General features: G+C 48.0%; 48 protein-coding genes (1 of these 48 only partly in view). 21 read left to right on the forward strand and 27 right to left on the reverse strand.

The features are described 5' to 3' along the window. The 3 genes from H9625_RS00890 to H9625_RS00900 all read left to right on the forward strand — a co-directional run. A protein-coding gene (locus H9625_RS00890) for an ABC transporter ATP-binding protein (RefSeq protein WP_087247410.1) crosses the window boundary here: on the forward strand, positions 1-153 show its 3' end. 561 nt of this gene lie to the left of the window's left edge; only the last 153 of its 714 coding nucleotides appear in the window; the start codon falls outside the window, past its left edge; its stop codon occupies positions 151-153. A gap of 211 nt (positions 154-364) precedes the next feature. Then, a complete protein-coding gene (locus H9625_RS00895) occupies positions 365-877 on the forward strand; it encodes a C40 family peptidase (RefSeq protein ID WP_191762757.1) in 513 nt (170 codons plus the stop codon). Between the two features lie 18 nt (positions 878-895). Then, entirely contained in the window at positions 896-1,798 is a 903-nt protein-coding gene (locus H9625_RS00900; RefSeq protein WP_022039347.1) for a hypothetical protein, read from the forward strand. A 27-nt stretch (positions 1,799-1,825) separates the two neighbouring features. Here the strand turns inward: H9625_RS00900 and H9625_RS00905 are convergent, their stop codons facing one another. From H9625_RS00905 to pheT, 6 genes are all read right to left on the reverse strand, one after another. Beyond that, positions 1,826-2,842: an iron ABC transporter permease gene (locus H9625_RS00905; RefSeq protein ID WP_022039348.1), complete on the reverse strand. Its 1,017-nt coding sequence runs from the start codon at positions 2,840-2,842 to the stop codon at positions 1,826-1,828. 4 nt (positions 2,843-2,846) lie between these two features. Beyond that, positions 2,847-3,989, reverse strand: a complete 1,143-nt coding sequence (locus H9625_RS00910; protein ID WP_087247484.1) for an ABC transporter substrate-binding protein — start codon at positions 3,987-3,989, stop codon at positions 2,847-2,849. A 184-nt stretch (positions 3,990-4,173) separates the two neighbouring features. Beyond that, the gene (locus H9625_RS00915; protein WP_087247418.1) at positions 4,174-4,743 is read right to left on the reverse strand and encodes a flavodoxin family protein; all 570 of its coding nucleotides are present in this window, start codon (positions 4,741-4,743) and stop codon (positions 4,174-4,176) included. 4 nt (positions 4,744-4,747) lie between these two features. Continuing rightward, the gene (locus H9625_RS00920; RefSeq protein WP_022039351.1) at positions 4,748-4,993 is read right to left on the reverse strand and encodes a TIGR03905 family TSCPD domain-containing protein; all 246 of its coding nucleotides are present in this window, start codon (positions 4,991-4,993) and stop codon (positions 4,748-4,750) included. 223 nt (positions 4,994-5,216) lie between these two features. Then, positions 5,217-5,948: a YebC/PmpR family DNA-binding transcriptional regulator gene (locus H9625_RS00925; protein WP_022039352.1), complete on the reverse strand. Its 732-nt coding sequence runs from the start codon at positions 5,946-5,948 to the stop codon at positions 5,217-5,219. A 252-nt stretch (positions 5,949-6,200) separates the two neighbouring features. Next, the gene (gene pheT, locus H9625_RS00930; RefSeq protein ID WP_191762758.1) at positions 6,201-8,663 is read right to left on the reverse strand and encodes a phenylalanine--tRNA ligase subunit beta; all 2,463 of its coding nucleotides are present in this window, start codon (positions 8,661-8,663) and stop codon (positions 6,201-6,203) included. 370 nt (positions 8,664-9,033) lie between these two features. Here pheT and crcB point away from each other — a divergent pair, with 370 nt between their 5' ends. The 6 genes from crcB (at position 9,034) to H9625_RS00960 (ending at position 18,680) form a co-directional block, all read left to right on the forward strand. After that, positions 9,034-9,414: a fluoride efflux transporter CrcB gene (gene crcB / locus H9625_RS00935; RefSeq protein ID WP_191762759.1), complete on the forward strand. Its 381-nt coding sequence runs from the start codon at positions 9,034-9,036 to the stop codon at positions 9,412-9,414. Between the two features lie 811 nt (positions 9,415-10,225). Next, on the forward strand, positions 10,226-11,035 hold the full coding sequence (locus H9625_RS00940; RefSeq protein ID WP_087213089.1) for a TrmH family RNA methyltransferase: 810 nt from the start codon (positions 10,226-10,228) through the stop codon (positions 11,033-11,035). A 225-nt stretch (positions 11,036-11,260) separates the two neighbouring features. Then, the gene (locus H9625_RS00945) at positions 11,261-12,490 is read left to right on the forward strand and encodes an LL-diaminopimelate aminotransferase (protein WP_022038935.1); all 1,230 of its coding nucleotides are present in this window, start codon (positions 11,261-11,263) and stop codon (positions 12,488-12,490) included. Positions 12,491-12,541: 51 nt separating this feature from the next. Next, a complete protein-coding gene (locus tag H9625_RS00950; protein ID WP_022038936.1) occupies positions 12,542-14,731 on the forward strand; it encodes a glutamine synthetase III family protein in 2,190 nt (729 codons plus the stop codon). A 160-nt stretch (positions 14,732-14,891) separates the two neighbouring features. After that, positions 14,892-16,553 (forward strand): putative transporter, encoded by a 1,662-nt coding sequence (locus H9625_RS00955; protein WP_022038937.1) that lies wholly within the window; start codon positions 14,892-14,894, stop codon positions 16,551-16,553. Positions 16,554-16,682: 129 nt separating this feature from the next. Further along, on the forward strand, positions 16,683-18,680 hold the full coding sequence (locus H9625_RS00960) for a fructose-1,6-bisphosphatase (protein WP_087211328.1): 1,998 nt from the start codon (positions 16,683-16,685) through the stop codon (positions 18,678-18,680). A gap of 79 nt (positions 18,681-18,759) precedes the next feature. Here the strand turns inward: H9625_RS00960 and panD are convergent, their stop codons facing one another. Next, the gene (gene panD / locus H9625_RS00965; RefSeq protein ID WP_022038939.1) at positions 18,760-19,110 is read right to left on the reverse strand and encodes an aspartate 1-decarboxylase; all 351 of its coding nucleotides are present in this window, start codon (positions 19,108-19,110) and stop codon (positions 18,760-18,762) included. A gap of 7 nt (positions 19,111-19,117) precedes the next feature. Further along, positions 19,118-19,963 carry a pantoate--beta-alanine ligase gene (panC, locus tag H9625_RS00970; protein WP_022038940.1) on the reverse strand — a complete coding sequence of 282 codons (846 nt, stop codon included), beginning with the start codon at positions 19,961-19,963 and terminating at the stop codon, positions 19,118-19,120. Positions 19,964-20,164: 201 nt separating this feature from the next. On the opposite strand from panC, the gene H9625_RS00975 reads away from it, so the two are divergent. The 3 genes from H9625_RS00975 (at position 20,165) to H9625_RS00985 (ending at position 23,368) form a co-directional block, all read left to right on the forward strand. Then, positions 20,165-20,986, forward strand: coding sequence for a glycogen/starch synthase (locus H9625_RS00975; protein ID WP_087247422.1), 822 nt, complete (start codon positions 20,165-20,167; stop codon positions 20,984-20,986). A 30-nt stretch (positions 20,987-21,016) separates the two neighbouring features. Continuing rightward, on the forward strand, positions 21,017-22,474 hold the full coding sequence (locus H9625_RS00980) for a DUF4270 domain-containing protein (RefSeq protein WP_087211325.1): 1,458 nt from the start codon (positions 21,017-21,019) through the stop codon (positions 22,472-22,474). 114 nt (positions 22,475-22,588) lie between these two features. Further along, a complete protein-coding gene (locus H9625_RS00985) occupies positions 22,589-23,368 on the forward strand; it encodes a DnaJ domain-containing protein (RefSeq protein ID WP_087211322.1) in 780 nt (259 codons plus the stop codon). A 48-nt stretch (positions 23,369-23,416) separates the two neighbouring features. Here H9625_RS00985 and H9625_RS00990 read toward each other — a convergent pair whose 3' ends face one another. The 5 genes from H9625_RS00990 to pulA form a co-directional block, all read right to left on the reverse strand. Then, a complete protein-coding gene (locus H9625_RS00990; RefSeq protein ID WP_022038944.1) occupies positions 23,417-24,547 on the reverse strand; it encodes a glutathionylspermidine synthase family protein in 1,131 nt (376 codons plus the stop codon). A 12-nt stretch (positions 24,548-24,559) separates the two neighbouring features. Beyond that, a complete protein-coding gene (locus H9625_RS00995) occupies positions 24,560-24,913 on the reverse strand; it encodes a hypothetical protein (RefSeq protein WP_022038945.1) in 354 nt (117 codons plus the stop codon). Between the two features lie 46 nt (positions 24,914-24,959). Next, positions 24,960-25,997, reverse strand: coding sequence for a DHH family phosphoesterase (locus H9625_RS01000; protein WP_022038946.1), 1,038 nt, complete (start codon positions 25,995-25,997; stop codon positions 24,960-24,962). Positions 25,998-26,071: 74 nt separating this feature from the next. Next, complete coding sequence (locus tag H9625_RS01005; protein WP_022038947.1) at positions 26,072-26,455, reverse strand: VOC family protein; 384 nt, start codon at positions 26,453-26,455, stop codon at positions 26,072-26,074. A gap of 121 nt (positions 26,456-26,576) precedes the next feature. Further along, positions 26,577-28,571: a type I pullulanase gene (gene pulA, locus H9625_RS01010; RefSeq protein ID WP_191762760.1), complete on the reverse strand. Its 1,995-nt coding sequence runs from the start codon at positions 28,569-28,571 to the stop codon at positions 26,577-26,579. Positions 28,572-28,980: 409 nt separating this feature from the next. On the opposite strand from pulA, the gene H9625_RS01015 reads away from it, so the two are divergent. Continuing rightward, entirely contained in the window at positions 28,981-31,653 is a 2,673-nt protein-coding gene (locus H9625_RS01015; protein ID WP_022038949.1) for a 4-alpha-glucanotransferase, read from the forward strand. 91 nt (positions 31,654-31,744) lie between these two features. Then, positions 31,745-33,106, forward strand: a complete 1,362-nt coding sequence (locus tag H9625_RS01020) for an MFS transporter (protein WP_087211308.1) — start codon at positions 31,745-31,747, stop codon at positions 33,104-33,106. 171 nt (positions 33,107-33,277) lie between these two features. Here H9625_RS01020 and H9625_RS01025 read toward each other — a convergent pair whose 3' ends face one another. The 4 genes from H9625_RS01025 to H9625_RS01040 form a co-directional block, all read right to left on the reverse strand. After that, a complete protein-coding gene (locus tag H9625_RS01025; protein ID WP_317173057.1) occupies positions 33,278-35,131 on the reverse strand; it encodes a ComEC/Rec2 family competence protein in 1,854 nt (617 codons plus the stop codon). 100 nt (positions 35,132-35,231) lie between these two features. After that, positions 35,232-35,894 carry a ribulose-phosphate 3-epimerase gene (rpe, locus tag H9625_RS01030; protein ID WP_087211302.1) on the reverse strand — a complete coding sequence of 221 codons (663 nt, stop codon included), beginning with the start codon at positions 35,892-35,894 and terminating at the stop codon, positions 35,232-35,234. Between the two features lie 120 nt (positions 35,895-36,014). After that, positions 36,015-37,301 carry an outer membrane beta-barrel protein gene (locus H9625_RS01035; protein ID WP_087406212.1) on the reverse strand — a complete coding sequence of 429 codons (1,287 nt, stop codon included), beginning with the start codon at positions 37,299-37,301 and terminating at the stop codon, positions 36,015-36,017. Next, a complete protein-coding gene (locus H9625_RS01040) occupies positions 37,298-37,852 on the reverse strand; it encodes an RNA polymerase sigma factor (protein WP_191762787.1) in 555 nt (184 codons plus the stop codon). The genes H9625_RS01035 and H9625_RS01040 overlap by 4 nt, the downstream gene beginning before the upstream one ends. Before the next feature lie 157 nt (positions 37,853-38,009). Here H9625_RS01040 and H9625_RS01045 point away from each other — a divergent pair, with 157 nt between their 5' ends. After that, positions 38,010-38,726, forward strand: a complete 717-nt coding sequence (locus tag H9625_RS01045) for a NigD1/NigD2 family lipoprotein (RefSeq protein WP_158100100.1) — start codon at positions 38,010-38,012, stop codon at positions 38,724-38,726. 34 nt (positions 38,727-38,760) lie between these two features. Here H9625_RS01045 and fmt read toward each other — a convergent pair whose 3' ends face one another. The 3 genes from fmt to H9625_RS01060 all read right to left on the reverse strand — a co-directional run bounded on the left by fmt (position 38,761) and on the right by H9625_RS01060 (position 42,248). Next, complete coding sequence (gene fmt / locus H9625_RS01050) at positions 38,761-39,732, reverse strand: methionyl-tRNA formyltransferase (RefSeq protein ID WP_022038956.1); 972 nt, start codon at positions 39,730-39,732, stop codon at positions 38,761-38,763. A gap of 24 nt (positions 39,733-39,756) precedes the next feature. Next, positions 39,757-41,556: a chloride channel protein gene (locus tag H9625_RS01055; protein WP_022038957.1), complete on the reverse strand. Its 1,800-nt coding sequence runs from the start codon at positions 41,554-41,556 to the stop codon at positions 39,757-39,759. A 128-nt stretch (positions 41,557-41,684) separates the two neighbouring features. Further along, positions 41,685-42,248 carry an L-threonylcarbamoyladenylate synthase gene (locus H9625_RS01060; RefSeq protein ID WP_164470539.1) on the reverse strand — a complete coding sequence of 188 codons (564 nt, stop codon included), beginning with the start codon at positions 42,246-42,248 and terminating at the stop codon, positions 41,685-41,687. A 166-nt stretch (positions 42,249-42,414) separates the two neighbouring features. Here H9625_RS01060 and dinB point away from each other — a divergent pair, with 166 nt between their 5' ends. Then, complete coding sequence (dinB, locus tag H9625_RS01065) at positions 42,415-43,515, forward strand: DNA polymerase IV (protein ID WP_022038959.1); 1,101 nt, start codon at positions 42,415-42,417, stop codon at positions 43,513-43,515. A gap of 14 nt (positions 43,516-43,529) precedes the next feature. On the opposite strand, the gene H9625_RS01070 is transcribed toward dinB, so the two are convergent. The 5 genes from H9625_RS01070 to ileS all read right to left on the reverse strand — a co-directional run bounded on the left by H9625_RS01070 (position 43,530) and on the right by ileS (position 49,413). Further along, positions 43,530-43,865 carry a hypothetical protein gene (locus tag H9625_RS01070; protein ID WP_022038960.1) on the reverse strand — a complete coding sequence of 112 codons (336 nt, stop codon included), beginning with the start codon at positions 43,863-43,865 and terminating at the stop codon, positions 43,530-43,532. Further along, the gene (locus tag H9625_RS01075) at positions 43,862-44,746 is read right to left on the reverse strand and encodes a DUF4296 domain-containing protein (protein WP_022038961.1); all 885 of its coding nucleotides are present in this window, start codon (positions 44,744-44,746) and stop codon (positions 43,862-43,864) included. The genes H9625_RS01070 and H9625_RS01075 overlap by 4 nt, the downstream gene beginning before the upstream one ends. Next, complete coding sequence (locus H9625_RS01080; protein ID WP_022038962.1) at positions 44,743-45,396, reverse strand: lipoprotein signal peptidase; 654 nt, start codon at positions 45,394-45,396, stop codon at positions 44,743-44,745. Before H9625_RS01080 ends, H9625_RS01075 begins: the two co-directional genes overlap by 4 nt. A 125-nt stretch (positions 45,397-45,521) precedes the next feature. Then, positions 45,522-45,902, reverse strand: coding sequence for a TraR/DksA family transcriptional regulator (locus tag H9625_RS01085; protein WP_013619469.1), 381 nt, complete (start codon positions 45,900-45,902; stop codon positions 45,522-45,524). Positions 45,903-45,927: 25 nt separating this feature from the next. Then, complete coding sequence (gene ileS / locus H9625_RS01090; RefSeq protein WP_191762762.1) at positions 45,928-49,413, reverse strand: isoleucine--tRNA ligase; 3,486 nt, start codon at positions 49,411-49,413, stop codon at positions 45,928-45,930. A gap of 323 nt (positions 49,414-49,736) precedes the next feature. Between ileS and H9625_RS01095 the strand changes: the two genes are divergently transcribed. The 3 genes from H9625_RS01095 (at position 49,737) to H9625_RS01105 (ending at position 52,470) form a co-directional block, all read left to right on the forward strand. After that, complete coding sequence (locus H9625_RS01095; protein WP_191762763.1) at positions 49,737-50,645, forward strand: AEC family transporter; 909 nt, start codon at positions 49,737-49,739, stop codon at positions 50,643-50,645. Positions 50,646-50,807: 162 nt separating this feature from the next. After that, positions 50,808-51,308 carry a hypothetical protein gene (locus H9625_RS01100; RefSeq protein WP_191762764.1) on the forward strand — a complete coding sequence of 167 codons (501 nt, stop codon included), beginning with the start codon at positions 50,808-50,810 and terminating at the stop codon, positions 51,306-51,308. 319 nt (positions 51,309-51,627) lie between these two features. Further along, the gene (locus tag H9625_RS01105) at positions 51,628-52,470 is read left to right on the forward strand and encodes a hypothetical protein (RefSeq protein ID WP_191762765.1); all 843 of its coding nucleotides are present in this window, start codon (positions 51,628-51,630) and stop codon (positions 52,468-52,470) included. Between the two features lie 460 nt (positions 52,471-52,930). Here H9625_RS01105 and H9625_RS01110 read toward each other — a convergent pair whose 3' ends face one another. Next, positions 52,931-53,599: a bifunctional 4-hydroxy-2-oxoglutarate aldolase/2-dehydro-3-deoxy-phosphogluconate aldolase gene (locus H9625_RS01110; RefSeq protein ID WP_191762766.1), complete on the reverse strand. Its 669-nt coding sequence runs from the start codon at positions 53,597-53,599 to the stop codon at positions 52,931-52,933. Between the two features lie 101 nt (positions 53,600-53,700). Continuing rightward, the gene (locus tag H9625_RS01115; protein ID WP_191762767.1) at positions 53,701-54,723 is read right to left on the reverse strand and encodes a sugar kinase; all 1,023 of its coding nucleotides are present in this window, start codon (positions 54,721-54,723) and stop codon (positions 53,701-53,703) included. 208 nt (positions 54,724-54,931) lie between these two features. On the opposite strand from H9625_RS01115, the gene H9625_RS01120 reads away from it, so the two are divergent. Together H9625_RS01120 and H9625_RS01125 are read left to right on the forward strand one after the other, a co-directional pair. Further along, positions 54,932-56,014 carry a LacI family DNA-binding transcriptional regulator gene (locus tag H9625_RS01120; protein WP_087211761.1) on the forward strand — a complete coding sequence of 361 codons (1,083 nt, stop codon included), beginning with the start codon at positions 54,932-54,934 and terminating at the stop codon, positions 56,012-56,014. 106 nt (positions 56,015-56,120) lie between these two features. After that, the gene (locus H9625_RS01125) at positions 56,121-57,611 is read left to right on the forward strand and encodes a UxaA family hydrolase (protein WP_191762768.1); all 1,491 of its coding nucleotides are present in this window, start codon (positions 56,121-56,123) and stop codon (positions 57,609-57,611) included. Positions 57,612-57,671: the final 60 nt, after the last annotated feature.

Genomic DNA, 57,671 nt, shown 5'->3' on the forward strand with positions numbered 1-57,671 from the left:
CTCGTATCAAGCCACAACCTGACACACACCATCGAAATCAGTACCCGCATCGCCCTGCTGGAACACGGAAAAATCATCCGCGACATTACTCCCATCAATGATGAAGCCAAGCAGGAACTGGAAAACTATTTTGAAATCGAGACACAGGAATAAACAACATGCTCTCTGTAAAAGAAGGCTACCCTATCGGAAAAGGATAAACTTCTTTTGCAGAGAGAATACTGGTATGCTTTCTATTCCAAAATAGTGTTACGATTCCGTTTTATTCTACTATAATTAGTTATTATTACTCGAAAAAACCGAGCCTTCCACGTCTCTGTATTTGTATTTTCATTACATTTGTTTCCCAATAAATAAAGGAAACATGACCAAACATATCCATATACTCATCGGGACAATCCTGCTCATCCTCCTGTCCGCATGCGGTACACGTGCTCCACACTACAATTATCGCGAACTGGCACAAGCTGCCATCCGGCTGGATATGGACATCGCAATGGATGACAACCATTCCTTGTACGTGGAAGCCTCAAAATGGATAGGCGTACCTTATCGGTCCGGAGGGACTTCGCGAAGGGGAGTAGATTGTTCGGGACTAACCTACAACATTTACCGCAAGGTATACCGCAAACGGCTGGAACGGAACTCGGACGAACAACGCAAAGAAAACTGCCACAAAATACGCAAAGGAAAACTGCGTGAAGGAGACTTGGTATTCTTCCACAACGGACGCAATAAACGTCGCGCCACCCATGTAGGCATTTACCTGAAAAACAACCGGTTCATCCATACCAGCTCCAGCCAGGGAGTTATTGTAAGCACACTGGATGAACCGTATTACCAGAAATGCTGGATGCAGGGAGGAAGAGTACGTTGAAAAAACAAAAAAGCGAAAATGAGGAACGAAGAATGGAACATCAAGTGGAAAGTACTGACTCTTGTCATACTCTTATCAAGTGAGGCATTTCCTCTGGCTGCCCAAACGCAGGAAAAGAATAAGGAAATCCGCCTGAATGAAGAAGCGGTACGGATGATACAGTTTGACTTTAGCGGCATCGAAAAACCGCAAGAAGAACTGAAAACACATCCGATGAACCAACCCTGGATGGAATTTAAGAAAGACCTGCGCATACCGCGAAGCCTTATCGACACTACGAAAGTAAAGAAACCCACAGGATACATCCGTGCCGAACCTTATACCATATGGACACGCTTTGGCGAGGACCCCGTGTATGATGTGCTGGTACTGGGACGCCCCAAAAAATGGACCATCCACTGGGAGCTCAACCCAGGTGCCGTTTCGCCGGAAGAATACGGGCAAAGTCTTGCGCCAGGGACGGGCATGATGTACGACCGTGCTTCCGGACGTGTCGGAGGCTCTTTAGGTGCCGGAGTTGTTATCGGAGGATTAGATTTCATCGGATTCATATACAACAACCTTACACCTCACGGACGGATGCTGAAACACAACCGTAAACATGCCAATGCCTGGAAAACCTACAAGAATTATCGCCCTACACGTGAGGACAGCCTGAAATTTCCTACTTATTACCGCTTACTACCCGTCTATGCACCGGCAGACAGCGATACCCTTACACACACAGTTCAGGCGGATACCCTTCCGAAAGCAGCCACACCTGCACAAACTCCCGATACAGACCGGTTTTCCAAATACATCCGCCAGCGACAAAGAGAAGACTCCATACGCCGGCAGGAGTATTTCCGCAAAGATAAAATACGAGGAAATTCGTACGACATAGAAAAACAAAACCGACGTTTGCGCGAACGTCAGGAATAATGCGATTTCAAGGAAAGAAATAACCGGCTAGCCTTTACGCCAACGAACCAAGACATAAAGAATGACAGGCGCACCCAGCACAGGAGTGACGGCACCCAAAGGAAGAATGCCACGCTCGCCAGGCAAAAGGCAAAGCAAGTTGCACAAAAGCGCCACGGCACATCCCGCCAGCAAGGTCACAGGAAGAAGAGAGCGGTGATTAGACGTACCCAATAACATACGCGCCACATGAGGAACGGCAAGCCCGATGAAAGCGATAGGACCGCAAAATGCCGTGACCACCGCCGTAAGCAAACCGGCTATCACCAGTAATATACCCCGGACACGGCGTACACGAATACCTAAATTTTCAGCATAACGGGGACCTAACAACAATGCATTCAAGGGTTTCACCATCAACAAGGCGGCCAGCAAGCCCATAAGGGCTATGAACGAAAAAGCGGGCAACTGGACCGAAGACACACCGCCAAAACTTCCCAATCCCCAAATAACAAAAGAATGCACCCCTTCATCGGTAGCAAAGAAATTCAGCAAAGAAATGGCAGACGATGCCAGATAGCCTATCATTATGCCTGCGATGAGCAACATCACATTGCTACGCACCAGCACCGAAAGAAAAAGTACAGCCGACATCACCACCATTGCCCCCACAAAAGCACCCGCCACCATCGAAAGAAAACCCGAAAGCACAAACTGACCTGCCACAATACTCCCGCCGCCTGCCAACAATACCAATGCTACCCCCAAACTGGCTCCGGAACTGATGCCCAAGACCGATGAATCGGCAAGCGGATTATTGAACACGGTCTGCAAAATCAATCCAGATACCGCCAATGCGGCACCACAAAGCAAAGCGGTGATACATTGAGGCACACGCGACTCCCATACGATAAAACTCCACCCTGCATCGGCAGAAGTATCCCCCAGCAGGATAGAGGTAACGGCAGAGGAAGGAATCGGGACCGAACCTACATAAACGGATGCCACCGCCAACGCCAACACCGATGCGGCAAGTAACACGACATAGAGAGTGCTCTTCTTCATACGTTTATTCAAGGGGCGTGAAATAACGCGGTTGGTAATCCGGAAACAAGCCGGGATGAAAAACGGCTATCAGGTCTTTCAGCACATATTCGGGATGGAAAGGAGACTCTTCATAATACGGTATGCGCCCGGTATTGCATCCGTAAACCGTCTTCCGGCGGAACGCATCAAAACCCGTGTATGGCCGATAGTCCTGCTCCAGCCCGGCATAGGTCTTGTCGTGCGACTGGTTATACTTAATGAGCCAGAAATCAGCATGGCGGGCACGGTCGTACACGGTTTCGAACGACAAGGGTACCGAACCACTCTCGCTGATATAGCCGAATACATAACGCGCACCGGCATCGGCATAGAGCTGACCGGTCGTACTCTTGCCTCCCGGCACATACCATGCCGAGCCTTGCTTCAACTCGGCAAACACCAGAGGCTTCTCTTCCACCTGTTCCACCGACCGCCGCAAAGCCTCATACTCCCGCTCTACCTGTGAAAACAAAGAATCGGCTTCCTGCTCCTTCCCCACCAGCATCCCATAAAAACGCATCCATTCGGCACGTCCCAACGGTGAGGTCTCCATATAGTCGGCACATTCTATCAACGGGACATCCAGTTGCCCGATACGCCCGTATGAACCATTCTCGAAAGGTGAAAGCAAGATACCGTCGGGATGCAAGGCAATAACCCGCTCAACGTCGGGACTCATACTGCTCCCTACATCCGCCACCCTGCCGGCACGCACACGCTCATGAATTTGAGGCATACGGATATACGACAAGTCGCACACTCCACTCACCGCATCCAGTGCCTGCAATTCTCCGAACAAGCTGCAATGCACCGACGAATAAACCAGCATCCGCTCTAAAGGAATACGCACCACCGTGCCCTCGGGCAATCCTTCGGGCAATACCCGATGCTTGTCCACCAGCAGATAGGTGTGCAGGATACGCGTAGAATCCCAAGGATTGCGCACCGTAACTTGCGTAAACATCTCATGCTTCACAACGGTAAGATAGCGCGCGTATGCCATCTGCAAGGTATCGCCTTCCTCGGATAGCTGCGCTTGCATATACCGCCTTCCACCGCAAGCCGAAAGCAGGAATGTGCATGCGATAATCCACAAAGACAGGTTCACCCACCATTGTTTCTTCATTTTCTTATTCATCATATACAGTAGATAGAAGAAGTTAGAAGGAGGTATGCCTTCGGCAGGAGTTAAAGGCAAATAGTCCTGCCAGGGCTTCCATGAACAAAAGTATTGGCTTCTAACTCCTTTTAACTTCTTGAAATAACTCCCTTTTTACTCCTTGCCGGCTAAATGCCGGCATTCATTCTATTTATAACTTCCGGATCATCCGGCGGCAACGTTCCAATGTTTTCCCGCTTACAGGATGTTTTTTGGTGCCTCCCACTTCGAGCGTGGCGCTGATCTTAAAGCCACTCCAACGGAGGATTTCGCGCAATGCACGAATGGTGCCACGGCTCTGGCGGAAAAAAACATTAAATGGAAAAGGAGTGGTGCACGTGCTGAGCAGCATAGCCCGTTTACCCTTGTGCAAAGGCTGGGGAATACCTTGCAGACTCTCGCCCATCATCCCATACACCAGCCGGTCGAACAACACCTTCAGCGTACCTGGCATATTGCCCCAATAGCAAGGAGCCCCGATAACCAGTACATCGCATGCTCCGATGAGCTGGAGCACACGCTGGGCATCGTCTTCAGGCAGTACGCATGCCTGCTTTGTGCGACACACCATGCATCCCTTACAAGGCACGACATGCAAATCGGAAACACGGACCGACATGACCTGCATCCCTGCCTTTACGGCTTCTTCTTCCATCGCGCCCAACATACGGGATATGTTCCCCTTCGGGCGGGGACTGGCATTGAGTATCAGCACGTTCATACAACTATGCTTTTACCGTACGCAACGCCTTGCACAACTGGTCGGGACATGAAGTGGGTTTCGAACCGCACCGGATACCTTCCAGCCGGGCTATCACTTCGCTCACGGGCATCCCTTTCACCAGAGCACTGATGCCTTGCAGATTGCCGTTGCATCCCCCGGTATAGCGCACGTCTTTCACGATTCCGTCTTCCACTTCTACCTCGATGCGCGTACTGCAAGTGCCCTCCGTCTGATAATCAATTCTCATAATCCAGCTTCTCCTAATAAAGATTATTCTAAGTAAGTGTGCAAAATTAAATGATATTATCAGAAACACAGATTTCCGCAGATTAGCGCAGATTAAGAACAAATATTAGAATAATAATCCGCGAAAATCTGCGTTAATCTGCGTTTCTGAGCCGACACATTATATCAACTAATTCTCAACATCTACTAATTAAACAATCCGTGTAATCTGTGGTGAAAAAAAATCATTCTTCTTCGGGCTTCATATTGGTATATACCGTCTGCACATCGTCGAACTCTTCCAGGCGTTCCACCATTTTGTTGATGGTTTCGCGCTGTTCGGGAGTCACATCCTTCAGGTCGTTCGGAATATAAGTAAATTCACCTCCTACATCCTCGAACCCGCACTCTTCCAAATGCTTCTGGATGGCAGCATAGCTCTTCGGGTCACCATAAATCGTGATAGTGCCTTCTTCGGGGTCTTCATCGTATTCATCGTCTACATCGTAATCGATGAGGTCGAGAATCAGTTCTTCCATATCCAGCCCGTCTTTCTTCTTGAAAGTGAACACACACTTGTGGTCGAACAAGAAAGCCAGCGAACCGGTCGTACCCAAGTTTCCGCCGAACTTGTTGAATACCGAACGCACATCGGCAACGGTACGGGTCGTATTGTCGGTCAACGTATCGACGAAGATAGCCACCCCGTGCGGGCCGTATCCTTCGTAAGTCATTCCCTTGTACTCGCTCTGGTCCTTGCCCATCGCGTTTTTGATGGCACGCTCGATGTTGTCTTTCGGCATGTTCTCACGCTTGCAGGTAGCGATGACCGAACGCAAGGTCGGGTTGTTTTCGGGTTCCGGTCCGCCCGCCTTTACGGCAATGGCGATTTGTTTTCCCAGACGAGTAAATGTTTTGGCCATGTGGCCCCATCTTTTCAGTTTTGTAGCTTTTCTATATTCAAACGCTCTTCCCATTGGATTATATATTTTAAATGTTGTTGTTTTTTTAAGGGACTAGGTAACTAGGGACTAGGGGACTGGGTTTAGATAGTTCTATACCCTGCACGGTATGAATTTGTACACTTCCTTGAACATTTCGTACCGTTTCTGTAGAGACGATGTGCACATCGTCTCTACTACATGGCATATACAAAATGCACAAATTAATGCGCGAGAAGTATAAGTATTCAGAACCTTGTCACCTTGTCAACTTGTTACCTAAAAAATTTATCTCAATTTCGCTCCCAGTTTTGTTTCCAGGTTCTGCACCAGCTTGTTCATCAGCTTGTCTATCTGCTTGTCGTTCAGCGTGGCGTTTTCGTCCTGCAGGGTGAAGCTCACCGCGTAACTCTTCTTTCCGGCTTCGAGGTTCTTGCCTTCGTACACATCGAAAAGCTCTACGCGCTTCAAGAGCTTCTTGTCGGTCTCGTAGGCGATTTTCTCGATTTCGGCAAATTGCACCTGCTTGTCGAGCAAGAGCGCCAGGTCGCGCTTCACGGCAGGATACTTGGAAATGTCCTTGTAAGTCACCGCGTTGTTCTTGACCGCCTTCATCAGCTCCCTCCAGTTCAGGTCGGCATAATACACTTCGTTCTCGATATCGAACATCTTCAGGAGCTTCTTGTGCAGGATGCCGAGCGTAGCCAGCAACTTTCCGCCACGGGTATGCACCGACAGGGCGGCGGCATAGATGTCATCGCTCAAGGTGCCGAACACCAGCGCGCCGAAGTTCACGCCCAGACGGCGCAGGATGTTCAGCACGTATGCCTTCAGCTCGTACACCGACGAGTCCTCATCGGCGTGCGCCCACGAGTTGCTTACCCGCTTGCCGGTCACCCACAAGCCCATGTGCAGTTCTTCGGAGTAAGGCGCGAGCGCTTTTTCAGGGTTCCGCTTTCCGGCATTATAATGATAGCAATTGCCGAACTCGAAGAACTTCAGGTCGGCATTCTTGCGGTTGGCGTTGTGCTCGATGCTTTCCAGCCCGCCGAACAGAAGGGTGCCGCGCAATACGTTCAGGTCGTTGCTCAACGGATTCATCAGCCGCACCAGGTTTTCGGGCTTATACGTTTCCAGCCCTTCGTAATACGAAGCGGAGGTGAGCGAGTTGTTCAGGATTTCGTTGAACCCGCATCCCACCAGCTGCTCCGACACGAGGTTCTGGAGCTTCACCGACTTGTCTTCGGCTCCTTCCACGCTCAGGCACGCCTTTACCGAAGTGGGGATTTCCACATTGTTGTATCCGTAGATGCGCAGGATGTCCTCCACCACGTCGCACGGACGCTGCACGTCCACACGGTAAGGAGGCACCACCAGCGAAAGCCCTTCTCCGGTCTCGCCCGTGATTTCCATTTCCAGGCTCGAAACGATGCGCTTTATCACCCCGGCAGGGATTTCCTTGCCAATCAGCGAACGGACATACGCATACGAAAGCTCTACCGGGAAGCCGGCTATCGGGCTGGGATAGTTATCCTTGATTTCACAAGCGATTTCACCTCCCGCAAGCTCTTTCGCCAGGATAGCCGCCTCTTTCAGGGCATAAATCACGCCGTTCGGGTCGATGCCCCGTTCGAAACGGAACGAAGAATCGGTGCTCAGCCCTTGGCGGCGTGCGGTCTTGCGCACCCACGTAGGATGGAAATAAGCGCTTTCGAAGAACACGTTGCGGGTCTCTTCGGTAGTGCCCGAATCGAGTCCGCCGAACACGCCCGCGATACACATCGGCTCTTCGGCGTTGCATATCATCAGGTCGCGGTCCGAAAGCTTGTGTTCCACGCCGTCCAGCGTCACAAACGGAGCGCCTTCCGCCACGGTCTTCACCACAATCTTGCCACCCTTTATCTTGTCGGCGTCGAAGCAGTGCATCGGCTGGCCGTAAGCGTGCAGGATGTAGTTGGTGATGTCCACAATGTTGTTAATCGGACGCAAGCCGATGGCTTTCAGCTTCGCCTGGAGCCATTCGGGGCTTTCCTTCACCGTGACGTTCTTTACCACCACGCCGGCATAGCGCGGGCAAGCCTCGGTGTTCTCTACCACCACGTCGATGTCCAGGTCGTGATTGTCTACCGCAAACGCCTCTACCGAAGGGCGTTTCAGTTCCGCCTCATGCCCGTTCTGCACGAGCCAGGCGTACAGGTCGCGCGCCACGCCGTAGTGCGAGCAGGCATCCGCGCGGTTGGGCGTGATGTCCACCTCCAGCACGTAGTCGCTCTTCACGTTGTAGTAATCCTTGGCAAGCGTGCCCGGCTCCACGTCATCGGGCAGCACGATAATGCCCTCGTGGCTGGTTCCGATGCCGATTTCGTCTTCGGCACAAATCATGCCGTTCGATTCCACGCCCCGGAGTTTCGATTTCTTTATGGTGAAACACTCGTCTCCGTCATACAGCTTGGTGCCCAAGGTAGCTACCACCACCTTTTGCCCTGCGGCTACGTTCGACGCCCCGCATACAATCTGCACGGGGTCGCCCTGCCCCAAGTCGACCGTCGTAATGTGCATGTGGTCGGAATTGGGATGCGGCTCGCAGGTCAGCACTTTTCCGATGACCAAGCCTTCCAGCCCTCCTTTAATCGACTGGACTTCTTCCACTTCGCCTGTTTCCAGCCCGATAGAGGTAAGCGCCGCCGCCACCTGTTCGGGGGTCAAGTCGAAGTTGACGTATTCTTTTAGCCAGTTATACGAAATATTCATATTAAGTATGTTTTGATGTTTTCCTTGTTTTTGATGCGCAAAGTTACAATAAATCTATGAAAAACCATACAAATTTTAAGGACATCAACGAAAATATTCGGTTTTTACGGTGCACAAGAAGATGCGGAAACCTATTTTCTGAAACGCAGATTCACGCGGATTTCCGCAGACTATTTTCATTTGCGCCGCTTTTTTCATTCAAATCCACCGGAAAAAGGCCTATATTTTTGTACCTTTGCGCCCCGAAAACGGATGCCGGAACGCAGATTCACGCAAACATCCCTACATGAATAAAAAATACAATCTGCGGAAATCCGCGTGAATCCGCGTTTCAAAAAAACCGTAAATAATAAAACCGTAAATAAACAACATGTCCAACGCATTGATAACCATATTTTTGGGAGGCGGCATCGGGAGCGTAATGCGCTTCGGGGTGCAGGCGGTGATGAACGGGCGCATCCCTCCCCTTTTCTTCCCGTGGGCTACGCTCGGCGTCAACGTGGCGGGAAGCTTCCTCATCGGGCTGTTCTACGCCCTCTCCGCCCGCTTCGGCTTCTCCGACGAGACACGGCTTTTCCTCACCACGGGGCTTTGCGGAGGGTTCACCACCTTCTCCACCTTCAGCCAAGAGAGCCTGACGCTGCTCCGCCAGGGGCATTACGCCGCCTTCGCGCTCTACACCCTTGCCAGCGTGGCGGCAGGCATTGCCGCGGCACTTGCCGGAGGGTGGGTAGGGAAAGCCCACGCATAGACAACCTTGTTTCAACCAAGGTCATCCCACGGGACAGGGTAATTTGAAATTACCTCGTCTCAGAGACGAAGTGGTTTCAAACCACATCATCTCCTTGCGCGGGAGGGGTGTAAATCGAAATGACACCCCACGGCACGTATGCCGGTATGGAGAGGGAAATAGTGGGTGGAGGATTCACTCCACAAAGATACGAAAAATTTTTCAATTGGCAATGGATATTAGGCAATGGACAATGGAAAATTGACAATCGGCAATTATTTTTTGCCAAGCTGTGTTTAAACCGCTGAGATGCAACTATTTGCATGGGCGCGCGGAGCTATATATACCGGAATTTGCATATAGATGCGTGATATATGCAAGATATAAGCATAATGATGACAATGACAAATGACAAATGACAATTAACTTTTTCCGGAAAATGCCTTAATAGCAGGTGAGCGACATTATAAATTATATTATATATATATTATTATATATATAATATAATTTAATTTACAATTCTCTTTTCTTCTTCGTGGTGCGTTACATCACTTTGTTAATTGTCATTTGTCATTTGTCATTGTCACGATAATACAAGCATAGAAATAACATTTTCACATCTTATATAATTCTCATTTTCAGCAATATAGATAGAAAAACGATAATCAGTTAACAGATTTTTACGCCCACCTGTTCCAAATCCATTGCCACATGGAAAAGATTTCTTACCTTTGCAGAGGAGAGAGGGAGGAACATTATAGGCAACAAGGCTTTTTATAGGTAACAAGGTACCAGTTGACAAGTTTTGAATTGCCTACACAAAAAACAAATTATGGAAAAGGAACGAATCATCGAAATCACGTCGCTGGAGCAGCCGGGGGTGGAGCTGTTCGGCGCACTGACCGAGGCCCAACTGCGCAACCGGCTGGAACCGGAGAAGGGCGTGTTCATCGCCGAAAGCCCGAAAGTAATCCGCGTGGCGCTGGACGCGGGCTACGAGCCGCTGGCGCTGCTGTGCGAGCGGAAGCACCTCGCGGGCGACGCCGCCGACATCCTTGCCCGATGCCCGGACATACCCGTCTACACCGGCGGACGCGAGCTGCTCGCCCGGCTTACGGGCTATACCCTGACACGCGGCGTACTCTGCGCCATGCGCCGGCCGCCGGTGAAAAGCGTGGAAGAAGTATGCGGCGGGGCACGGCGCATCGTGGTGATTCACGGGGTGACCGACACGACCAACATCGGTGCCATCTTCCGCTCTGCCGCCGCATTGGGCATCGACGGGGTGCTGCTCACCCCCGACTCGTGCGACCCGCTGAACCGCCGTGCCGTGCGTGTCTCGATGGGTTCGGTGTTCCTCATTCCGTGGACGTGGGCCGATGCTCCCCTCGCCGCCCTGCACCGCCTGGGCTTCCGCACCGCCGCCCTGGCACTCTCGGACGACTCCGTCCCGCTCGACACGCCTGCCCTCAAGCAAGAGCCGCGGCTGGCACTGGTGATGGGCACCGAAGGCGACGGGCTTCCGCACGCCACCATCGCCGAAGCCGACTACACGGTGCGCATCCCGATGGCGCACGGGGTGGACTCGCTCAACGTGGCGGCAGCATCCGCCGTAGCGTTCTGGGAGCTGCGGACGATTTGAATTTACGATTTGGCGATTTACAATTTACGATTTACAATATACGATTTTGCGATTTTGAAACGCAGATTTTCGCAGCTCACACTTTAAATGACTTAGAAGCTGTTTTAAATGAAAGAGCCGTGCGGGATATAAAAAAAGAAGTCCTCTTTACCCTGCAATACCGGCAAATTTTCGTACCTTTGCACCGGAAACAGACTAACGCATAAACTTCAACACATATCGAATATGGCACTGGTAAACGAACATTTCCTGAAATTGCCGAACAACTACTTCTTCTCCGACCTGGAAAAGAAAGTCAACTTGTTCAAGGTGACCCATCCCAAAGCCGACCTTATCCGGCTGGGTACAGGAGATGTCACCCTGCCCCTTCCACAGGCGTGCACCGAGGCAATGCACCGCGCTGTCGACGAACTGGCACACGCCGCCACCTTCCGCGGCTACGGGCCCGAAGAAGGATACCCGTTCCTTATCGATGCCATCATCAAACACGATTATGCGCCACGCGGCGTGCATCTGGAACGCAGCGAAATCTTTGTGAGCGACGGGAGCAAAAGCGACACAGGACACATCGGCGACATCCTTCGCCACGACAACAGCATCGGAGTGACCGACCCTATCTATCCTGCCTACATCGACTCGAACGTATCGTGCGGACGCGCAGGCGAGCTTTTGGCGGGAGGGAAATGGAGCAATGTAATTTATATGCCCTGCCTGCCAGAAAACAATTTCATCCCTCCCATCCCCGACCATCGTGTCGATATTATTTACTTATGCTACCCGAACAACCCTACCGGTACCGTGCTGGACAAATCCGAACTGAAAAAATGGGTGAACTACGCCCTCGAAAACGATACCCTCATCATCTTCGACGGTGCCTACGAAGCCTATATCCAACACGCCGGCATCCCTCACTCCATCTATGAGATAAAGGGAGCACGCAAAGTAGCTATCGAGATGCGCAGCTTTTCGAAAACAGCCGGTTTTACAGGTGTGAGATGTGGCTACACGGTTATCCCGAAAGAAGTGACCGGAGGCACACTGGCAGGGAAACGCATCCCCCTGGGCCCCCTGTGGAAACGGCACCAGGAAACGGTATTCAACGGCACCTCCTACATCACCCAGCGTGGAGCGGAAGCCATCTATACCCCCGAAGGAAAAGAACAGGTAAAAGCCCATATCCAATATTACATGAACAACGCCCGCATCATGAAGCATGCACTTACCAGCATCGGGCTGAAAAACACCGGAGGCGAAGACGCGCCCTACCTGTGGGTCAAAGCTCCCGACGGAATGTCATCGTGGAAGTTCTTCGAAAAACTACTGTACGAAGCGCAGGTGGTGACCACTCCGGGGGTAGGTTTCGGCCCAAGCGGGGAAGGCTACCTGAGACTGACCGCCTTCGGCGAAAAAGAACGCATCCAAGAGGCGATGCAACGCCTGTGCAGATGCCTGTAACCGGAATTTCATCAAACAGAACATAAACAAGAAACAACAGAGGTAATTATTATGTCAAAACTAAGATTCAGAGTAGTAGAAAAAGCTTTTCATAAAAAGCCGGTCGAAGTGGTCCCTCCATCGGAACGCCCCAGCGAATATTTCGGCAAATACGTGTTCAACCGTGAAAAGATGTTCAAGTACCTGCCCAGCAAGGTGTATGCCAAACTGACAGACGTCATCGACAACGGTGCGGCGCTCGACCGCAGCATCGCCGACGAGGTGGCGGCAGGAATGAAGAAATGGGCCATCGAGCTGGGTGTCACCCACTACACGCACTGGTTCCAGCCCCTGACCGAAGGTACGGCGGAAAAGCACGACGCCTTCGTGGAACACGACGGCAAAGGCGGCATGCTGGAAGAATTTTCGGGCAAACTACTGGTACAGCAGGAAGCCGACGGCTCATCGTTCCCCAACGGAGGCGTGCGTAACACGTTCGAAGCCCGCGGATATAGCGCCTGGGACCCCTCGTCGCCAGTTTTCGTGGTAGGCGACACCTTGTGCATCCCCACCGTCTTCATCGCCTATACGGGCGAGTCGCTCGACTACAAGGCACCGCTTCTGAAATCTATACAGGCGGTCAACAAATCGGCACTGGATGTCATGCACTACTTCGACCCTTCGGTGAGAAAAATCATCACCTACCTGGGCTGGGAGCAGGAATACTTCCTGGTAGACGAAGGACTGTATGCCGCACGCCCTGACTTGCTGCTGACCGGCCGCACCCTGATGGGCCACGAGGCTTCGAAGAACCAGCAGCTGGAAGACCACTATTTCGGTGCCATCCCGCCCCGCGTGGCCGCTTTCATGAAAGACCTCGAAATCCAGGCACTGGAACTGGGCATCCCCGTCAAGACCCGCCACAACGAGGTGGCTCCCAACCAGTTCGAGCTGGCTCCCATCTATGAGGAATGCAACCTCGCCGTAGACCATAACATGCTCATTATGTCGCTGATGCGCAAAGTGGCACGCAACCATGGTTTCCGCGTGCTGCTCCACGAAAAACCCTTCAAGGGCATTAACGGCTCTGGCAAGCACAACAACTGGTCGCTGGGTGCCGACAACGGCACATTGCTGATGGCTCCGGGCAAAACTCCCGAAGAAAACCTGCGCTTCATCACCTTCATCGTCAATACGCTGATGGCGGTATATCACCACAACGGCTTGCTGAAAGCCTCTATCATGAGCGCTACCAACGCACATCGCCTGGGAGCACACGAAGCACCTCCGGCAATCATCTCCTCCTTCCTCGGCACACAACTGAGCAAGGTGCTCGACCACCTGGAAGAAAGTACCAACAGCGACCTGATAGCCCTGGGCGACAAACAGAGCATGCGCCTGGATATCCCGCAAATCCCCGAACTGCTCATCGACAATACCGACCGTAACCGCACCTCGCCGTTTGCCTTCACCGGCAACCGCTTCGAATTCCGTGCACCGGGCTCGGAAGCCAACTGTGCCAGCGCAATGATTGCCCTGAACACCGCCGTGGCAGAGCAGCTCATCCAATTCAAAAAAGACGTAGACAAACTGATAGAAGACGGCGAACCGAAAATCTCCGCCATCATCGAGGTGGTGCGCCGCTACATCAAGGAGTGCAAGCCCATCCGTTTTGACGGCAACGGCTACAGCGAAGAATGGAAAGCCGAAGCGGCACGCCGCGGACTGGATTGCGAAACCAGCTGCCCGCTCATCTTCGATAATTACCTGAAACCGGAAACCATCCGGATGTTCGAATCGACCGGCGTGATGAACCGTAAGGAGCTGGCGGCACGCAACGAAGTGAAATGGGAAATGTACACCAAGAAAATACAGATTGAGGCACGCGTGTTGGGCGATCTGGTGATGAACCACGTGGTGCCCGTCGCCATCGAATACCAGACCAAACTGATAGACAATGCCTATAAGATGAAGTCGCTCTTCGATGCCGACGAAGCCACCCGCCTCTCATCCGAAAACATCGCCATCATCAAACAGATAGCCGAACACACCGGATACATCAAGGAGCACGTGGACGCAATGGTGGAAGCCCGCAAAGTAGCAAACAAAATCACCGGCGAACGCGAAAAGGCTATCGCCTATCACGATACCATCGCCCCCATGCTGGAGCAGATACGCTACCACATCGACAAGCTGGAACTGATTGTGGACGACCAGATGTGGACGCTCCCGAAATACCGTGAACTGCTATTCGTAAGATAATCTCTTTAAGGTGACTAGGTACTAGGTACTAGGTGACGAGGTACTAGGTGACGAGGTACTAGATACCATTAGCAAAACTATTCAGAACCTTGTCACCTAGTCAACTTGTCACCTAGTACCTAGTCGCCTAGTCACCTTGTCAACTATAAAACAGACCAAAATGGAATGGTTATACGATTTGTTTTTTGAGCAGACTGCCCTACAGGCGGTTATCATCATTTCCCTGATTATCTCCACAGGGCTTGCCTTGGGGAAAATACATGTTTGCGGCATCTCGTTAGGGGTGACATTCGTGTTTTTCATGGGTATCCTTGCCGGTCATTCAGGACTTGCCATCAATCCACAGATGCTGAACTATGCCGAAAGTTTCGGACTGGTATTATTTGTTTATGCACTGGGGCTGCAGGTCGGACCGGGATTCTTCAGTTCCCTACGCCAGGGTGGATGCCAACTGAACCTGCTGGGACTGGGGGTCATCTTACTGGGCACGATAATGGCAATCGTGCTGACCTTGTTCACCCCCATCTCGATGTCGGACATGGTGGGAATCCTTTGCGGAGCCACCACAAACACACCGGCACTGGGAGCTGCACAACAAACATTGAAACAACTGGGCGAACCTACCAGCGGTGCCGCACTGAGCTGTGCCGTCACCTACCCGCTGGGAGTGGTAGGAGTGATTCTTGCCATCGTAGCGGTAAGGAAACTGTTCGTACGCCCTTCCGATATGGAAGAGCATCCGCACGACGACCCTAACCACACCTATATCGGTACCTATCAGGTACACAATCCTGCCATCTTCGGCAAAAGCATCCACGAACTGGTGCATATGGGTTATTCCAAGTTTGTCATCTCCCGCCTGTGGCGCGACGGACAGGTGTGCATTCCCACTTCCGACAAAGTGCTGCAAGAGAACGACCGCCTGCTGGTAGTGACCACCGAAAAAGACGTGGAAGCCCTGACCATCCTGTTCGGCGAACAAGAACAGAAGGACTGGAACAAGGAGGATATCGACTGGAATGCCATCGATAGCCAGCTTATCTCGAAACACATCGTTATTTCCCGTCCCGAAATAAACGGGAAAAAGCTGGGTTCGCTCCGCCTGCGCAACGTGTATGGCATCAATATCAGCCGTGTGCTGCGCAGCGGTGTACAACTGCTTGCCACCCCCGAACTGGTATTACAACTGGGCGACCGCCTGACCGTGGTGGGCGAAGCCGCAGCTATCAAGAATGTGGAAAAAGTATTGGGCAACACCGTAAAAACCCTGAAAGACCCCAATCTGGCTTCTATCTTCATCGGCATCGTGCTGGGACTGATAGTCGGCTCCATCCCCATCGCCATCCCGGGCATATCGACACCTGTCAAGCTGGGACTGGCAGGAGGACCAATCGTCGCCGGCATCCTCATCGGCTCGTATGGCCCACGCCTGCACATGCTGACCTACACCACCCGCAGCGCCAGCCTGATGCTACGTGGCATCGGACTTTCCCTGTATCTTGCCTGCCTTGGACTGGATGCCGGAGCACATTTTTTCGAAACCGTGATGCGTCCGGAGGGTGCTTTATGGGTTGGTATCGGATTTATTATTACCTTTGTACCCGTAGTGATTATGGCACTGGTGGCATTACGGTGTTTCCACCTCGACTTCGGAAACACCTGCGGCATGCTCTGTGGAAGTATGGCAAACCCAATGGCACTGAACTATGCCAATGACATCATCCCGAACGATAACCCTGCCGTGAGCTATGCCACGGTCTATCCGCTGGGGATGTTCACCCGTGTCATCATCGCCCAACTGATACTGATGTTGTTTTTATGAATATATATACAATTAATAATTAACAATTAATAGTTAACAATTGCGACCGCTTTACCCGTTCTCCTTTAATTGCCAATTATTAATTATTAATTGTTAATTGCTGATTATCATTTTTAACCTGAAGAAGATATGAAATCCTACAACCAAATCACAACGGAGATGATACAACAAGACCTCCGATACCTGGAACTGCTTTCGCACAACTTCCCGACCATAGCCTCTGCCAGCACCGAAATCATCAACCTGGAGGCCATTCTGAACCTTCCCAAAGGTACGGAACACTTCCTTGCCGACTTGCACGGGGAATACGAAGCGTTCCAACACGTATTGCGGAATGCTTCGGGTGCCATCAAACGAAAAGTGAACGAAATCTTCGGCAATACGTTGCGCGAAATGGAAAAAAAAGAATTGTGCACACTTATCTATTATCCCGAACAGAAACTGCAACTGGTAAAGGAAGTGGAAACCGAACTGGAAGACTGGTACGTCATCACCCTGAACCAGCTGGTAAAGGTATGCCAGAATGTATCATCGAAATACACCCGCTCGAAAGTGCGCAAGGCCTTGCCCGAAGAATTTTCCTACATCATACAAGAATTGTTGCACGAAAGCAGCATGGACCCCAACAAGCAGGCATACATCAACGTCATCATCAGTACCATCATCGACACACACCGTGCCGATGACTTCATCGTGGCATTGAGCAACCTTATCCAACGGCTGACCATCGACTCGCTTCACATCCTGGGCGATATCTTCGACCGCGGACCAGGTCCGCACATCATCATGGATACCCTGTGCGACTATCACAACTTCGACATCCAATGGGGAAACCACGACATCTTGTGGATGGGCGCCGCATCGGGAAACGATTGCAACATCGCCAATGTACTCCGGCTCGCCATGCGTTATGGCAACCTCTCGGTGCTGGAAGACGGCTATGGCATCAACCTGTTGCCTCTCGCCACATTCGCCATGGATACTTATGCCGATGACCCTTGCTCGTTCTTCGAACCAAAGATTGACGATACCCTTAATACAGACAGTGCAAAAACCATCCGCCTGATAGCACAAATGCACAAGGCTATCAGCATCATCCAGTTCAAACTGGAAGCCGAAATCATCCGCCGCCGCCCGGAATTCAGGATGGAAGACCGCATGTTGCTGCACCACATCGACTTCGAGAAACACACCATCACACTTAACGGCAAAGAATATCTGCTACGCGATAGTTTCTTCCCTACCGTAGACCCATCAGACCCCTACCGGCTGACCGACGAGGAACGTGATGTGGTAGACAAGTTGCACAAATCATTTACAAGCAGCGAAAAACTACGCAAGCACATGAAATGCCTCTTCCGCTACGGATGCATGTACAACGTATGCAACTCGAACCTGCTGTTCCACGCTTCCATGCCGCTCAATGCCGACGGTACCTTGAAAGAAATCGACATTTTAGGTGAAAGCTACAAAGGACAGGCTCTCTTAAAACGTGTGGGACAACTGATACGTACCGCCTATTTCGATGAAAGCGAAAGCGAAGAAAAGGCATTCGCCCTGGATTACATCTGGTACCTGTGGTGCGGAAAAGACTCACCCGCCTTCGACAAAGACAAAATGGCCACCTTCGAACGATACTTTATCGAAGACAAGGAAACGCACGTGGAAACAAAAGGATATTATTACCAGTTACGCGACCGCGAAGATATCTGCGACATGATCCTGGACGAGTTCGGTGTGGAAGGCGAACACCGGCATATCATCAACGGACATGTACCGGTAAAAGCCGGAAAAGGTGAAAAACCCATCAAGGCGAACGGAAAACTGATGGTAATAGACGGAGGATTCTCGAAAGCCTACCAGCCTGAAACAGGTATTGCAGGCTATACCCTGGTGTACCACTCGCGCGGATTCCAACTGGTACAGCACGAACCGTTCACCTCCACCCAGCGAGCCATCGAAGAAGGACTTGACATCAAATCGACCACTCAAATCGTAGAAATGAGTGCCAAGCGGATGATGGTGAAAGACACCGACAAAGGAAAAGAATTAAGTATTCAGATAGAAGACCTTAAAAAGCTGCTGGTGGGATACCGCACCGGTATCATCAAAGAAAAGGCAGACTGAAACAAACAAGGGGATGCCGGAATAAAAACAAACACTATTCCGGCATCCCCCTTAATTATTAATTATTAATTGTTAATTGTCAAACAAGCTTGTTCGTCACCGTATCGGGGAAAATCACTGAGGGCTTGAAGTGTTTGGCTTCTTCAAAATCCATCAATGCATACGACATGATAATCACGGTATCGCCTACCTGGACTTTGCGGGCGGCTGCACCATTCAGACAAATGCACCCAGATCCGCGCTCACCTTTTATTATATAAGTCTCGAAACGCTCGCCGTTATTATTATCCACAATCTGCACCTTTTCGCCGGCTATCATATTGGCGGCATCCAGCAAATCCTCATCTACCGTAATACTGCCCATGTAATTCAGATTTGCCTCGGTAACACTTACACAGTGAATCTTCGACTTCAGTACTTGTATCATCATCACACGCTCACTCCTTATATTTAATGTTATCTATCAAACGTACATCCCCACAGAATACAGTAATACAACCTACAATGTAGCCGCTTTCGTCCCACGAACTTACAGGCTGCAAGGTATTCCCGTCTACAATTTCGAAATATTCCAGACGCAACCCTTCAGCATCTTCAATACCCTTTTCCACAAATGCTTTTGTTTCTGCCAGCGAATGCACCTTGGCATAATCTACACTGGCAAACAGGGTTTTCGATATCTGCAAAGCCTGCATACGCTGTTCTCCACTCAAACGGGCATTACGACTGCTCAATGCCAGCCCATCGGCCTCACGTACGATGGGACAACCCACAATCTGCAACGAAAAAGGATACTTACGTACCATTTCACGGATGATGGCAAGCTGCTGGAAATCTTTTTCACCAAAATAGGCACGCGTAGGCTCTACAATCAGGAAAAGCTTGCTCACAATCTGGCATACACCGTTAAAATGTCCCGGACGATATTTGCCCTCCATCACCGTATCCAGCGGAGCATAACTGAACGTACGTGTGTCCGGTTCGGGATAAATCTCTTCTACCGAAGGTGCGAATACGAACGTGACGCCACACGCTTCCAAAAGCCGGCAATCGGCATCCAGCGTACGCGGATACTTCGCCAAATCATTCTTATCATTAAACTGGGTGGGATTGACAAAATCGCTGACCACCACTACATCATTCTCGGCAACGGCGCGTTTCACCAATGAAGCGTGACCGGCATGCAAAGCTCCCATTGTGGGAACCAGACCAATGGTTTTCCCTTCGCCCCGAAGTACATCCAACTTCGCACGAAGCTCATGAATAGTTTGAATTAATTCCATTTTTCTGATAATTAAACCCAATGTTTTTCTAAAAACAGGTGCAAAGTAACCACATTTTTACCAAATAATAAAGCAGTTTTTACAAAAAAGCACCATCCACAGACAGATTAACAAACTATAAGGTAAATAACGTGCACAAATTAACAAAGTGGTCTGATTTTTTTGTACCTTTGCACAACCTTTATGAGCAATAGTAGAAACATGAGTGCAAAAAAAGTATTATTCATTACACAAGAAATTACTCCTTACGTACCCGAAAGTGAACTATCGTTAATCGGTCAGAATCTTCCCCAAGCTATTCAAGACAAAGGCTGGGAAATCCGGACATTCATGCCCAAATGGGGCAATGTCAACGAACGGCGTAACCAACTGCATGAAGTCATACGCCTGTCCGGCATGAACATTATCATCGATGATACAGACCATCCTTTAATCATCAAAGTAGCTTCTATACAAGCTGCACGCCGCCAGGTCTATTTCATCGACAATGACGACTATTTCCAACACCGGCTGATGACAACCGATGAAGAAGGAAAAGAATATGAAGACAATGGCGAACGAGCCATCTTCTATGCCCGGGGTGTATTGGAAACCGTAAAAAAATTACGCTGGTGTCCCGACATCATCCATTGTCACGGATGGATGAGCGCCGTGGTTCCGCTCTTCATCAAAAAAGCATACTACGACGAGCCTTCCTTTAGAGATTCAAAAGTGGTATTCTCGGTGTACGACAACGGATTCCAGTCAAACCTGAACCCGGACTTCACCAAACAAGTAATCTACAGAGAAATCACTCCCGATGATGTTAAGATGGTACAAAATCCTGTCGATTATGAAGAGTTATGCAAACTTGCTATCACTTATTCGGACGGCGTAGTGCAAAACAGCGAAAAGGTAAACCCTGCCATCATGGATTACGCACGCAGCTTGAATCTTCCTACCATAGATTACCAAGCCGATGAAAATACGTATGCAGACGCCTGCGATGCACTCTATAAAAAGGTGCTTGGCGACGCCGAATAAGACGAACTTATAACAATTAATCAGAAAACAATGAAACTTAAGTTCTGGGCGGCAATAGGACTACTGACAGCCGCTACACTCTACAGCTGTGATGATGAAACAACGGGAATCGGACAATTTGTCGCTGATGAAGACTTTATCCTTGCCAAATCCGATTCATATACAGTATCTACAGAATCGTATTTGCTGGACTCGGTCTATTCCCGTTCAAATACAGCCTATCTGGGCAAGTTTACCGATGAAGGATATGGCACATTTACGTCCGACTTCCTCGTACAGATAAACTGTCCCGAAAACTTCCAGCTTCCCGACCGCCTGCAAAGCATCGACGAAGCAACGCTGGGACTTTACTACACCAGCTATTTCGGTGATTCTCTGGCTACCTTACGTGTACAGGTCGACACCCTTACCACAGCCATTCAAGACAACGGACTGGACAAGAACCTCTATTATACCAACCTGGATCCCACACGTTTCTATAACCCGCAGAGTCTTCCGTTAGCTACGAAAGATTATACAGCATACGACAAAACCGTCAGTGACTCACTTTACAACACCAGCGACTATTATCCGCATGTGTCCATTGACTTGGGAAAAGCATTCTGTGACAATTTCAAAAGCAAATACGACTATAGCGTAGAAGAAAACGGCGTTACCGTACATCCTTATTTCAAAGATGCAGAATCTTTTATCAACAACGTCTTGAAAGGATTTTATGTACACGTAACAAACGGTGAAGGTTCCGTCCTTTATATTTCAGATATTTACCTGCACCTGACGGTTTCTTATCTAGGCAGGAACTCGGCCGATACCGCCGACTCTTTATATACGGGCGTTGTGCCGATGACGGCAACAAAGGAAGTCTTCATGTCTACCCGTTTCCAAAACTCAGGACTGCAAAATCTGGTGGAAGACCCTACACGCACGTATCTGAAGACACCTGCCGGGCTATGCACCAAAGTAACACTTCCTCTGGAAACAATCTACGAAGATCACAAGAGCGATACATTGAATTCTATTTCACTCTCGTTCGAGAAAATGAGAGACCAGAGCAGCAGTCCATATAAAATGGGAACCCCGACCACCCTGCTGATGATAAGGGCAAAAGACATGAAAAGCTTCTTCGAAAACAACGAAGTAAATGACAATCGTACATCGTTCCTTTCCACATATAGCAGTACAAACAATGCTTACTCTTTCTCACAACTGAACCGGTTGATAGCGAATATCTTCAGCGAAATCAGACCGGAAATAGAAAAAGGTGAAACCGAATGGGAACAGTGGAAAGCCGATAACCCGGACTGGGACAAAGTATTACTGATACCAGTAAGTACGGAAACCGATGCCAATAGCAATGTCATTGGTGTAGACAATGACTTGAGCGTCAATTCGGCCATGCTGATAGGAGGAAAAGACCTCAACGAATCGACCGATGAAGACCAGAAAATTCAAATGAACATTATCTATACACAACCCCAACAAAAGTAATTTCCCGAAAACACACAAAGACGCAAAAAACACGGAGATGCATACACAAACAAACAATAAATGACTCTCTGTGCTTTTTGCGTCTTTTGCTTTCGGCATAAAAACAACACGACTATGAAATTAGGAAAATGGATTGGCGGCATCATGGGATTCATCGCCATGGGAGGACCGCTCGGAGCTTTGGCTGGATACGTGCTGGGCTCCCTATTTGACAAGGCGACCGAGGCTCAAAACTCTTTTGACACGACAAACGGTGATACACAAACCAATACCGGACAACGGAACAGCTTCTTATTCTCTATGCTTGTCATGGCCTCGTACATCATCCGCGCAGACGGAAGAATCATGCATAGCGAAATGGAATTCGTACGCCGCTTCCTGCGTACCAATTTCGGTGAAGAAGCTGTAAACGAAGGACAACAAATCCTACTTAACCTCTTCGAGGAGCAAAAACGGATGGACGCTACAAACCCGTATGCCTTCCGCAATACCATACACGAATGTGGCGCACAAATCGCTGCCAATCTCTCCTATGGAGAACGCCTGCAACTGCTGGACTTTCTGGTGAAGATTTCACAGAGCGACGGTAAAGTATGTGAAAAAGAAATTGAAGCCCTGAAAGAAGTGGCACAAGCCATGCAACTCTCAGAAAAGGAAGTAGAATCGATGTTAAACCTGGGAGGTGACTCGTTGGCCGATGCCTACAAGGTATTGGAAATCGACCCCTCGGCAACTGATGACGAAGTGCGTACCGCCTACCGCCGTCTTGCCTTGAAGCATCATCCCGACCGTGTAGCTACCCTTGGCGAAGACATTCGTAAAGCTGCCGAAGAAAAATTCCAGAACATCAATAATGCCAAGGAACGCATCTACAAGGCAAGAGGGATGAAATAACAATAATTAAGAAACAGTTTCTAATAAAGCCAACCAGAAGTTGGCCTATTAATTATTAACTATTACATGTGGCACGAACTCCGACAGGTTATCGGTTATCTCCATACGGTTTTCACGGATGCCGATACCTGCCGGCTCTCCACCCACAATCCACGAGCCGATTACCGGATAGCGCCCGCCATATACCGTAGGCCTTACATATCCCTGATAAACATACGCACCCTGATTATAATCACCCTCTGTCTCGCGAAGCAAAGGACGCTCCTCCCAGTTCCGTATCTCAACCACGCTTACATTATGCCCCTCGCGCGAAAAGACCGGTTTCTTACAATACACCCCCTCCTGGGGACGTGAAAGAAAACAAGGTAATACATAAGGCGAATCGGGAAACAACTCGAATATTTTTGTCAGAATGGCTTTGTTCGACATCACCAGTTTCCATATCGGCTCCAGCCATGTCAACGAAGCCAGACACCCGTCCGGACTTTCATCTGCCATCCACTCCCATGGGTATAACTTGAAGCAATGCTCAATGCGTTCCCCACTCGGGTCATAAAAACAACCGTCCTGCAAATCCATATCATTGATATCAAGCACACGGGTAGAATAGCCAGCCTCCATAGCCGTACTTGCCAAGTATTGCAGTGTCCCCGAATCTTCATGATTGTCGAGCACACCGGCAAAATGCAAGTTGCTTCCTGATGCGAAAATATCTTTCCACGACTGTACCAGACCTTCGTGAATGCCATTGTATTGGTCGCAATCCGGAAAAACATCTTCTTTCCATTGCCACTGGATCACGGAAGCCTCCAGCAACGAAGTAGGTGTATCAGCGTTGAATTCCAATATACGTGGTGTCCCCTTTTCATCCAGCATAAAGTCGAAACGTCCATATAAGCTCAGTTCATCCGCATTCCACGACTCCCGGATACGTTGACAAATCTCCGGCGGAAGCTGCAAGAAACGCTCCATCCATTCCGGTTCTTTTTCAATGATGTATCCTGCTGCCTCACAATACATACGATAAGCTTCTGCTGTAGCTTCCTCCAGCCGGCCGATTTCGTCCGATGTAAATTGGTAATAAGCCTCCTCACGCCAATAATCGCCGTGGAAATCAAATCCCAATGCTTCTATCTTTTCACGATAATCTGCCCGGGGGGTAACATATTTCCTTTCCATATAGCCTCATCTTTATGCATGAACACCCGAAGAACGGTGTGACGAACCGAACACACGGCCGCTCGATTTCGACTTGCTTCCAGCAGGAGAGCTTACTTTCACTCCCGAAGGTGCATTGACCCGCGTACCATTAGCGTCTGTCCACGAACCCGTGTTCGGATAATAATAATGTGTCGTTGTCAACCCGTTCATCGCCGAAGGCATTAATGCCCAGCGCATCAGCATCGCGTTGTATATCCAACTGTTGCCTTGGCTGTCACGATATTCTTCCTTGTCTTTCGGGTCTTCGGGCAATTCAGTCTTTTGGGTACATGCAGCAAGCGTCATCAGACACATTGCCGCCATCAGGTAATGCCGTTTGTTCATATAGCTGCTCTTATTTAATGTTATACGGTACAAATATAACACAAATTCAATTCTTCAGCAACAAATCTTCATATTTCACCAATGCCTGCTTGAAAAGTTGGACAGCATCTGCCATCGTGCCATAAAACTCACCACCGGAAGCATTCAGGTGTCCCCCTCCATTGAAAAACTCGGCCGCCACCTTATTACAAGGGAAATTCCCTACCGAACGGAGCGAAATCTTAATCATATCTTTTTCAGTATCCTCACGGAGGAAAGCCGAAAAACAAATATTCTTTATCTGTAACGGAATATTGACGAATCCTTCCGTATCCCCCTTCACATAATGAAATTTGCCCTGCTCGCCCTTGGTCAGTGTTATCAGGGCAGAACGGAACTGAGGAAACACCTGCATCTTGTCATACAGCACATAACCCATCAGCCGCAAGCGGTCTTCAGAATAAGTGTTGAACACCTTGCGGTAGATTTCATCCTTATCAATGCCTTTCGAAAGCAACTCGCTGATGATAAAATAGATTTCCTGATTATTTGAATTGTATGTGAAACCGCCCGTGTCGGTCATCATCCCCGTGTAGATACATTCGGCACATTCCTTGGTAATGTCTTCAAAACAGCCCATCCGGCAAATCAGGCGGAACACCAGTTCAGAAGTAGAAGAGATTTCGGGATGTGAAATGACAATTTGGCAAAAGGTCTCCGGATTCAAATGATGGTCTATCAGAATTTTCTTCCCTTGCGCTGCCGCCACCGGACTTGCTAATGCATCAATACGCGAAAGAGCATTGAAATCCAGACAACAAACCACATCCGCTTCGGCAACCAACTTGTCGGCAAATTCAGCATATTTATCATAACGGAGTACGTCCTTGGCTCCCGGCATCCATCTCAGAAAATCCGGAAATGCATTCGGCACAATGACCCGAACCTCCTTCCCTTGTGTCTCCAGAAAATGAAGCAATCCCAGTGAAGAACCGATAGCATCCCCATCGGGCGACACATGGGAAACAATCACTATTTTTTCAGCAGCCTCGAAACACTTGGCTACCTTATCGATATTGGCTTGAAGAATGATTTTAGATAACATACCTATATTATTTGAAATTGAGGGTACAAAGATAGGGATAAATTGAAAATATCAGGATTCCCCAAGCCAAAAATTCATTCGGTTATCTCAATCAGATTGCCTTCCGGTCCCTCAATACAACTCTCATAATAGCCGTCACCTGTAATACGCGGACCGCTTACCACCCGATAACCATTGTCATAAAGAAGTCCGGTCAACCGATCTACCTCCGATTGGCTACCCACAGCGAAAGACAAATGAATGTACCCGGTGCGGAACATATCTTTCGCCTCATCTTTCATATCGGGACGAGACATGATTTCCAGCCTTGCCCCATCACCAAACGACAAGATATACGTACGTAACCCTGTCCGCGGATTATGATACATCTCATTGGAAACCGCCCCGAAGAAGCGGACAAAAAACGCCTTCACTTCTTCCAATTCATTAACATACAAAGCAATATGGTCTATTTTCATCATACAAATCCTTATATAAAGAAATACTGTTTTATCAAGCTGAAAATCCCCTCAGAGTATTTTACTTTTAGAAAAGGCTGGCTCTTCTTTATGAGTCAGCCTTTCCTAAAATAAAACATTATCAACGATGCAGAATCAACGCCGAACGTGCGCCCACACTCACCTTTCCTCCTTGCAACGTGCCCAATCCGGCATCCGGAGCAATCCGTCCGTCACGGCATACTACCTGCCAAACGCCTGCCGGCAATTCTACAGACGTAGCATGGTCGCGCGCATTCAGTATCACCGTTATATCCGTCCACGCATCTCCATTAGGCTGTCCTTTCAAGCGGAACGCAACCACATTATCTTCAGTTGCAGGTAAGAACTCCAGATATTTACGTACCGAATCGGCATCCCCCATACGGAAAGCCGGATGAGCACGCCGCATTGCGATAAGTCCGCTTACATAATCGAACAAGTCCCGGTTTTGTTTTTTAAGTTCCCAATGAATGGCATTGATTTCATCCGGACTATTGAATGAATTATGAACACCCTGCTTGTCGCGCATCACTTCATCGCCCGCAAAGATAAACGGCACGCCTTGAGAAGTCAATACAGCTGTCAATGCCAACTTATGCAAATCTTTACGCACATTTACCGAAGCCTGTGGCATAGTAGCCTTCAGCCTGTCTGCCAAGCACATATCATCGTGACAACTTACATAACTGATAAATTGTGTAGGCTGTAATGCCCAGAATTTAGGCACTTTATGAGCCCCTTCGCCATTGACTTGCGGATGCTCGATACCGCCTGCAATACCGAAACGAATACCAGCCTCATGCCCTTTCAATCCGGCAAGGAAAGCACCTTGGGCATCATTGCCGAAAGGTCCGCGCAGGCTATCACGGAACTCATCGCTAAATGCGGCGATGCGGGACAAGCGGTCAATATTGTTTTTCATCGCCAACGAATCCATCGGCAATTGAGGCGCACCTGCAGCCCAACCTTCTCCATATATATAAATAGTAGGGTCTATTTCGTCTACAGCTTTACGAATGGCACGCATGGTTTCCAAATCGTGAATGCCCATCAGGTCGAAGCGGAAACCATCGACATGATATTCGTTCACCCAGTATTTCACACTTTCCACCATATATTTACGCACCATGGCACGCTCAGACGCTGTCTCATTACCACACCCCGAAGCATTGGCAAAGTTCCCTTCCGGTGTCTGACGATAAAAATAACCGGGAACGGTACGCTCGAAATTGCTCCCTTCGGTCACTGCCGTATGATTATACACCACATCCATCACCACACGGATACCTGCCTGATGCAGCGCCATCACCATTTGTTTAAATTCACGGATACGAACCTCCGGAGCATACGGGTCGGTCGAATAAGAACCATCTGGCACATTATAATTCTTCGGGTCATATCCCCAATTGTACTGAGGAGTATCCAGCTTCGTTTCATCCACTGATGAATAATCAAACGAAGGCAAAATATGAACATGTGTTACACCCAGCTCTTTCAGATGGTCGATGCCTGTTTTCTGCCCGCGAGCCGTTTTTGTCCCATTCTCCGTCAGAGCCAAAAACTTGCCTCGGTGGTCGATTCCCGATAAAGAATCGATGGAAAAATCCCGGTGATGCATCTCATAAAGAACTATGTCGGCAAAGCTTTTCAGTTCGGGACGCACGTCTTTGTCCCAACCTTCAGGGTCAGTCGCATTCAGATCGATGACAGCAGCCCGGTCTCCATTCACGCCAACTGCCTTCGCCCATACTCCCGGCGTATCGCCCAACCATACCCCTTTTACCTTTACATCGAACGTATAAAACTGACCGTCCAAGTCTTCAGATACCTCGGCACGCCATAAACCATTTTCGGCTGCCTTCATCGCCACCGTACGCGTAGGCTGCCCTCCCTGACCTTCCGCATACAGCTTCAGGTTCACTTCTTCTGCTGTAGGCGCCCACAGTGCAAACCGGGTTTCCTGCGGTGAATAAACCATCTCTTCCCAGTCACCTTTCACGACCGGATAATCAGCAAACGATTCATAATCGTTTTTTACGAACTGGCAACCCATAGCCGCCAATACCGGCAAAATCAGCAAGTGTCTTAACCTCATGGATTATTTTTATTAAGTTAGATAATGAATTTGTAGCTAAAGATACACCTTTTCATTACATGAGAAAAACCGATAGAAAAAATATAGAACTTTAACGTAGTTTTATCAAGTTGATTATTAGGCATTTTCATCATTCCGCATGAGGTATTTATAGAAGCATTCACTTTTATTTCATACCGGTTTTCTCCCGATACAAACAAAAAAAACCACTAAAACTTACCTTGCTAAAACAGGAAAAGCAACTACAGCTTTTTTATATTTTTATTATCCAAAATCGCGTCTACAAATATCTGAGACCGCTATTTCCACTTAATTTAATTTATATTTTCATTATTCGAAGGGTGGTTTCCGTCCAGTCTCCCTATCTTTGTGAGATAATTCTTAAATCACTCTAATACCAAGATAACGTATGACAATTATTTTTCGAATTCAGTATCACACGAACTGGGGTGAAAACCTCCGCGTTCTTATAGACGAAAAGACCACTGTAGAACTGACCACTGTAGACGGTTATTGTTGGCAAGGACAAACCGATTACCTGCCCGATACACCCGTCCCACTCGTCACTTACCGTTATGAAGTATGGCAAGACAACTGCCGCATCCGACGTGAATGGGGTATCCTGCCACACATTTTATATATAACCGACACACAAGAACGTCATTATCTGGTGCAAGATACGTGGCGAGACCTGCCTGCCGCTTCTTATCGGTTCAGTTCTGCATTTTGTGGTGAAAATGTTTCACAACGCATCGAAACACTCCCGACACCCGGAAACGATACAGCCATCGTCATCCGTGCCTTATGCCCGTCGAATGGGAAAAGCACGCGCATATTAGGCATCACCGGTAACTGCAAGACATTAGGCAACTGGGGCGAAACAGCTCCCCTCCGCATGCACGAAGTAAAGCCTAATGAATGGCAAGTAGCAATAGATGCTACCATATTGCCCCCTGACTTCACATATAAGTATGTCACCCTCTCTCCTGAAGACGGTAGCATAACCGAATGGGAAGCACACGAAAACCGCAGTATCACACCTCCGTCGCTTCAGCCTGGTGAGACCTATGTCACTCCCGAAGAAGAAGTATTCTTCGCCAGCGAAAGCTACAAGATAGCCGGATGTGCCATTCCTGTATTCTCGCTCCGCTCTGAAGGCAGCTATGGCGTGGGCGACTTTGGTGACCTGAAAAGTTTCATCCGCTGGGCTGCACACACACACCAGCGTGCCGTACAGGTTCTCCCCATCAACGACACGACAATGACCGGTACATGGACCGACTCGTATCCATACAGTAGCATTTCCATCTATGCTTTCCATCCGATGTATGTCGATTTACGGCAACTTCCAGCCTTGAATGACCAGGCATCTGCCATCACATTCGAACAGAAGCGCAACGAACTGAACGCTTTGCCACAAGTAGACTACGAAGCTGTGAACCAGTGGAAACGAGCTTACCTAAAAGCTATTTTCCAACAGGAACAAGATACAGTACTTAACTCGAACGGATTCTGCGAATTCTATCGTGAGAACGCCGAATGGCTACGCCCGTATGCAGCATTCTGTTACCTGCGCGACAAGTTCCAGACACCTGACTTCCACCAATGGCAAGACTACAGCACTTACCATCCGGAAACAGCCGAACAACTGTGCACACCTGACAACGAAGCCTATCCCGAAACCATGTTCCACTGCTACGTGCAGTACCTGCTTCATGTCCAACTGCTGGATGCCTGCAACTACGGACGTAAACTAGGCGTCATCGTCAAAGGCGACATCCCCATCGGTATCAGCCGCACCAGCGTAGAAGCATGGGTAGAACCTTATTATTTCAACATGAACGGACAGGCCGGTGCACCGCCCGATGCGTTTTCTACCAAAGGACAAAACTGGGGCATGCCAACCTATAATTGGAAGGTAATGGAAAAAGACAATTACCAGTGGTGGCAACGCCGTTTCCGTAAAATGGCAAATTACTTCACCGCTTACCGCATCGACCATATCCTGGGTTTCTTCCGCATTTGGGAAATTCCTATCCACTCTGTTCATGGACTGCTGGGACAGTTCGTTCCATCGCTCCCGATGAGCGTGGAAGAGATAGAAAGTTACGGACTGCATTTCCAGAAAGATTTCATGACCCGTCCTTTCATCAACGACCACATGCTGGACGAAATGTTCGGAACACGCAGTCAGGAAGTGCGCGACACCTTTGTGCGCCATGAACACCACGACATCTACTCGATGCGCCCCGAATTTGACACCCAACGGAAAATAGAAGCATACTTTGCCGGACGCACAGACACCGAAAGTATCAACCTGAAAGAAGGACTGTATGCACTGGTAAGCAATGTTCTGTTCATCCCCGACCGTGACAACTCCACAATGTACCATCCACGCATTGCTGTGCAGAACGATTACATCTACCGCCAACTGACCGGACAGGAACAGGATGCTTTCAACCGATTGTATAATGATTATTATTACCGCCGCCACAATGAATTCTGGTATCACGAGGCAATGAAAAAGCTACCAATACTCACACAAGCCACTTCGATGCTGGTATGCGGCGAAGACTTGGGAATGGTGCCCGACTGCGTACCCTGGGTAATGGAACAACTGCAAATCCTTTCGCTGGAAATCCAACGCATGCCGAAAAACCCGCAAGATGAGTTCGGACACGTACACTCCTATCCGTTCCGCTCGGTATGTACCATTGGTACACATGACATGTCTACCTTCCGGGGTTGGTGGGAAGAAGACCGAAACGTAGCTGCCAGATTCTTCTATCACGAACTGGGACACTGGGGAGATTTGCCAGAACATGCTCCGGGATGGCTGTGCGAGGATGTTGTGCGCCGTCACCTATACAGCCCATCAATGCTCTGCATCCTGACATGGCAGGACTGGCTGGCAATGGATGAACAATTGCGCAACCCCGATGTAACCATCGAACGCATCAACGTGCCCGCCAACCCGAAACACTACTGGCGTTGGCGTATGCATCTCACACTGGAAAATCTGATTAAACAAGATGCCTTCAATGACAAAGTACGCCGGATGATAGACGAAAGCGGAAGATAAAAATAATTACGCGACTGCACGGACGATTGTAGTTCGTCCGTGCAGTCGCGTGCTATTCGAAACAATAAGATTATAAAAACACTCATAAACCATGAAAGAAATACCTAACCTTAGTTTCTGGAAACTGTGGAACATCAGTTTCGGCTTTTTCGGCGTACAGATAGCCTACGCCCTGCAAAGCGCCAACATAAGCCGCATCTTCTCCACGCTGGGTGCCGACCCTCACAGCCTGAGTTACTTCTGGATACTACCTCCCCTAATGGGAATCATCGTACAGCCGCTCATCGGAGTGTTCAGCGACCGTACATGGTGCCGTTTCGGCAGGCGCATCCCTTATTTGTTTATCGGAGCCATCATCGCCGTATTGGTAATGTGTATGCTACCCAATGCCGGGAGCTTCGGTATGACCGTATCGGCAGCTATGGTTTTCGGCCTGTTCTCACTGATGTTGCTCGACACCTCCATCAACATCGCCATGCAACCGTTCAAAATGATGGTAGGTGACATGGTGAACGAGAAACAAAAGGGACTTGCCTATTCCATACAAAGTTTCCTCTGCAATGCCGGAAGCCTTGCAGGCTACCTCTTTCCCTTTATTTTCGCTACTCTTGGCATCAGCAATATCGCTCCCAAAGGTGTTATCCCCGACTCGGTCATCTACTCATTCTACGTAGGCGCCACCATCTTAATCCTATGTGTTATCTACACCACCGTGAAAGTGAAAGAATATCCACCGCAACTCTATGCCGAATACCATGGCATTGCCACTAGCGGAGAAGAAGAAAAAACAAATGTGTTCCGCCTGCTGGTCAAAGCACCGAAAGCTTTCTGGACGGTAGGGCTGGTACAGTTCTTCTGCTGGGCAGCATTCATGTTCATGTGGACATACACTAACGGAACGGTAGCCGCCAACGTATTCGACACACCTTCTGTCGAAATCGTGAAAGACGGAATAACCTCGCTGGTACTCGATACACAATCGAAACAATACCAAAATGCAGGCGACTGGGTGGGTATTTTATTTGCCGTACAGGCCATCGGTTCGGTTATATGGGCGGTAATCCTGCCTTCTTTCAAGAGCCGCAAGCTAGTTTATTCCTTGAGTCTGGTACTGGGAGGCATCGGCTTTGTGTCTACCTTCTTCATCCACGACCAATACCTGCTGTTTGTTGCATTCCTGCTGATAGGTTGCGCTTGGGCTGCCATGCTGGCTCTTCCGTTCACCATCCTGACCAACTCACTATCGGGCGGCCACATGGGAACATATTTGGGACTTTTCAATGGAACCATCTGCATCCCACAAATTGTAGCAGCCGCTACAGGAGGACAAATACTTCATTTATTCACCCGTGAAGGCAATGTTCCTCCCGAAGTAAATATGCTGGTACTGGCTGGCATATTGCTCTTTGCCGGTGCTTGCTGTGTGGGATTCATCAAAGAAAAGAAAGCGTGAACAAAAGATAGAATTCATAGCAAGACGCAGCCGGTTGCGGAAGCCCGCGGATATAGGTGCGTCGGCAAACTCATATAAGTCCATCCGCTGTAAGATTAATAATCTTCAGGCTGTAAGATTATTAATCTTACAAGCGGAAGATTATTAATCTTACACCAGACGAAGTTATCTTCACTTTATCAACACAGCATACGAACCCTTTTCTGTCATATCCACACAAGCTATCCCTAATGATTCACATTCGTCCCTCAATCGTTTTTTATACGATTCATTCAATGCATTATCAAACACAACCTTCCTCAACTGGAAAAGAGCAGTCAAATCCTCCATATCTCCTTTAAATCCTTTACATATATAAATATAGTCAAGCGGAAGCCGTTCCGTTACTTCTTTGTCTTTCCAGCGTGCATCATTAGCCAGTGCTACCCGTAATGTTTTTATTTGACAGATACCATTCTTTGCAAATAATTGCACGACATTGCGCTCGCGCTTTGTATAGATGCCAGAACGAGAAAAATAAAGATAATCCTCTGTCGGAGCCAGACGGTCAACAAGAAATGTAACCATTAAAACATCCAAACAACACAAAACAGCAATCAGTTTCCGGGCAGACCTACGGGAAACATACAATAAAGCTGCCACTATACACAAAGCCAACAGCCACGCCTGCAACGGAGAAAAATAAACAGACGTAATTTGAGACCCAGACAACCCCTGTACCCACTCCATTATCCCATTCAATACTTGCACTGACAAAGACAATCCTTTCACCAGCCAAGATATCGCTCCGCATACCAAACAGATTAGCGTCAATGCTAAAATAACAACAGATAAAGGAGTCACAACCAGATTGGCAAGTAAAAAATAAGTAGGAAATGTACCGAAATAACACAAGATAAAAGGAAGTGTCCCCAGCTGGGCTGCAAACGATATTGCCAAAGATTGCCAAAGATAATTGAGTACCCACCAACGACTATGCAACAGCCTTTCCACCAACGGATAAATAACCAGCAAAGACAATACAGCCACAAAAGACAACTGAAAACTGACATCAAACAGATACATCGGCTGATAAAGCAACATCAAAAAAGCAGCCAACGAAACGGATGAGACACCTGCGAACCTACTTTCTGTAAATACGGCAGCCACCACACACAAAGTATACATGACCACCGCACGAATCACCGAAGGACTTAAACCTGAAAGAAAAGCAAAGCTCCATAAAAAAATTACAATCAAAATACTTAAGAGCCATTTTCCACCACGCACATATCGCAAAGGATAAAGTATCCACGACACAATGAAAGCCAATAGAACAATATGCATTCCAGACAATGCCAATATGTGACTGGTTCCTGCAGCCGTATACGAATCTTTCAGTTCTTGTGTCAACTCGCTCTTATCCCCTACCGTAAGTGCCGAAACCACAGCAAGAACTTCTCCTTCCAACCCCCACGACTGGAAAATACGAACAATCTGCTCACGATAAAGCAGAGCACGCTGCCGGAAAGAAAGTCTTGTATGGCTCTTCAGTTTCTGCCAGTCTCCGGCAAAGGCTACCGCAGTACCTGCGATACCTTGACGCTCCAGATACAATCCATAATCAAAACCGGAAAGTTCAACATCCGAAACCGGACGACTGATACGTGAACGAAAGACCAAACGATCACCGCATGACAATACACCTTGAATAGAATCCGGCATCCAGTATAACACAATTTTCCGGTCCACAGCCTGCCAGCACTGTGCCGAATCGACTTTCATACATTCTACTTGCACCACTGCCTGCATGGTTTTCGGCTTATGATGAGGAACATCCATGATTGTACCGATGTAAACAACCGGTTTTTTTACCCATGCATAACGAATCGCCTCCCGCTCTGATAAAAACAAGACTGCCCCTAATAAAGCGACATTCACATAAACCACTATCCCGAAAAGCATCCGCCACCGGTAAACTTTCAAAGGATAGCATGCCAAAGCAATTACAAAAGTACATCCCCATGCTATCTCCAGCTCTGACACACATGTGATTTCCGAAAAGAAAAATCCGGAAACAAAAATTCCGGTTGCCAAAGCAAGAGTCAACCGGAACAACGGGTAAGCAGTCAAACGGTCAAGCACATCAATGAGCCAATGATTTCAGTTGATGCACCATTTCTCCAAAATCGGGTGCCTTAAACACCGTACTTCCTGTCACCAACACATCTACTCCCGCTTCTACCAGCCGGGCACCTGTTTCCAAGTTTACTCCTCCATCCACTTCTATCAACACATCAGCCTGCTTTCGGTCAATCAATGAACGTAAGGCGCGTACTTTATTTATGGTATTTTCAATAAACTTCTGTCCACCAAATCCAGGATTTACACTCATCAGCAGTACCATGTCCACATCATTGATAATGTCTTCCAACATTGACACCGGGGTGGATGGATTCAGTGTCACACCAGCCTTCATACCGGCATCTTTTATCTGTTGTATTACCCGATGCAAGTGCACACAAGCCTCGTAATGCACATTCATCATCATTGTCCCCAACTCTTTCACTTCACGGAGAAACTTCTCGGGCTGCACAATCATCAGATGTACATCCAATGGCTTCTGTGAAAGTTTCGCCACATATTTCAATACGGGAAATCCAAAAGAAATGTTCGGTACAAACACACCGTCCATGATATCAATATGCAACCAGTCGGCATCACTCTGATTTACCTTCTCAAGTTCTAGTTCCAGATTGCTGAAATCGGCAGCAAGCAGGGAAGGAGATATTTTCAAGTCTGTTTTCATACGTCTTAGTTATTAATGAATAACAAACATACGTAAATTTATTCAGATATCCTGCTGTTTTTAAGAAAAATTGTGCAAAACAAACTCACCCCCCATTTTAAGAAACTGTTCCTATGACACCTACTTCGTCAAGCTGAACCGCAAACCCACTTGAAGATTAAAATTAAGTGGATGTTCCTTCCGGATAGTTTCCACATCACTTCCATCATCAAAATAATATGCAATACCCGGCTCGGCATACAATCCTATCTGCGGTGTGATGTTCACTTGTACACCTGCAGCCGCCGTTACCGACCATTGCCATTCCTTAATATGCAACGAGTGATGTTCCGTCTCACGCGAAGTCATTCCGTTGACATAAACCACATCCTGACTGGCAGACACACATTTTTCCACCATTCCACCTGCCGAAGCATAAAGCGAAATCCACCGGCTGTCAAACAGTGAACGATGCAATTTCACCGGTACGCCGATATAATGCAACTTCTGCTCTTCTTCGAGATAGGTATCCGTCCCCGAACGAAGGTCGGACGAAAGGAGCGTATAAGTCAACCCTGTCTCAAGTGCCCATCGGGACGAGAAATTCCATTTAAACGATGCCCCCACTGTGACAGGCATCTTGTGATGTATCTCGGTCTTCGAAGTCTGGTCACGATTATTAAACAATAACTGATTATAAGCAGTACGTCCGGCATCTTCGGAAGCCATCACCATATCCGATACCGAAACTTGCGCAGCCTGTAAACTCAATCGACCGACCCCATTGAATGAGTTAGACGAACTGAAAGGCATATTTCCTGTATTGAGCCCTATTGACCAATGACGGTTTTCAGCATTTTCCTTTTTCCCTTCCCACACTTCACGGTTCCGCTGCATCTGTTCCTGATCAAATGCACGGCGATGCTTACGCACCTTTGATTCGGAAGCAGAGAGAAGATTTTCTCCTGTTTGTCGTGTACTCTCCTCACCTTCTGGCGTCGCAACCGTTTCCGAATCATCCACCTCCGACAAAGACTGCACCGGCGACTCACTTAGCGAATGTGTCATTCGGGCATCAGCCAGTAAAGGTGTTTCGACTGCCACCTTCGATAAAGGACGGGATACAGAAGGAAGCAAAGGTTTTTCATCAGGAGCAACTGGGAAGGTATTCTTTTCTGCCACCACAGCATCGGGCTGCTCAAGTTCTTCAGCCCAGAATCCTGCTAACCAAGCAGTAAGAACCGATACAGATACCACCAACGCCGCTGCAACAGCTACAGCAAAACGCCGCATCCGCCACATCGGCACAACCTTCGGCGAAGATGACATTTCTGCTTCCAGTCTTTCCCACAACCCTTCAGGCAAAGGTTCGGAATAGTCCTCCATCTTTTTCTTAAAATGTGCAGCCCATCTGTCTTTGTCCATCATTGCAACTCCTTTTTTCTATAATTATTAATTTTTTTAATCAGCAAATTCTTTGCCCGATAGAACTGGGACGATGAAGTATGCTCCGTGATTCCCAGCATCGAAGCTATTTCCTTATGACTCTTATCCTCGAACACATAAAGATTAAACACTGTGCGGTAGCCTTCAGGTAATTCCTTGACCATCTGCATCAAAACCGAGGGAGGTATGCCATTGAAATCGTCTTCGTCAGCATCGGGCATATCGGGAATCTCATCCAGCAACACTTCCTGCTGTACTTGGGCATTCCGCTTACGCAGATAGCCAAGTGCCTCATTGACCATCACCCGCGAAAGCCATGCCTTTAACGAGCCTTCGCCCTGATAGGTAAACTGTTGGCTTATAGATTCAAAAATGCGCAGGAAGCCATCGTGCAAGATATCCTCGGCAACCTCTTTGTCTCCTGTATAGCGAAGACAAATAGCCAGCAAAGCACCACCATAACGCTCGTAGAGCAAACGGTGTGCCTGCATATCTTTCTGCTTACATCGAAGCACCAGTTCTTCTTCTGATATGTCTGCTTTCTGTTGCATTTTTATTGAAAATGTAATGATTGTGCAAATACTGCATCGACTCTTCCAAAAATGTGCGTTAAATTGTTTTAACAAAGGCAGATGCAGTAATTATGCCCCTCTCGCATTTATTCATAAAAATGACAAAGATACAGATTTTATGATGAAAGTAAAATACTTTTTAGTTGCCTTGACTATTGCGGGGCTTATGGGAACTCTTCCCTCTTGTACACTGACCAAGGACGATACCCTCGACAACCTGACCCAAAGCGATGCTGGCACATTCTCCACCTTGGGCACTGTAATGATGAACGGAGAACTCCTGTCCATTGAATCGGACAGATACGGCACTCTGATGCCCGAAAACCCAGAAATGATCAGCCAAATAGACGCCGACTCTACCGGACAACGCGTACTGATAGGATTCGTCTACTTAAACTATGTCACTCCACGAAGCACCCACGAAAGTTACCCTGTGCGTATTGTCGACCTGCTTTATAAAGTGGAAACCCGAAGAGCCGAAATGCTAAAAGCAGACAGTGTAGACATGTTTGGAACTGACCCGCTGCAAATCACCAATGCATCGCTCAGCAAAAATCACCTCAATATCCAATATACTTACGAAGGAAGTGCACAAACTTACCATCGGTTCAATCTGATAGTGAAAGAAGGCAGCAGTCCCGATACCGAAGGCCTGCTACCCGTAGAATTACGACACGATGCCGGAGGTGATTACGCCACCACCTCCACCGAATCGATGATTTCGTTCACACTGGAAAGCATCGACCAGTTCTACCCTTCCGGTTACAAAGGTTTCAGAATTTTCTATAACAGTGGGGCAAACAGCCGTGCCGAATGGAAAGCACTGAAAGAATAAATTCTTTCATCTGCTGTAAACTATAATTTTACCCTTACCTCACCGTTGCCGCGTCCGTATGGCGATAACCTCGCAGAAAATCGGAAACATCCATCCGTTTCTTGCCTGCCAGCTGCAACGACAGGAGATGAAGGTAACCGTCTGTAGTAGCTACCTTGAAATAAGACTTTCTGTCGGTCACAATGGTACCAGGGACCAGCGAATGGCTGGCAAATTCCTTGGTTGTCTCATATATCTTCAATGTAACAGGCAATGCATCCGGTTCACACAGTTCTGTCCACGCAGCAGGATAAGGTGACAATCCACGGATAAAGTCGTATACCGCCTTCACGCCTTTCGTCCAGTCGATGCGACACGTTTCCTTGAATATCTTTGGTGCCGGATGAAGGACGGTTCCTTCTGCCAATTTTTCCTGTGGAACAGTCTTCACACTATTATTAAGGATAGCATCGACAGTCTTCAGCACCAGATTACCCCCTAGCCTCATCAGTCGGTCATAAACCATACCTACATTGTCCGTGTCGGCTATGGGAACACGGACCTGGTCGATAATTTCCCCCGTATCGATTTCGTGCTTTAGAAAGAAGGTAGTGATACCCGTTTCTGTCTCTCCATTGATGACCGCCCAATTGATAGGAGCCGCTCCCCGATATTGAGGCAATAAGGAAGCATGAAGATTAAATGTACCCAAACGGGGCATTTGCCATACCACTTCGGGCAACATCCGGAACGCCACCACGATTTGAAGGTCAGCATGCAAGGCACGAAGTTCTTCCAGAAAATGTTCGTCTTTCAGTTTTTCTGGCTGCAACACCTTTAATCCTTGTGAAACAGCATACTCTTTTACCGGACTGGGCTGGAGCACACTTCCGTGACGTCCCACCGGCTTGTCGGGCATCGTGATAACCCCTACTACATTGTATCCGCCCTCTACCAGACATTTCAGGCTCTCCACTGCAAATTCGGGAGTACCCATATAGACGATACGTAAATCAGTCTTTTCCATATATCTTTTTCTTGTTTATGTTTCTCATTCTGCCGAGAGGTCTACCAACACCTGACGATAGGTATTCAGCATTTTCGACTTCGACACGAATCCCAAATAACGGTTAGCCTCATCTACTACCGGCAAGTTCCATGCACCCGTAGTATCAAATTTCTTCATCACCTCTTCCATCGAATCGGTTTTTACGATGCGTGCCTTAGGCTTTTCCATAAAGCCTTCCACCCAATACCGGTGATACAGCTCCTGGCGAAAGATAATGTTCCGTATGTCGTCCAGCTTCACGATGCCTATCAATTCATCGTTGACATCAACCACGGGAAACAGATTACGTTTCGACTGAGAGATAACTTTCACCATCTCGCCTAAGTCCATGTCTGGGCGGACTTTCAGAAAATCGTTCTCCACAATACTCTCGATGTTCATCAATGTCAGCACTGCCTTGTCTTTATGATGAGTTATCAGTTCGCCCTTCTTCGCCAGACGCATCGAATAGATGCTATGAGGTTCGAACACAATAATAGTAAGGTAGGCACACACCGAAACAATCATCAGCGGCAAGAACAAGGCATAACCACCTGTCAGTTCTGCAATCAGGAAAACACCTGTCAGCGGAGCATGCATTACGCCCGACATCAGACCCGCCATTCCCATTAAAGCAAAGTTCTTTTCCGGAATATAAGTAGTAGCCAAATCACATTCATTGCATACGTACGAGAAAACGAAACCGGCAATACACCCTAGGAAAAGGCTCGGAGCAAAAATACCACCACAGCCTCCACCGCCGTTCGTAGCACTGGAAGCAAACACCTTAAACAGGATAATCAGTAACAGGTAAGGTATTAGTAAGTGCGTATCGCCATAAAAAAGCGAATTATTCATTACCGTGTCCCATTCGCTCTCCTTGGTACCGTTCAGCAGCAGTGTAATAGTATCGTAGCCTTCACCGTAAAGCGGCGGGAAAAGGAAAATCAGAACACTCAACATCGCTCCTCCTATCACAAACTTCACGTACGGGTTGGGATAACGGCGAAAGATATTCTCTATCCAGTTCATTGCACGGGTAAAATACCATGCCACCAATCCGCAGAAGATACCCAGCCCGATGGCATAAGGAATACGCTCCAGCGAAAAAGGATAATCCAGATGAAACTGGAACATCGCCTCCGTACCCGTCAGCAGGTAAGACACCGAAGCAGCTGTCACGCTAGTGATAAGCAACGGAAGCAAGGATGCCATTGTCAAGTCAATCATCAGCACTTCCAGCGTAAACACCAGCCCCGCAATGGGTGCCTTGAAGATACCAGATACTGCCCCGGCTGCCCCGCATCCCACCAGAAGCATTAACGTCTTATGGTCCAGGCGAAACAGGCTTCCCAAGTTAGAACCGATGGCCGAACCAGTCAACACAATCGGTGCCTCGGCTCCCACTGAACCACCGAAGCCGATGGTTATTGCCGAAGCACACACTGACGACCACATATTATGCCGCTTGATGTGACTCTGCTTCCGCGAGATAGCATACAAGATTTTTGTCACCCCATGACTGATGTCATCACGCACTACCTTACGGATAAACAATCCTGTAATAAAAATACCGACCACCGGATATACCAAGTACAGCCAGTTGGCACCCATCGGGTCGAAACGGTCAGTCAGGAACTCTTTGATATATTCTACCAGAAACTTCAACACGTAAGCTGCCAGTGCCGTAAACACACCTACCAGCAAGCTCAGTATCAGAATGAACTGTTTGTCTTTAATGTGCTTCTCGCGCCACTTGATGAAACGCTGAAGCACATCCCATTTCTCTTCAGAAGTCCTCATTATTTTCAGTTATTTAATTCACCCGGAAGAAACACGGATACATGCAGATTTTCATGAATTATCATTCCATAAATAAAAAATCGCCTCATCGTGTTAACCCCCGTTTCTTTCCTCGCATGGAGTTCATTTCATTCACGGATAATCTTCACTTCGCCCCCTTTACCCAACTTAATGATGCTGGATGGTTTGGGATGACCGGTTTCTTCCCGACGATAGTCTACCACATAATCCACCGCCTGCTTGATTTCCTCACTTATTTCGCTGAATACTGCCGGTGACGGCTGCCCGCTGATATTTGCCGAAGTGGAAACGATAGCCTTGCGGAAACGAAAACAAAGTTCTTTCGAAAAAGCCTCATTGGTCACACGGATACCTACACTCCCGTCTTCGGCAAGCAGGTTAGGTGCCAAATTTCTCGCGCCATCGTAAATGATGGTCAAGGGTTTGGTGGTCATCTCTATCAGATCCCATGCTACAGGAGGAACCTCACGTACATAAAAGTCGACCTTCACCGGACTATCTACCAGCACAAGCATCGCCTTACTGTCTGCCCTCCGCTTGATTTCATACACCCGTTTCACTGCTTCCTCGTTGGTAGCATCACACCCGATGCCCCATACCGTATCAGTGGGATAGAGAATCACTCCTCCTTTATACATCACTTCACATGCTTTCCTGATTTCTTCTTTCATCATATCATACCTATTTATATAAGGAATACAGAAGCGTCGAGACACAAAAACACAAAAAAATCTTCAAGAAAACGCTTTGCGCCTCCGCGTCCTTGTGTTCCAAAAACCACAAGTCGCACAAAAGTACAAAACTTTCATTAAATTTGCACGAAGAAAGCCTTACTTTATGACAACCGAACGAAAAATCATCCATATTGACATGGATGCCTTCTATGCATCTATCGAGCAACGCGACCATCCCGAGTTGAAAGGAAAACCCGTTGCCGTAGGCCACGCCGACAAACGCGGCGTAGTGGCTGCTGCCAGCTACGAAGCCCGCAAGTACGGTGTACGTTCTGCCATGTCGTCGGTCAAAGCGCGTAAACTCTGCCCTCATCTTCATTTCATCGAAGGCAGAATGGACGTGTACAAAGAAGTATCAGCACAGATACACGAAATCTTCCACCGCTACACCGACCTCATCGAACCCATCTCGCTGGACGAAGCCTTTCTCGATGTGACCGAGAATAAGAAAGGCATGGAACTGGCGGTAGACATAGCCCGTGAAATCAAACGAAGCATCCGCGATGAACTGCACCTCATAGCTTCGGCAGGTATATCCTACAACAAATTCCTCGCCAAAGTAGCTTCCGACCTCCGCAAGCCTGACGGCTTATGCACCATCCATCCGGCACAGGCACAAGACTTTATCGATCACTTACCTATTGAGGCTTTTTGGGGTGTAGGCCCCGTCACGGCACAAAAAATGCATATTCTAGGTATCTATAACGGACGGACATTGCGCGAATGTTCGCTGGAAATGCTTGTGCGCCAATTCGGTAAAGCTGGACAGATTTACTACGATTTCGCCCGCGGTATTGACAACCGGCCTGTAGAACCAACCCGTATCCGTAAATCCATCGGGTGCGAGCATACCCTGGAAAAAGACATATCTGTACGTTCTGCGGTCATCATCGAATTATACCACGTGGCCTGCGAACTGTGCGAACGCTTAGAACGAAAAAACTTCCAAGGCTCTACCCTGACCCTTAAGGTGAAATTCCATGATTTCACCCAAATCACCCGTAGCTTGAGTACAGACAAACCGCTCCGCACCCTGAAAGAAATCCTCCCTCTCGCCAAGCAATTACTGAATGGAGTAGATTACGAAACTCACCCTGTGCGCCTGCTGGGACTTTCCGTATCCAATCCCAAAGAAAATTCGTTTACCTCTCGCAACAGCGAGAAAAAAGAATGGATTCAACTCCGGCTAAACTTTGACGAATAAGTATTAACAGACAACTATAATGCAATGATACGGCTTTCCGAAGTAAATTCTAATGCAGAAAGATTGAAAGAAGTAAGCCAATAGGCACGGCAAGACAAAGAACTGACAGGCAAGCATGCCACTTCCTGATTCAGCCGATGAAAAAAAACAGAAAACGGCTCGCTACCTTTTCTTTCTATAAAAAAAGGAGACACGAAAATCATGCCAGGCAACCATTCTGTATGACTAATTTCCTCTGCCAACGGATATATCCGGACAACATTCCCAGCTTCATCCAATTCAAGCACCGGAAAAGACAACCAATCCCCTGTATTCACTTGGTAAACACGGTGCGTAGCCACACGTCTCATTTTCTGTTCTCTATTTTCCTGACAGGTTGTATTTGACTACGGCCTACCACTCTTTCTTTCCGCTCCAGCCTTGATGTATCTCTGACTGCAACAGTATCCGGCACAGAAACAGCTTCTTTCTCTTTTACGTGATAACGGGTCAAATGGATATCATTTACCAATAACGATGTTCCCGTAGACTCTTCATCCATAAAATAAACAAAACCACTGATGCTTTGAATGGCAAAAGCCGAATCGGGACGCAGATACAAACGCTGCATCCCCGAATGTGTAACCATGCGGGTCAAGCCTTGCACACTGTCGTTATCGAAATAAAAATTAAGTGCCATGACAGCCTTGCCCGATTGTTTCGCCGAAGAAGGGATAAAGTGGAAATCAGCCTTCAGCTCCATGGCATCATAAGGCTTGAATGTCGTATCCGTCTTCAAATCAAAAACCACCTTGTTGGTCAACGGAGAAGCAGAGAGCCAATACAACGGACGGTCTTGCCATACATCTACCGTATCGCCCGACATCGAGACATCAATCTGATTGTCCCGCTTTGCCACTACTTCCTTCATCTGCTTTTCCTCTTTCTCCAACCGTTCCTGCAAGCTGCGGTAAATTGTTGCCAGTTCCTCTGCATGACGGGTATACCATACCATCGACGAGTCAAACTCGGCCTCGGTCACCTGATGCTTTTGGAAAACATAATCCAAATAAGCGTCTTTCTTGTACGATTCGGCATACGGCAACGAGGTGCTCATGGTAGAAGCCAGATGATAATCATACAGCAGGCTCTCCATGGCATCCGGCTGGATAATGTCATCGGGAATCTTCTTCCCGCAACTTGCCAGCAAGCCTAAAGCCAATACTACATACAATCCAGTCGTTGTTCTCATGATTGTTTTTCTTCCTTGGTATTCTCCATTTTCTGAAACTCTTGTCCCAATGTCCGACTATAAAACAAAAATGCTGCAATCACTCCACAACTGATTGAAGCGTCTGCAAAATTAAAAATGGGACTGAAGAAAATAAAGCGGTCACCGCCACAGAAAGGCATCCAGTCGGGCCAATAAGTATCAATAATAGGGAAATAGAACATATCCACCACCTTGCCATGCAGCCAAGAGCCATATCCTTCACCTACCGGCACCCAATGGGCCAGTGTATAAGAAGTACTTTCGCTGAAAATTTCACCATAGCACACACAATCAATGATGTTGCCTATGGCTCCAGCCAGCATACAAGCCAAACAAACGATATACCCTGTTTTCAACTTTTCTGCCCGATGCGTAGCCTTATACAAATACCACGTAATGAATATGACTGCCACAATACGGAACATCGTAAGAAGTAGCTTCGGAAGGATTTCCATTCCAAAAGCCATTCCTTTATTTTCCACAAAAACAAGATAAAACCAATCTGTAATATGAATGCTTTCGTGTAAGTACATTCCTGTCTTCACACAAATCTTGATTACCTGGTCTATTACCAATACCACGAAAACTATCAAAGCCGCCAGACGCCCTTGCGTCAGAATCTTCTTCATCTATCCACTTTATTATAGGTGACAAGCCAACGAGTTGACAAGTTGACAAGGTTCTTTCAGACATTTTATCTTTCTATCTTAAAGCCCTGTCACCTTGTCAACCGATACCTTGCCGACTCAATCATTTATTTTACTCCGTGCTGCTTTGCCTCAATGCTCAGCGTGGCATGAGGCACGGCACGCAACCTTTCTTTCGGAATCAGTTTCCCCGTCTCGCGGCAAATGCCGTACGTCTTGTTCTCAATACGTACCAATGCGGCACGCAAGTTCTGGATGAACTTCAGCTGACGGGCTGCCAGGCGGGTTGTCTCTTCTTTCGACAACGTGTTGGCACCTTCCTCCAATACTTTATAAGTAGGGGAAGTATCGTCCGTATCGTTGCCGTCCGTATTCATGATACTACTTTTCAATTTTTCATAGTCGCGCTCGGCGAGCTGAAGTTTCTCCATGATAATAGCGCGGAATTCTTCGAGTTCTGCGTCAGAGTATCTTGTCTTTTCAGCCATAAAATAATAATTTTAAAGTTAATAATTAGAGTTTCGACACTTTCACATACAACGTGAAATCATCAAAGTTCAGTTCAACACCACCCGGCACCTCATCAGACAGTTCCAATGAGTTTGCCAGCACTTGGTTGCAAATATACGTATTATATTCTTTTACCGCATCATCTGTATTCGGATTTTTTGACAATACCAAATGAATCTTGTCGGTTATCTCAAAACCACTGTTCTTACGGATGTTCTGAATACGGTTCACCAGTTCACGTGCTATACCTTCCCGGCGCAAGGATTCAGTGATGGTCACCTCAAGCGCTACGGTCAGCTTGCCTTCGTTTGCAACCAGCCAGCCGGGGATATCTTCGCTGTAGATTTCCACATCAGTAGCTTCGATGAGTGCCTCGCCGTCTGCCAGCTGAAGATTGTATTTGCCGTTCCGTTCCAGTTCAGCAATGGCTTCCTGCGACAATTCTGCCACAGCTGCTGCTACGGCTTTCATCTGCTTACCGAACTTCGGTCCCAGTTTCTTGAAGTCACATTTCACCTTCTTCACCAGCACACCGGCTTCTTCTACAAACTGAAGCTCTTTCACATTCACCTCACTTAAAATCAAATCCTTCACTGCCTCGATGTGACGTTTCTGTTCCTCATCCACTACGGGAACCATGATGCATTGAAGCGGCTGGCGCACCTTGATATTCACCTTGCGGCGCAAAGCCAGTACCATCGAAGTCACATCCTGCGCCATCTGCATACGCGCTTCCAGTTCCTTGTCTATCAGGCTTTCATCCGCTACGGGGAAGTTTGCCAAGTGTACCGATACCACATGGTCACGCTCCGTCACCTTTATCAGGTCGATATACAGGCGGTCGGCATAGAACGGTGCAATCGGAGCCATCAGTTTCGCCACCGTTTCCAGACAAGTGTATAAGGTCTGGTAAGCCGACAATTTGTCTTGCGACATCGCGCTTCCCCAGAAACGTTTCCGGTTCAGGCGCACATACCAGTTACTCAGGTTATCGTTTACGAAATCCGTTATCAAGCGTCCTGCCTTTGTAGGCTCGTAATCATTGAAGCAAGCATCTACATCTTTTATCAACGAATTGAGCAAAGACAGAATCCAGCGGTCGATTTCCGGACGTTCTGATACCGGCACTTCTTTCTCGGCATAGGTAAAGCCGTCTACATTGGCATAAAGAGCAAAGAACGAATAGGTATTATATAAGGTGCCGAAGAACTTGCGGCGCACTTCGTCCACTCCGTCCGTATCAAACTTCAGGTTATCCCACGGAGCCGAGTTCGTAATCATGTACCAGCGCAAGGGGTCGGAACCGAACTTCTCGATGGTGCTGAACGGGTCTACCGCATTGCCCAAACGTTTCGACATCTTGTTTCCGTTCTTATCCAACACCAATCCGTTGGAAATGACATTCTTGTAAGCCACGCTATCGAATACCATCGTAGCTATCGCATGGAGGGTAAAGAACCACCCGCGGGTCTGGTCTACACCTTCGGCGATGAAATCTGCCGGATAATACGAGCGGCTATCCACCAGTTCCTTGTTCTCGAACGGATAGTGCAATTGCGCGTAAGGCATCGAACCCGAATCAAACCATACGTCTATCAGGTCCGCCTCGCGCTTCATCGGTTTGCCCGCAGGCGAAACCAAGATGATATCGTCCACATACGGACGGTGCAAGTCTATCTTGTCGTAATTCTCTTTCGTATATTTGCCCGGCACGAAGCCCAGTTTCTTGTACGGATTCTCCGCCATGAAACCAGCCTCAACCGCTTTCTCGATTTCATTATACAGTTCTTCTACCGAACCGATGCAGATTTCGGCACCGTCTTCGTCACGCCAGATAGGAAGCGGAGTCCCCCAATAGCGCGAACGGCTCAGATTCCAGTCGTTCAGGTTCTCCAGCCACTTGCCGAAGCGTCCCGAACCGGTCGATTCCGGTTTCCAGTTGATGGTCTTGTTCAGCTCAATCATCCGGTCCTTGCAAGCCGTAGAGCGGATAAACCAGCTGTCCAGCGGATAGTAAAGCACCGGCTTGTCGGTACGCCAGCAGTGCGGATAGTTGTGCACGTGCTTTTCCATCTTGAACGCCTGGTTTGCCTGCTTCATCTTCATGCAGATATATACATCGAGCGATTCAGCTGCTTGCGCCGCCTTCTCATCATATTTGCCATCGACGGTGAACTGAGGGTCGTATGCATTCTTCACCCATCTGCCCTGATACTCCTTATAAATATCTACGTCCACACACTCGGCAACGAACTTCTCGTCCAGTTCGTCCAGCAGGTAGAACTTTCCGGTCAGGTCCACCATCGGACGTGTCTCGCCTTTCTTGTTAATCATGAAGAGCGAAGGGATGCCTGCGGCTTTTGCCACGAAAGCATCGTCAGCACCGAACGTAGGAGCGATATGTACGATACCCGTACCGTCTTCTACGGTCACATAGTCACCCGCAATGACACGGAAAGCTTTTGCAGAAGCGTCATGCCAGTTTCCGTCTTCGTCCAGCTCTACCGGCTTCACCCACGGGAAGAGCTGCTCGTATTCCATGTCTACCAAGTCGGGACCCTTGTATTCGCCCACTACCTTAAACGGTACCAGCTTGTCGCCCGGCTTGTAGTCTTCCAGCGCCATGCCTTCCGCCTTCTTGTTGAAGTGTGTATAAAGCAAAGCCTTTGCCAGAACTACCGTAATCTTCTCGCCGGTATAAGGATTGTAAGTCTGTACGGCTACATAATCTATCTTCGGACCTACGCAAAGCGCGGTATTCGAAGGCAAGGTCCACGGAGTGGTGGTCCATGCCAGGAAGTAAGGAGTTCCCCACTCCGCCATTTCTGGTTTCGGGTTCTTTATTTTGAACTGCCCTACCACAGTCAGGTCTTTTACGTCCCGGTAACATCCCGGCTGGTTCAGTTCGTGCGAGCTAAGCCCCGTACCTGCCGCAGGCGAATAGGGCTGGATGGTATATCCTTTGTAGAGCAAGCCTTTCTTATAAAGTTGTTGCAAGAGCCACCACAAGGTTTCGATGTAGCGGTTGTCATACGTAATATACGGATTATCCAAGTCCACCCAATAGCCCATCTTGTGGGTCAGGTCGGTCCATTCCTTCGTGAACTTCATTACGTCCGTGCGGCAATGCTGATTGTATTCAGCCACCGATATGGTCTTGCCTATGTCTTCCTTCGTAATGCCCAACGCTTTCTCTACACCCAGTTCCACCGGAAGCCCGTGCGTATCCCAGCCTGCTTTACGCTTCACCTGAAAGCCTTTCATCGTCTTGTAACGGCAGAAAGTATCCTTAATGGTACGCGCCATCACGTGGTGGATGCCCGGCATACCGTTTGCCGAGGGAGGTCCTTCGTAAAACACAAAAGAAGGATGCCCTTCACGTTCCGTCATACTGCGGGAGAACACATCGTTCTCGTCCCATTTCTTCAGCACTTCCTTGTTGATGTCAGAAAGGTTCAGTTGTGAATATTCAGTAAATTTCTTACTCATATAGAATGCATTTATCTTTTTCGTTTTTTCTTCGGAAATACCCTTCCCGAATTTAGGCTGCAAATTTATAAGAAAAAAGAATATCCGGAAAACTTTTCAGCTAATATTCACATAAACAAGCGTTAATTTGTTTCGGCACATGGTAAAGACGATGTGCACATCGTCTCTACGGAAACGGTGCGAAACGTATAGGAAGATTCTAAGCCGTTCCATCATACATTAGTTCATACCCTGCCCAACAAACTTATCGGAGAAAATAAAGTGAAGAGCTTCACACTATCAAAACTCTTTTCTATCTTTGCAACGACAATAAACAAAGACTTATGAACGCTATTGTGACGCAGATGATTATTTTGTTCATCATCGTAATCATCGGCTACTTCCTGAGCAAAAAGAAAATGATGGACGCGGATTTCGACCGCAAGCTATCTGTTCTGGTGATTAACGTAACCTGCCCCAGCCTGATTCTGTCTTCCGTAATGGGCGACACGCTTCCCGACAAAGGCTTTATCCTGCCCTTGCTCGTCGTGGGATTCGCTACCTATATCGTTCTTATCGGCGGAGCTTTCCTGCTTCCACGGATCCTGCCCGTAAAGGCTGCCGACCGGGGTATCTATAGTTTTATGCTGGCTTTCGGCAATGTAGGCTTTATCGGCTATCCCATTGTGGCTTCCATTTTCGGAGCAAACGCGGTGTTTTATGCCTGCATCCTCAATTTCCCCAGTACCTTGCTGATATTCGTGTTCGGCACCCTCTTCGTTTCGGGAGGAGAAGGCAAGGTACGCTTCGATTGGCGCACGCTCTATTGTCCGGCGATGATTGCGTCTTACCTTTCCATTCTGATTGTAGTGACCGGCTGGATACCTCCCAAAGTGCTCAGCACGCCTTTCGTCCTCTTGGGAAACATCACCGTGCCCGCCGCCCTGCTCATCGTAGGCTCTTCCATTGCCCAGGTCCCTATCTGGCGCATGTTCAGCAATACGGCTATCTACCTCATGTCTGCCCTCCGCCTGATGCTGGTTCCCCTCCTGATATTATACCTCTCGCGCCTGTGCCGGGTAGAGGAAACCATCGCCAACATCAACGTGGTATTGGCAGCAATGCCCGTAGCTTCCTACGGCACTCTGTTCTGCATCCAGTATGGGAAAGGGGAAGTCATCATGGCGGAAGGCACGTTTATCACCACCCTGCTTTCGGTGATTAGCATTCCTTTGCTAACGATGTTTTTATAAAATGAATATCCACAAACATCCCATGTAGGGGCGTATCGCATACGCCCGAATGCATCTACTTATCCACGTGGATGTCTTCGGGGCGTATGCGATACGCCCCTACAAGCAAATTGGGTAAAATGCGGATATTCATTAACTATTTTTATTAACCCATTTTTTGTCTTGATTATTGCAACCATTTTAGGTGGATGCAATAACCATCCGGCAAGCCCTACTTTATTAAATAAGGTAGAAAACCTGATGCCAGCACAACCGGACAGTGCCTACGCTTTATTGGCTTCCATCGATACGGATACACTAAATGCCGGAAGCTTTGCGCGCTGGTGCATGCTGAAAGCAGAGCTTTCGCACCGCACCTCTCATGTTTCCGTTCCTTCTATCGAAGACATGGAAAGGACACTCAATTGGTACAAGAAACAAGGCACGGAAGAAGAATGCCTGAAAGCCGGATTCTATTTAGGCATGGCACATGCCCATGAAGGTGAAAGCGATAAAGCTATGAATATACGCACGCATATATACTATCGCAGAGAAAAGGCACGATTTCCAGCTAATGGGATATACCTGTTCATATATGGCAGACCTGTATGCAAGACAAGACTACCCATCTCTATCACTAAGAAAGACAAAAGAAGCAGCCGTTTGGTTTCAAAAAGCCAATAACAAAAGAAGTTATGTCTGTGCACTAAGGGATATTTGCCGAAGGTATGCTTACATGGATTCTTTATCGTTAGCATTAACCTATCTACAAAGGGCTGACTCCCTCTGCCAAACATTTAACGACATAAATGTTTACCATTCCATTCTAAATGCGTATGGCAATATCTACCAAATGCAAGGTGAATACGAATTAGCTGAAAAGTATTTTTATCAAACTCTAAATAATAGCGCAAATCCTATTCCTGATTACTTTGCTTTATCTCATTTGTACATAGAAACCAACCAGCTACAGAAAGCCAAAGAAATGCTGCAAAAAATCCCTATGAAAGAAAGCATAAACCGCTATGCCGTATATTCTGATTTATACGAAATAGCCAAGTTGGAAGGAAAATTTGAGCAAGCCCTCAACTACTTGGAACAATACACAGAAATCAATGATTCCTTATCTATTGCTTCCAACGAATCGAAAATACTCGAAATAGAAAACCGCTACAAGCACCAAAAACTGAAAACCGAGAATGCCGAGCTTCGGCTCAGGCAAACAGGCTATCTGCTGGCTTGCGCCGTATGCCTGATAGTAGTCTTAATCGTGCTTTGGATTTACTTCGGCTACCGCAAGCGGACGGAAAAGAAACTCCTGCTGCAACAAGCCGACCTGCGCGATACACGCAACCGCCTGCTGGAACTGTCCATCGAGATGGAGCGGAAAAACGCCCTGCTGAAACATTCGGAAGAAGAGGAAAAGGCACTGGAGCGGATGCGCGAAGAAATGGAAACACTGACCGCCCGCTACCGCACCCTGCGGGAAAACATGCTGGAAAGCTCGCCTGTATATAAGAAACTGCACCAGCTGGCAAAGCAGAAGAAGCCGCAAAACACCCGGACGCTCATCGGCGAAGAGCTATGGGAACAAATCAAACAACAAGCGCAAAAGGTATATCCCGGCCTGCGCCGTTACGTCATCAACCGCTGTCCCGACCTGAACGAATCGGAGTGGGCATACTGCTGCCTCTACCTGTTCGGATTCGACACCAACGACGAGGCTTCGCTGCTGGGCATCAACCCGACATCAGTCCGCACCAAAACCTTGCGCTTACGCATGCGGCTGAACATCGACCTGCCCGCACAAATGTCACTTTATGAATATATTACCATGCAGATATAAGCTGCTTCTGCACATTTTTTTACCGCACTGGGTATAACGCAAATAGCCAATGTAGGGGCGTATCGCATACGCCCGGATGCACCAACTTACCCACGTGGACGCTTTCGGGCGTATGCGATACGCCCCTACAAGCAATTTGGCAAAATGAGGACATTCATTTAACAATTTATTTTCGAAAGGAAGACAATCGGTTTTCAGATGTCTCCTTTTTACGTTCTCCAATTGGAAACCGTACGTTTTTGATATCAAAACCGTATGTTCTCCAATTGAAAACCGTACGGTTTCCAATTGGAGAACGTAAAAGGGAGATGCCCGAAACAACAATAGGAGGCTTCCGCAAAGGCAATGGCATCCTTCCGAATATGCTTTGCACAAAAAGAAAGCGTCGCAAAACATGCTTCCGCATGCCTGCGACGCCTCTCGCTTTATACACCTTTAAACAAAATGAACTTTAGTTCCTTTATTTGCGCGCTTCGGCAATATAGCCTAACGCTTCCTTACACTTATCGGTAATGTAAGCCCAGTCTTCTGCCGCTACCTTATCCTTCGGGAAGAGCTTCGAGCCCATACCTACGCAGAACACACCAGCCTTGATCCATGAAGTCAGGTTTTCCTGGGTAGGCTCTACACCGCCGGTCACCATCAGTTTCGACCACGGCATCGGAGCCAACATGCCTTTTACCAACTTCGGACCCAATACATCGCCGGGGAATACCTTGCACAGGTCGCAGCCTACTTCTTGTGCAAAACCTACTTCGGACACGCTTCCGCATCCCGGAGTGTAAGCTACCAAACGGCGGTTGCATACCTTAGCGATTTCGGGATTGAACAACGGGCCTACCACAAAGTTGGCTCCCAACTGGATATAAAGCGCAGCCGTAGCAGGGTCTACTACAGAGCCTACGCCCATCGCCATTTCAGGACATTCCTTAGCGGCGAACTTCACTACTTCGGCAAATACCTCGTGAGCGAAGTCACCACGGTTTGTAAACTCGAAAGCACGCACGCCGCCATCATAGCAAGCCTTAACCACTTTCTTTGCCACTTCTGCGTCTTTATGGTAGAACACAGGCACCATGCCGGTTGAACCGATTTTGTTCAACACAGCTATCTTATCAAATTTTGCCACAATTTAAAGTTTTAAGTTTATGAAATTTCTCACCACAGATTACACAGATTATTTTAAAATCAAATGAACCTATCTGTGTAATCTGTGGTGAATAAAAAGATTTAGCGTTGTACGCGACCGCTTGCATCACCGCCAGCCAGTGCTTCTACCTCTTCTACCGAAACAAGGTTGAAGTCACCGTTGATGGTATGTTTCAATGCAGAAGCAGCTACGGCAAATTCCAATGCCTCGCCTTGATTCGGCTTCGTCAGCAGACCGTGGATGATACCGCCTGAGAATGAGTCGCCGCCACCTACACGGTCGATAATGGGGTTGATGTCGTAACGCTTCGATGTATAGAACTCTTCACCGTTATAAATCATTGCTTTCCAGCCATTGTGAGTAGCCGAGAACGATTCACGCAAGGTAGAGATAACATACTTGAATCCGAATTCTTTCGCCATGACAGTGAAAATGCCTTTGTAGCCTTCCGCATCGGTCTTTCCGCCTTCTACATCAGCATCGGGCTTGAATCCCAGGCAGAGTTCCGCATCTTCTTCGTTTCCGATGCAAACATCCACGTATTGCATCAACGGGCGCATGATAGACTGGGCTTTTTCCTTGGTCCACAATTTCTTACGGAAGTTCAAGTCTACAGATACCGTTACTCCGTGACGCTTGGCAGCCTCGCAAGCCAATTTGGTCAGTTCTGCAGCTTTATCGGAAATAGCCGGCGTGATACCCGACCAATGGAACCAGTCAGCACCTTCCATGATAGCATCAAAGTCGAAGTCAGAAGGATCAGCTTCAGCGATAGCTGAGTGTGCACGGTCGTAAATCACTTTACTCGGGCGCATAGAAGCACCTGTTTCAAGATAATAAATACCCAGACGGTCACCGCCACGGGCAATATAATCGGTCTTGACACCATATTTGCGCAAAGCGTTGAGGGCACATTGTCCGATTTCATGCTTCGGCAATTTGGTTACAAAATAAGCATCATGTCCATAATTGGCACAGCTGACAGCTACATTCGCTTCGCCGCCACCATACACTACATCGAAACTATCCGACTGTACGAACCGCGTATTGCCCGGCGTAGACAGCCGCAACATAATCTCGCCTAAAGTAACAATTTTTCCCATTGCTAATAATTTTTATATCGTTTATACTTCTTGTTTGATTAAATTCCATACTTTCCACATAAAGGAAAACATTTATCCGCTCTGTGTACGCACACAAAGGTACGATTTATTTTTTAAATACCAAAAAAAGTAATATATTTGTATCGATATTTTTTCAACACACACATTAAACCATCTTTTAAAACACATTTTATTAAGGTATAGAGACATGGACAAACAAGCAGAACGAATCCGAATCAAAGACATAGCCCATCTGGCAGGGGTATCAGTAGGCACGGTCGACCGTGTGCTTCACGGACGCAGCGGAGTATCTGAAGCCAGCCGGAAAAAAGTAGAAAATATCCTGAAACAACTAGACTACCAGCCGAATATGTATGCCAGCGCACTGGCATCGAACAAGAAATACGTCTTTGCCTGCCTGCTGCCCCAACATACAGCAGGAGAATACTGGACGTATGTAGAAAACGGGATGAAACGTGCTATCAAGGCATTCTCGGATTTCAATATATCACTGGTAAGCGGATACTACGACCAATACATGCCAGGCGACTTCAGGCGGGCAGGAGAAAAACTGCTGGAAGAGGCTCCCGACGGACTGGTCATCTCTCCTACCATCGAATCGGAAACTACCGGATTTGCCGGCGAGCTGCAGGCACGTTCTATACCTTATATATTTATAGACTCGAACATCCCAAGCCTCAAACCGCTTGCCTTTTACGGGCAACATGCCAAACAAAGCGGATACTTTGCCGCACGCATCATGAAAATGCTGATGCAAGACCAAACCGAACTGGTAATATTCCGCCAGATAAACGAAGGCAGGCTGGGTTCGAACCAGCAGCTGCATCGCGAAGAAGGATTTTACAGCTATATGAAAGAACATCATCCCAACCTGACAATGCTGGAACTGAACCTGTATGCCAAACGACCGGGCGAGGATGAAACGTTGCTGAATGACTTCTTCCGGGAACATCCGGAACTGTCCTATGGCATTACATTCAACTCGAAAGCATATATCATTGGCGAATACATGGAAAAGCAGCACCGGAAAAACTTTCACCTGATGGGATATGACCTGTTGGAGCGTAATGTCAACTGCCTGAGAAAAGGCAGTATCGACTTTATTATCGCCCAGCAACCCTCACTTCAAGGCTATAACAGCATTGCAAGCCTGTGCGACCATTTAATCCTGAAGAAAACTATCAAAGAATGCAACTATATGCCCATCAATTTCCTTTCGATAGAAAACATCGACTTCTATCTGGACATGCACCGGAACAATCATAACTAACCTTTAGTTCTTGAGTCTGTGACTTCTTACGTTCTTCATAACAGAAACCCACAAACTCAAAAACTTAAAAACTTAAAAACTCAAAAACTCAAAAACCCAATTATTTATGGAAACAACTTATTTGAAAATCAACCCTGCCGACAATGTAGCCGTTGCAATCACCCCGTTGAAATCAGGCGAAACCATTACCGTAGACGGTCAGGACATCGTGCTGAAAACAGACATTCCCGCCGGACACAAGGTGACACTGACGGACTTTAATGAAGGCGACAACATCATCAAATACGGATATCCCATCGGACACGCCACAAAGCACGTACCGCAAGGAAGCTGGATTTCGGAAAAGGAAATCAAGACCAACCTTGCCGGATTGCTGGAATACACGTACCAGCCGGCCGAAGTAGCGCTAGACATCCCCTACGAAAACCGTACATTCAAAGGTTACCGGCGTAAAAACGGTGACGTGGGCATCCGTAACGAGATATGGATTATTCCGACCGTGGGCTGCGTGAACGGTATCGTAAACCAACTTGCCGAAACCTTGCGCCGGGAAACAAACGAGGAAGGCATTGATGCCATCGTAGCTTTCCCCCACAACTATGGCTGCTCGCAACTGGGAGATGACCACGAAAACACCAAGAAAATCTTGCGCGACATGGTGCTTCACCCCAATGCCGGAGCCGTACTGGTAGTAGGACTGGGATGTGAAAACAACCAGCCGGACATCTTCCGTGAATTTATCGGTACGTATAATGAAGAGCGCATCAAATTTATGGTAGCACAGAAAGTGGACGACGAACTGGAAGAAGGCATGAAGATTCTGCGGGACCTGTATGCCAAATGCAAGCAGGATGTCCGCACCGATGTCCCACTCTCGGAACTGCGCGTAGGACTAAAATGTGGAGGCTCGGACGGATTCTCGGGCATTACAGCCAATCCGCTGCTGGGCATGTTCTCTGACTACCTCATCGCACAAGGCGGCACTTCTGTCCTGACCGAAGTACCGGAAATGTTCGGCGCCGAAACCATCCTGATGAACCGCTGTAAAACTCCGGAACTGTTCGAACAGACCGTACACCTGATAAATGACTTCAAAGAATACTTTTTGTCACACGGCGAACCTGTAGGCGAAAATCCATCTCCAGGAAACAAGGCTGGAGGCATTTCCACTCTGGAAGAAAAAGCTTTGGGATGCACACAAAAGTGCGGAAAGAGTTATGTGTCGGGGGTATTGCCTTACGGCGAACGCTTGCAGACGAAAGGCTTAAGCTTACTGTCGGCACCAGGCAACGACTTAGTAGCAGCTACAGCTCTGGCTTCATGCGGCTGCCACCTCGTACTCTTTACTACTGGACGCGGTACACCTTTCGGCACTTACGTCCCCACAATGAAAATATCCACCAATTCCCGCCTTGCTGCCCACAAGCCCGGATGGATTGACTTTAATGCTGGAGTAATCGTAGAAAACGAACCGATGGAAGTAACTTGCCGCCGTTTTACCGACTATGTCATCCAAGTGGCAAGCGGAGAATGGGTAAACAATGAAAAGAAAAACTACCGCGAAATAGCCATCTTCAAGACTGGAGTTACGCTATAAGGAATGAAAAATAAAGCAATGAAACAAATAACGGAGGGTGCAGAAGCATTGCTCCGTTAT

Source organism: Phocaeicola intestinalis (genome assembly GCF_014837065.1).
Classification (GTDB): Bacteria; Bacteroidota; Bacteroidia; order Bacteroidales; family Bacteroidaceae; genus Phocaeicola; species Phocaeicola intestinalis.

Excerpts from the sequence above, each read along its gene's own strand:
- H9625_RS01035 (WP_087406212.1), bottom strand. The coding sequence starts at position 37,301 with ATGATGGACAAAGACAGATGGGCTGCACATTTTAAGAAAAAGATGGAG.
- H9625_RS00955 (WP_022038937.1), top strand. The coding sequence starts at position 14,892 with ATGGAATGGTTATACGATTTGTTTTTTGAGCAGACTGCCCTACAGGCG.
- H9625_RS00925 (WP_022039352.1), bottom strand. The coding sequence starts at position 5,948 with ATGGGAAGAGCGTTTGAATATAGAAAAGCTACAAAACTGAAAAGATGG.
- H9625_RS00900 (WP_022039347.1), top strand. The coding sequence starts at position 896 with ATGAGGAACGAAGAATGGAACATCAAGTGGAAAGTACTGACTCTTGTC.
- rpe (WP_087211302.1), bottom strand. The coding sequence starts at position 35,894 with ATGAAAACAGACTTGAAAATATCTCCTTCCCTGCTTGCTGCCGATTTC.
- panC (WP_022038940.1), bottom strand. The coding sequence starts at position 19,963 with ATGGAATTAATTCAAACTATTCATGAGCTTCGTGCGAAGTTGGATGTA.
- H9625_RS00960 (WP_087211328.1), top strand. The coding sequence starts at position 16,683 with ATGAAATCCTACAACCAAATCACAACGGAGATGATACAACAAGACCTC.
- crcB (WP_191762759.1), top strand. The coding sequence starts at position 9,034 with ATGTCCAACGCATTGATAACCATATTTTTGGGAGGCGGCATCGGGAGC.
- ileS (WP_191762762.1), bottom strand. The coding sequence starts at position 49,413 with ATGAGTAAGAAATTTACTGAATATTCACAACTGAACCTTTCTGACATC.
- H9625_RS00915 (WP_087247418.1), bottom strand. The coding sequence starts at position 4,743 with ATGAACGTGCTGATACTCAATGCCAGTCCCCGCCCGAAGGGGAACATA.
- H9625_RS01095 (WP_191762763.1), top strand. The coding sequence starts at position 49,737 with ATGAACGCTATTGTGACGCAGATGATTATTTTGTTCATCATCGTAATC.
- H9625_RS00985 (WP_087211322.1), top strand. The coding sequence starts at position 22,589 with ATGAAATTAGGAAAATGGATTGGCGGCATCATGGGATTCATCGCCATG.
- H9625_RS00940 (WP_087213089.1), top strand. The coding sequence starts at position 10,226 with ATGGAAAAGGAACGAATCATCGAAATCACGTCGCTGGAGCAGCCGGGG.
- H9625_RS00975 (WP_087247422.1), top strand. The coding sequence starts at position 20,165 with ATGAGTGCAAAAAAAGTATTATTCATTACACAAGAAATTACTCCTTAC.
- H9625_RS01120 (WP_087211761.1), top strand. The coding sequence starts at position 54,932 with ATGGACAAACAAGCAGAACGAATCCGAATCAAAGACATAGCCCATCTG.
- H9625_RS01005 (WP_022038947.1), bottom strand. The coding sequence starts at position 26,455 with ATGAAAATAGACCATATTGCTTTGTATGTTAATGAATTGGAAGAAGTG.
- H9625_RS01060 (WP_164470539.1), bottom strand. The coding sequence starts at position 42,248 with ATGAAAGAAGAAATCAGGAAAGCATGTGAAGTGATGTATAAAGGAGGA.
- fmt (WP_022038956.1), bottom strand. The coding sequence starts at position 39,732 with ATGGAAAAGACTGATTTACGTATCGTCTATATGGGTACTCCCGAATTT.
- H9625_RS00950 (WP_022038936.1), top strand. The coding sequence starts at position 12,542 with ATGTCAAAACTAAGATTCAGAGTAGTAGAAAAAGCTTTTCATAAAAAG.
- dinB (WP_022038959.1), top strand. The coding sequence starts at position 42,415 with ATGACAACCGAACGAAAAATCATCCATATTGACATGGATGCCTTCTAT.
- pulA (WP_191762760.1), bottom strand. The coding sequence starts at position 28,571 with ATGAGGTTAAGACACTTGCTGATTTTGCCGGTATTGGCGGCTATGGGT.
- H9625_RS01000 (WP_022038946.1), bottom strand. The coding sequence starts at position 25,997 with ATGTTATCTAAAATCATTCTTCAAGCCAATATCGATAAGGTAGCCAAG.
- H9625_RS00990 (WP_022038944.1), bottom strand. The coding sequence starts at position 24,547 with ATGGAAAGGAAATATGTTACCCCCCGGGCAGATTATCGTGAAAAGATA.
- H9625_RS01105 (WP_191762765.1), top strand. The coding sequence starts at position 51,628 with ATGAAAGAAAGCATAAACCGCTATGCCGTATATTCTGATTTATACGAA.
- H9625_RS01080 (WP_022038962.1), bottom strand. The coding sequence starts at position 45,396 with ATGAAGAAGATTCTGACGCAAGGGCGTCTGGCGGCTTTGATAGTTTTC.
- H9625_RS00910 (WP_087247484.1), bottom strand. The coding sequence starts at position 3,989 with ATGAAGAAACAATGGTGGGTGAACCTGTCTTTGTGGATTATCGCATGC.
- H9625_RS01045 (WP_158100100.1), top strand. The coding sequence starts at position 38,010 with ATGATGAAAGTAAAATACTTTTTAGTTGCCTTGACTATTGCGGGGCTT.
- H9625_RS01125 (WP_191762768.1), top strand. The coding sequence starts at position 56,121 with ATGGAAACAACTTATTTGAAAATCAACCCTGCCGACAATGTAGCCGTT.
- H9625_RS01015 (WP_022038949.1), top strand. The coding sequence starts at position 28,981 with ATGACAATTATTTTTCGAATTCAGTATCACACGAACTGGGGTGAAAAC.
- H9625_RS01070 (WP_022038960.1), bottom strand. The coding sequence starts at position 43,865 with ATGAGACGTGTGGCTACGCACCGTGTTTACCAAGTGAATACAGGGGAT.
- panD (WP_022038939.1), bottom strand. The coding sequence starts at position 19,110 with ATGATGATACAAGTACTGAAGTCGAAGATTCACTGTGTAAGTGTTACC.
- H9625_RS00980 (WP_087211325.1), top strand. The coding sequence starts at position 21,017 with ATGAAACTTAAGTTCTGGGCGGCAATAGGACTACTGACAGCCGCTACA.
- H9625_RS01075 (WP_022038961.1), bottom strand. The coding sequence starts at position 44,746 with ATGAGAACAACGACTGGATTGTATGTAGTATTGGCTTTAGGCTTGCTG.
- H9625_RS00995 (WP_022038945.1), bottom strand. The coding sequence starts at position 24,913 with ATGAACAAACGGCATTACCTGATGGCGGCAATGTGTCTGATGACGCTT.
- H9625_RS00945 (WP_022038935.1), top strand. The coding sequence starts at position 11,261 with ATGGCACTGGTAAACGAACATTTCCTGAAATTGCCGAACAACTACTTC.
- pheT (WP_191762758.1), bottom strand. The coding sequence starts at position 8,663 with ATGAATATTTCGTATAACTGGCTAAAAGAATACGTCAACTTCGACTTG.
- H9625_RS00895 (WP_191762757.1), top strand. The coding sequence starts at position 365 with ATGACCAAACATATCCATATACTCATCGGGACAATCCTGCTCATCCTC.
- H9625_RS01085 (WP_013619469.1), bottom strand. The coding sequence starts at position 45,902 with ATGGCTGAAAAGACAAGATACTCTGACGCAGAACTCGAAGAATTCCGC.
- H9625_RS01115 (WP_191762767.1), bottom strand. The coding sequence starts at position 54,723 with ATGGGAAAAATTGTTACTTTAGGCGAGATTATGTTGCGGCTGTCTACG.
- H9625_RS00905 (WP_022039348.1), bottom strand. The coding sequence starts at position 2,842 with ATGAAGAAGAGCACTCTCTATGTCGTGTTACTTGCCGCATCGGTGTTG.
- H9625_RS00920 (WP_022039351.1), bottom strand. The coding sequence starts at position 4,993 with ATGAGAATTGATTATCAGACGGAGGGCACTTGCAGTACGCGCATCGAG.
- H9625_RS01020 (WP_087211308.1), top strand. The coding sequence starts at position 31,745 with ATGAAAGAAATACCTAACCTTAGTTTCTGGAAACTGTGGAACATCAGT.
- H9625_RS01055 (WP_022038957.1), bottom strand. The coding sequence starts at position 41,556 with ATGAGGACTTCTGAAGAGAAATGGGATGTGCTTCAGCGTTTCATCAAG.